Below are 46,284 nucleotides of genomic sequence, written 5' to 3'. Positions count from 1 at the left end.
GGCCGCCGCGTTTACTGCGAGTCGTGTCGCGGCGGACAGATCAATGTCAAGACAAACCCCTCACAGGGCGTCAACCACACTTAGAGCCACGCCGCCACACAACCAATTCCATCATTACTGTCCACACTTCCTTTGCGTCTCTAAGGATTCCCTCGCATCGTCCAAAAGCCAGCCCCAAGCGTTGGCCCCGAGGCGTGCACATTCCCCGTGCGGGTCACTGACGGTCGCGACGGGTTATCCTCCGGCGGACAAACTCGACTTTTTCCAGCGCCTTGGCGAGGGGTATCCGTTCTTGCTCGACACGCCGGTGGCCGGTGTGCTGCGGATCGAGGAGACGCAGGTATACCTCCCGTTCCTCTGGGCGGAGCCTCCCCGCCGGCCTCGGGCTGCCGGACTGGAGCGCCCTGCCTGTTTGGTCCAGTTCGGTACCGAAGATCTCGTAGGCCTCATAATCCTCCGGGCCCATGAGGATCGAGTCGATGTCGCGGCCGAAGTCGGCCCGGTAGCCGTCCAAAATCTCGTAGCCGTCGCGGTCGATGTCGCCCCAGTACACCAGCACGGGGGCATCACGGATCCACGGGAATGATGCGGGCGTCTTCCCTCCCTTGCCGACCCCCTCGACAGAGATGCCGCCAGCCAGGGCCGGGAAGTGGATTGCGGTGTCCTTGTTCTCCGAGATGACCACGACCTCGGGTAGGTAGGCCGGTGCGAAGCTGTCACCGGCCGTCGCCGAGTCGTGGACACGCCCGCCGGCGGCGAGGTGGCCGGGGTCGAGATAGGAGAAGTGTATTCGGGGCGGGTGGCCCGGCAGCAGGCCAAGGTCGTCGAGCCCGGTGAGCGACTGAACCCCGCGGCGGTGGGATTGCAGCCACTTCGCATGGACGCCCGGAATCGGGACCTGGCGAGGGGTCACACCTAGATTGGCGCGGCCAGGGTCCCCTTGGTACCAGTCAGCGACAGAAAGGAGCAGTCCGAAATCGACCTCACCGTATGCGTCGAGGATACGGAGCGTCTTCCCGGCGTCGTCCAAGTGCGGATACTTATCACGCAGGACGCCGAGCCGCAGGCGGGCCCGGGCGAGTCTGTCGGCCCAGTCTCCGGCTGCGAGGGCCGCGGCATGGTCGATGGATGTGACCCGCGCGTGGGTAGGAACCGACTGCGTTGTCCCGCCCTTGGCTGCGCGGTTCTCGTAGTCGAGGACGACTCCCTGGGCCTTAGCCCAGTCCTGCCACTGCACGGTCTGCGCGTGCACAGCGGAGTAGTCGGCCCGAAGCTCCGATGTTGCCGGCCGGCCCAGGGAAAAGGCGTGCGGAAACGCGGCCTCCTCCCCGGCCAGGTGAGCATGCCACTTCCCGCTCAGTCGACGGCGGATGTCCTCGGTGACGGCCTGCGGTGTCTTCATGCCCCGCCCCCGGCGCCAGGGTCGTCGGGGAGGTCACTGATGTAGGAGTACCCCCGCGCGTTTTTGGTGACGGTCAGGAGCAGGTCCATGTGCGGCTCAAGCGCCGTCACCTTGTCCAGCGGGGCGCCGATAATGAGCTGGAACCCCAGGTTCTGCCACGCCCGGACGGACCTGCCCGCGAACTCGCTGTCCGCTTTCACGAATCCTTCGTCGAGGAATACCGGCGCAAACGTGGGCCGGGAGCGCGTCTCGTCCCCCAGCTGGTAGCGCAGTGCCGACCCGACGACGAAGGCCACGAGCTCCTGGGTTTCACCGCCGGACTTGTCGACCAGCCAGTCATAAGTGGCGATCTCGCGGCGGGTGCCCTTGTCCAGGCACGCTGCGGTGATTACGACGTGCTGGCGCACATCGAGGTAGCGGTCGCGCTGGGACGTCGAGGATTTGGTGTGGCCCTCCGGGATGCGAATCCGGGCCATGAACTCGCTCAGCTTTTTGAACCTCGTCTCGATCTGGTCTTCGGTGAGCTCCAGGGCAAGGCCCGAGGACAGCTCACGCAGGCCTCGGCGGAACCTGCCCAGGTCTTCGCTCTGGAGACGGCGGAGGCTGATCTGCAGCACGCCGCCCTTGTTCCCGAACGGCAACGTTTCCAGAATCCTGTTGATCGGCAGGAGACGCTCTTCGATGTCGGCAAGGGCGGTGTCGAAGGCGTCGTTCAGCCGCAGCAGGTCATCACTGGACCAGGCGGCCAGTTCCCGCCGCCACTTGTTGCGGCGTTCGTAGAGCCCCTCGGACTGGATTCGGTCGAGGATCTCGCGGTAACCGTCCGCCGAGTCGGCGATGGTGCCCAGATTGTTTTCGGTCCAATTGTTCTTGTATGCCTCGAACATGGTCAACATCGCATTGGTGGCACTCTTGGCGTTGCGCCGGGCAGTCTCGGATTCCTCCCTGAGCCGCTTGCGCAGGGCGGTGATGTTCAGGCCGAAGGATTCCAGGCTCGTGGCCTCCCAGTTGCTGGTGAACAGGCCGTCCAGGTACTCCTGCTGGGCATCGGTAACCGTTGCCGTCTGCTGGTCGACAATTTCGTCCACCGCGGCCTGCACGGTGTCCTGCCGCGTCACGAGGTCACCCCATCGCTTCTTCAGTTTGTCCAGGTCGCTTTCTGCCAGGACCCTGTCCCGGTTCGCCTGCCCGTGAAGGGGCCTGATCTGCTCGTCCTCGGCCTCCAGCGCATCGATGATCTCATTGGTGCTCCGCAGCCTGCTGATGGCGTCCTGCAGCTCCGCGATCTCCCGGTCGATCCCAAGGTGGTCGATGGCAGCCCAGTTGCTGTCCTGGACGAACAGGTGCGCTTCGCGCTGCCGCCGCAGGTCGCTCCGGCGTTCCTGGATCTCCCGGAGGGCGGCGTTCGCCCTAGCGATCTCCGGCTCCAGATCGGTCAGCAATTCAGCGATGTCCTCGAGCCGGCGTTCGTTGGAGAACCCGATGATGTTGCCCTCACCTGATTCTCCGTGGGCGCCCCGGTCACCCGAGCGGGTCTGTCCGGACCGGGTCACCCGGGACCCGGGGCCTGCGAGTCCGGCAGCGTCGGTCACGCACAGGTGGTCGACGCCGCTGCCGGCTACCCGGTCCTGGACCCAGCGCGAGAACGGAGAGTCCAGGAAGGCAAGCTTGCCCGAGATCATGGTGGGGTCTCCGCTCCAGTCCTCGTGTTCGGCCAGGGTCACTGCCCGGTAGTTGATGCGCGGCCTGATCGTGACGCCGTCAATCGATGCAGAAAGCCGGTCACGGGTGTTGCGGTCGACCAGCACAGTGCGGGTCAGGCCGCCGAGGGTCGTTTCGATGGCCTTACGCCAGGTCTCCTCACCCGGAAGGACATCAATGAGCTCCGCGACGAACGGAAGATCACGCATCGGATCGAGGCCAGCGGCCGCCGCCATCTGCAGCCGGGCGTTGTGCAACCTCATTGGGACCATTCCGGCCCTGTCCTTGAGGGACGCGGCCTCCTCCGTGAGGTCCTTCCTCCGTGCCGTGAGCGGGGCAAGGTCCTCGCGGGCATGCCCTTCCTGCTCGTCCAAAACACGTTCGCGGGCCTCGTAGCCGGACAGGAAGTCGCCGGCCGCGGACTGAGCCTCGTCGAACTGCCCGGCGGTCTCGGGCACGACGAGGTTGATTGCCTCGGTCTTCAGCTGGAACTTGAGATTTGCCTGATAGACCAGTTCACGGCTGCTCTCGAGGGCCGCGATCCTCTGGCGGCGTTCCTCGATCGCGTTACCGCCGTTGGCGGCCTTGTCCCGGGCAATCCTCTCAAGGCGTGCCCCGTACTCTGCTTCGTCCGCCTGGGCCTGGGCGAAGATACGGCCGGCGGCGGCATGGTCGCGGCGGTTTTCGTCTACAGCATCGTCCAGAAGACCGCGTTCGATGCAAAGCTTCCACAGGAGGAACGACGAGGGCCCATCGTCGTCGGCACCGAAGTGGCGGATCAGCAGTTCCCTTGCGTTGGCGTCCGCGAGCTCCGTCTGGAGGGCAGGCAGGCGCTGCAGGACCTTGACCTTGTTGGCTTCATCCACCATCTTCGAGTACGACGCCTCCAGATCGGCGAAGTGCAGAATCGCCTGGTCGGCGGCCTGGTACGTGACGGGTTCTTCCAGCACCATCGTCTTGTACAGCCCGTCCACGCGTTTGACCTCCATCCCGGCCTGGAGCCGTGCGAGAAGCCGCATGGCTTTGCGGCCGCCGTCGCCGCCGCCGATGCCGAGGCGGGTGTGGAGGTTCCCTTCAAATTCCCAGAAGGTGTTGAACGTGGTGAGCCCGGGCACGGCTGCCTTCAGTGCCCGCTTGTCGAAGCGGCTGGTGGCCAGCGGGGCGAGCTTGGACATGTCGAAGTAGCCCTCGTAGGCAGCGAAGGTTGTGATGACGTCGCCGTTGGCGGACGCGCCGGACTTGACGAAGTAGATGCGCATCGCCGTGTAGCGCCGGCCACGGTCGTTGACGAAGGTCGCGGCCAGGGCACCCCAGACGGGCTTCATGCCGGCTCCGCGCAGGACCAGGTCGAGCATCTCGTCGGAGCCGTCGACCCGGTTGGCGTCCATCTTGCCGCGGAGGTAGGTCAGCAGGTTCCGCTGTTCCGCCGACCGTGCCCGTCCCCCGGCGTCGTTGGATGCGCCGTTGAAGGGCGTGTTGGAGGGCATCATCAGGGCGATGTAGGCGTCCAGGACTGTCGACTTACCGGTGCCGCTCGCCCCTGAGAGCAGCGTGGATCCCGGCGAAAACCGCACCTCGGTGCGGCCGTGGAAGCCGCCCCAGTTCAACATCTGGAGGGCCTCGACCCGCCACTGGGTGTGCTCCGGCGCGGCTACCTGCTGGTCAGGTATTTCCAGTTCGAGGGTCATGCGTTGTCCTTCCCCAAGTCGGTCAGCAGGTCTGGTTCATCGTCTTCTTCGTCTTCGTCTTCCGTGCCGGCGGTGTCACCGTCCGGCGGGGTGCCGTTCTGCTCCATCAGCCACGTCCAGAGGGTGCGCAGCTTCTCGACAGGCATGAGGATCTCGGTGATGGGCGAGATCCGGAATCTGTCGGGATCGGCGGTCTTCAGAAGCAGGCCGGCCGTTGCCAGTCCGTCAATCGCCTTCAGCGCCCGTTTCTGGTCCATGGCGCGGTGGGTCGTATGCTCGGGGCGATGGTCGGCCACTTCATCGAGCAGCGTCTGGCGGTCCACAAAGACGACGTCCACACCCTCCTGGCGCTGGGAGAAGAGCCTTTGCCGCAGGTAGACCATCATGATGGTCTCCTCCTTCGTGTGCGACACGTCCCGCAGCAGCGACGGAAGCGGATCGCCCGTCTCCGAAACCGCCTGCCTTTTGAACGCGATCTGATGGTCCCGGTCGATGAAGAGCTCGAAGAACAGCTCGTTGAGCCGGCCCCGGATCGTCTCGGCGTTGGCCAGGAGAACCTGCCAGTGGTCGGGGTGACGCTCCGCCGAGAGGTACCGATGCTTCAGGAGTGCATGGAGGCATCTGCGCTGGTCAGGGAACAGCGTCGAGGTGTCGCTCTCGAACATGGACAGCGAGCTCTCCGCCCCGTCCTCGTCCCCGGCCGGCGGATCCTCCGACAGCAAGTCCAGGGGATCCAGGGAGTCTTCGTCGATCGCAGCGACGTCGGTCATTGGCGTGCTCCTTCGGTATCGGTGTCCTTCGTGTCCCCTGCGGGTTGGATCGTGGCGGAAGGCATCAGGAATGTGCGCGTGCTCCCGTCGGGCCGCACCGCCGACACGGCCTCGCGCTGGTCGGGATCGGTATGAGCTCCGAGCCGGGTGAACAGGTGCAGGAGCCCGAGGATCTCGACGGGCCTGCGGAGGTCATCGGGCAGCGAGTTGAACAGCGCCGCGGCGGACTCAAGATCCCCGTTGGCAGATTTCTCCTCGATCCGGTTGCGCAGCTGATCCAGTGACGGGCCACCCTGCCTGCGGATTTCCTCCAGGGACAGCGCCGCCGGCGCCTCATCCGAGACGTCAGCGAGTGGTTCGGGCGCACGCTGGCTGTCCGGGTCGTAGGTCTTGAAGCGCAAGGCCGCGATGTCCAGGCCCGGCGGGATCAACTGGACACCGATGTGGTCCCGGGCGCGTGCCGACTGCATCCAGGCCCGCATTTCCCGGTCGATGCCGCGCAGGACCGTGTCGAGCTCGCGGTTGCGGATGTGGTCGTAGTTCTCGATGTGTTCCCGGAGCGTGGCCGTGAGACGCTGGCGCTGATCCAGGACGTCGGCGATACCGCGGCGGATGGTGTCCACCGCCGTGCGCATCTGGCGCTGTTCATCGGCAGGGAGACGGCTTGCCCCGGGGTGGGCCAGGATGGCTTCCAGATCGGAGCGCAGCCTTGTCAGCCAGTCAGGTTTGCGCAGGAGCTCCAGCGCGCCTGCAAAGGCCCTGCCCTCCGCAGTGCCGGTCAGCAGGCTGCTTGCCTGCGCAAGGTAGTCGTCGACGACTTCTCCGACGGGGCGCTCTTCCTCACGGAACCTCTTGGTGATGCCCCCGTGCATCGCCCGCACCGATTCCTCGACCCTGCGGAAGTCGGACGGCAGCCCATCGAGCTCGCGGAGCACGTTGGAGAACTGCTCGGACAGCTCCGCCTCCGAGGATTCCCGCAGCTCCCCGCCGGCCGCCAGGTAGTCGTACTCTTCCTGCAGGATCGCGATTTCTTCGGTAAGCCTGCGCTTACGCTCATCGCGGTCCGGGTTGGCCGCCTGGGCGGCGTCCGAGACGACTCGACGCATGGTTTCGATGCGCGACACGGAGACGTTGAGTTGAGAGCGGCTTGCCCGGAGCACATAGTCCAGGGCCTGCCTCGCGTCGCCGGTGAGCTGGTAGGTCTCCTGCCCGCTCCCCGGGTCCCGGTACAGCCACCGCTCACGCACCCACTGCATGGCCATAGCCTTGCCGCCCGTAGACGGTACCGGATAGCCTCCGGCCCGGAGTTCATCCAGAAGAGCTTCAACCCGGGTGTGCAACTGTTCGACCGGAACTGGTCGTGAATCGTCGGGGAAGACAGCCGACAGCAACGGCATGGCAATGGCAGCGGATTTGCGGTCGAGCAGCTTCAGAGTCGGGGTGTTGAGGGCAGCTTCAACGCACGCTACACCGCCTTCGATGTCAGTTGCCATGCCGCACTCCTATCCTCAATGAAGCCTTGGTCAGCGCCGCCGTCACCGGCCAGCGGGGGGCGTGCTGCTTCTATTTGCTTCAGTAGCCGGTCGCGCTCGTGGTCACCGCGCTCAGGGCGCCTTCTGCCCGCTCTCCGGGCGACGAGCGCCTCCACTTGCCGATGAACCAACTCCCCACGCGGTTTCAGGTGATAGCGCGCGGTAGAACAGGTAGACCCGAAGGCTGCGCGCTTCGGTCTCGCGCGGGCTCCGGACAAGATTGCTGTGTTCCACCAGGTACGTGAGCGCAGGTCGACCGTATCTCGGTCGATGACGAGTCTCAGTGCGGCCCGACGCTCGGTCCCTTCGTCCGCGGACTGGTCGGACATGAGTCCACTCATTCCGCTCGTGAAGAGGCGCATGATCGCCGAGTAGGTCGTCGCATCCTCGTTGACGGCGTAGCGCAACGCGCCCAGTTTCTGGCGCAGTCGCGGATCTATTGATTCACCGGTCATGCCAGCACCGTACCGACGAGCTCCGACATTTTCTAACCCGTGTTCGAGCGGAGGTGTGGGCCGCCCGCCGTGAGTCCGGAATGGGTTCCTTTTGGCATACTCGCCTCGGGATGTTGGGTTGTAAACCGCGCCCGGCCAGCATGTCTGGCCGAACGGCCTCGCCCACAGGACTCTCCCTCGTAGATGCACAACGGGTCATAACTTTTCCAACGCTTCATGCGCCCGTAGTGCTTGGGGCAATCACTGTCTGGTCCACGTAGCTGCGCGGGCTCACCGCAGGCCTCTCCTCCATAGGAGCAAATCCTCATAGCGCTAATCTCCGTTCAACAAATGTTAAAGGAGATCTTTTCGGATCAAATAATGCTATGTCAAGTTCAAATTTAGAGCCCAGAAGCAGTCCCTTCACTCGTGTTGGATGAGCAGTCTTCACGCGATTTTGAGAAACGACTTCAATCTCATCTTGAGTGATAAATGATCACCCGAGTTTGGGTAGGCTTTTCAACGTGAGTTGAGATCTATATCAAACACAATCCAAAACCAAGGTGCGGCATGGCAGCTGTACAAGTGGCCCATCCGTTTCATTTTGCGTCACCAACAATTAGATTGCAGTATCATCGGGCACTGATAATGTGTTAAGTGGGCACTCTCCTATGCACCCCCGAACTATGTGATGACGTTTGGCTTGACATGGCCACCGCTGTCAAACGTCGGACTAATCAAAGAGATGTTTTTAGGGTAATCAGTGAAATAGTGCACAGAACCTCATCGCTGTCTTACTAAAGTCATTTCGAAATCTAAGTCTTTAGGCATGTTCCTCGTTTGCTCAGAATCCTGGACTTGGTTTTTTGAGCGACGATTTCCGTTCCTCTACTAGTCACCAGTGCTAATTAGAATTCAATCCGGCGGCCAGCGTGGTGGCTGGCACAGAATTCCGGTCATGCAGAGTGCCGATAACGGCGCATATGTTCGAATCTTCGACTCCCCCGACTCGATCTGCATAGGGCAAAGGGTCTACTGAGCAACCCACTGAAATCGTTTGGTATAGCCGACCACCTCCAGGCATCCGACTTCGACTGCAGCTTTACGGACTCGCTGCGTTGGCGTTTGCTCGTCGTCTTGCGCCGCACATGATCTACCAGCGCTGTGCGTCGGGTCATGGTGCAGGCCACACCCACGCCCATGGATGGCTGAGGGCCCACAGCAGAGCGGGGCCTTCAGTAACAGCCAGAACGCAAGAGGAGACATGACCATGAATGCGCTCACCATCAAGGACCCAGCCGACCTGCTCAGGTTCATCGGCCACACCCTCGGCTTCTGGCCCCAAGAAAGCCTCGTCTGCATCACCCTCGACAAAGACAAAGTCGGCGCCACCCTCCGCATCGACCTCCCCAAACAACAAGGCCTGGAGATCCACTTCGCCCAAACCGTCGGCGCCTACCTGACATCGGATGAGCGAGCCAACGGTATCGTCTTCGCCCTCTACACCAACGAACAACCAAAACCAGGCGAAGCGAGGCCGCACCGGTCCACCATCGCCGCCCTCACCGGAGTACTCGCCCACGAAGGCATCACCATCCGCGACGGCATCTACGTCACCAACACCAACTACTCCCCCTACGACACCCACCCCGGCGAGAACATCGCCATCCCACTCACCACCACAGAGTACTCACGGGTCAACGCTGAATTCATCTACCGCGGCAGCAGCATCGCACCCACGAACCAGGTGACCCTCCCCGCGGCGACCGACCAGCGGGAGCACGCGACCGCCGTCGAACACCACAAGGAAACCATCCTCAACGGCCATCCGGCGTCCGCCACCCAGGACGCCCACCAACTCTGGACCACAATGCTAGAGACCAAGGACTATCCCACCGACCAGGATGTCCTGAAGCTCATCGCCTACTACCAATTCCCCCACATCCGCGACCGGCTCATGGCAGACATCCCCGGCATCAACGAACCACCCGAACACATCCTCTTCGCCCAAACCACCCAGGCACCGGACTGGTCACGCATCGAATGGGCCAAACAACTCCCCACCCACACCTACACCCTCACAGCCCCAGAACACGCAGCACCCATCCTCACCACACATCGGCTACATCAACTGGTGGGAAGGCAGAGGATCCAAAGCCCACCAATACCTCCAACTCGCCCTCGACACCGACCCCGGCTACCGCTTCGCACGCCTCACCGACCACATGCTCGGCGCCGGCATCATCGCAGGCTGGAACACCAACAAGAGCACGGCATACCGAAACCAACTCGGGTTTCCCTGAACCGACGGGGATCCATTCAACCCCGTCGGGAATGGAAGCCGTCGATGGACCCAAGCAATTGACCACACGGCCAAAGCCTCCGGCCCCGGCAACCCGAAATTCTCTAGTCCGCCGGGTCACGTAGAGCGAAGGCGGCGACCCGTCTCACCGAACCATCACTGGCTAGGGCAACAAAACAACTCAATCTATGAGGAACTTTTCCTTGGCAAACCGCACAAGCCCCGCCCTGTTTGTTTCTCCGGTGCTTTTCAGCATCTTGCCTATGTGGAACTTGATCGTATGGAATGACAGATGAAGTCGTTCCGAAATGGCGTAGTTGTCGAGTCCTTCGGCAATCATCGAGATAATCTGGATCTCCTGCTCATTCAGATTTCGGAACTTTGACCGTTCCCGCTGTGAGTCCACCCATTCCTTCATGAGTGTGGGGTCAATGCACTGCCCGATGGACATGACGCTCCTCAACATGTCCGGCAAGGCAAGGATGCTGGTCGTTTTCAGAATGAAGCCCGAGGCGCCCAACTGGATGGCACGGTCCACCAGCTGTGCATTTCCGTAGCCGGTGTAGAAAACTACTTTTGTCAGGGGCACGGCAGCGGTGATGGCCCGGCATAGGGACCAGCCCTGTTCGTCACCGATAAAGAGATCCAACAGGACAATATCCGGTCGCAGTGCGACTACTTCCCCCAAAGCGACATCAACGTCTGTTGTCGCGCCCAGGAACTTGAGATCACCGGCCCCTTCGCTTATCATTCGAATTCCGCTGCTGATAATTTCGTGGTCGTCAACGGAAAAGATCGAGATGGGTTCAGGGGTTGGCTTGTCGCTCATCCGTGACCCCATTGGCTCGTCCCGATGGGAAAACTTGCCCTGACCGCGAAGCCTCCTGACTCACTGGCCGTAAACTGAACCTCGCCGCCGACCCTGCCGACTTCACGCTTCATGAATTCAATACCGTAGTGGCCGCCGCGCGCGCCGGCATCGTTGAAGGACGACCCATTATCGCTGACGGTCATCACGCAATGCCCTTCCTGCACGTCGAAGTTGAGGTCACAGATGGTTCCATGTGAGTGGTTCTCCGCGTTGAACACTGCTTCTTGTCCGACCTTGCACATAGCGTCCGCCACATCAGTGGGAATCCGCACCACCGGAGACCCGTCGTATCCGTCCTTGGTGAAGCTGGCCATTCTGCGCATCCCGGACAGCGCCGGAACGTCAAAGATCCGGTCAGCCACCATTTGGAGGGTTGATTCGCGGTCCTGCAATTCGGAAAGGAGGTCCCGCAGCTCGTCCCGGACCAAGGTCATGCATTCGCCGACGCTGGTGGTAATGGCTTGGGCGTGGGATCGCCCATTGCGGTCCGGGTCATGTTCCAGTTGGGCAGCGGCGAATCCGATGTGGGTCAGCCGGCGAACAAGATCATCGTGCAGCTTTTGGGCCAATCGGGCCCGTTCCTGCTCCCTCACCAACTCACGGCGACTTTCGTCCAAGGCAGATCGATTCAGCCCCAGAAGCGCGGCACTTGCGAAATCGGCCAAGACGGCTTCATCGTTTTGGCTATACGCATGCGGCTTCCTGCTGGCAACGTACAGCACCGCTTCTACGCGACCACGATCCTGGACCGGAACCGCAAGAGCGGAATACAGGCCCTCCGTGCGGGTTTCTACCCGGGGTGCGGAACGAAGGTGCCGGTCAGCCTCGTAGTTGAGTGAACGAACAGGCTTACCCAACTCCCGCGCAGCACCGCCGAGCCCCTCTCCGAGCCCAACCCGCAAGTCGCGAAACACGTCAGTGGTAATCCCCAGGGTTCGTGTAAAGGCAAAGTACTCGTCGTCTACCGGCAGTGAAAGATAAGCCACATCCCCCTCGAGCAAGTTGCGGGCTGCTGCGAGTGTGATGTCAAAGACCTTGTCCAAGGACAGATCCGATGTGGCCGCCCGGGCAACCGCCCGATAGGCCCGGTCTATGTCCCGGTGCCTCGTTGCGTCTACACCAGCGCGCAGTGTTGTGAATTCCCGAACGAACTCGTCTACGCCCACGTTCTTGGCCGAATCGAGGGTAGTCGCTGAGCCCAGAAGCACCGCTCCCCTGCCGAGGTCGTCCGAAAACGGCAGCACGAGGACCTGCTGCAGTTGTGCCCAGGCGGACGTCATCAGGGACCTGAGGGTAACCCTGCGTTCAGTCCAGGCTTCAGCTTTCCACTTCAGCTCAAGCCGAACCGGCTCATCAGGGAGGAAGCCTTGGTCGCCCAGGGAATCACACGCAATAATGCGGGTTGGTTCGCCGGCATGTGCGTAGACAATCACTGCCGCTTTGGACCTCGTGGAAGCACGCAATAACCGCAATGGCTCCGCGAGTTCGTCCGCGAGCATCGATGGTCGCCATCGCGATGAATTCAGCTTCGGCTCTCCCATCATCTCTTTTCCGTTGTTCGTGTGGCTACAGACCAAAACCCGCATCTCGACGGGGACCCCGTTGGCCGTGCAGTCTCAATTTTGCGCGCAAATCTGCTAGCCATGCGGCTAGTGGATGTCTAGCCGCCCTACGTGGAGACAGTCCCTATCGTAGTCCGTGTAATACCGATCACACCTTCTAGGACCTAGAAGCTACAGGAAACAGGAGGCCACCAGGGTGGGCCAACTTAAGTTGCCGGCAGGCAAGAAAATCGCAGTCAACCTCGGCACCGACTTCGACGCGCAGTCCCTCTGGATGGGCGGATTCAACAAGCCGAGCCCCTCGTTTATGTCCCGCGGTGAATACGGCGCGAAAGTGGGCGTTCCCCGCCTTCTCGACCTCTACGAGCGCTTTGACATCAAGACCACGTGGTTCACTCCGGGCCATACAGTAGACACGTTCACCGCTGAATGTGAGTTGATCGCAGAAAAGGGGCATGAGTTCGGCCATCACGGCTACTTCCACGAGAACCCGACCCTCATCGATGCTGGCACCGAGGAAGAACTCGTTGAACGTGCCTTCGCGACGTTCGACAAGCGCCTCGGCGTCCGCCCAACCGGATACCGGTCCCCGTACTGGGATTACTCCGACAACACCCTCGATATCGTCGAGAAAATGGGCTTCAAATACGACTCCTCGTTGATGGGTCGCGACCTCCAGGCATACAGGCCCCAACGCTGGGCCATCGACTGGGAGAACGGAAACACGCCCGGCAAGGCAAGCCACGTCATCGAACTGCCCGTCAGCTGGTACCTCGACGATTTCCCGCCGCAGGCCTGCGTCACAGGGGTCCAAGCAGGCCAGCAGGACACCAAGACCATGCTGGAACGGTGGAAGGACATTTTCGACTATGGCTACGAGCGGGTTGAAGGCGCGGCCTTTGTGTCCTGCGTGCACCCGCAGATCATCGGGCAACCACACAACATGCTCTGGTACGAAAAGCTGATAGAGCACATGGTCTCCCGTGACGGCGTCTGGTTTGCGACCACCGACGAAATCGCCGACTGCTGGGTCGATGACGAGGAAGACAAGCGCAATATGGAGCTTCCAGACATCCGCACCACCGCCCAGCGCCCGGACTACTACCCGAACTTCTAGGCATAAGGAGGCCAACCAAATTGGGTAACAGGCTTGAAGGAAAGGTCGCCATCATCACCGGGGCGGCACGGAGCATGGGCGCCGCCCAGGCTGGATTGTTCGTTGCTGAAGGCGCCAAGGTTGTCATCGCGGACATCCTCGACGACGACGGCAAGCGGCTCGCTGACCAGCTCGGGGATTCCGCCACGTTCGTCCACCTGGACGTTGGTGAAGAAGCCCAGTGGGAAGCCGCTGTGGATACTGCAGTCACCGAGTTCGGATCCATCGACATTCTGGTGAACAACGCGGGCGTCTACCGACGGGCCAGCTTCGAAGAGATCACTCCCGAGCTGATCGATTTGCACTACAAGGTTAACCAGCTCGGTGTGTTCCTCGGGCTGCGGGCAGTTTATGCGCCCATGCGGGAACAGGGCAGCGGATCCATCGTCAATGTCTCATCAATCTCCGGGATGAGGGCACTGCCCGGCCACGCCGCCTATGGAACCACCAAGTGGGCAGTTCGAGGGCTTACAAAGTATGCGGCCACCGAATTCGGCCGTCACGGCATCCGCGTCAACTCGACCCATCCGGGCTTCATCGACACGGTGATGCTGGAAGAGAACAGTCCCGAAGTAAACGCTGGCATCTCAGCAGTCACGCCACTGGGACGGAAAGGCACCGTGGACGAACTCGCGGAAGTCACGCTGTTCCTGGCGTCCGACGCCAGCTCATATGTGAACGGTGCCGAACTCACTATCGACGGCGGCACCAGCATCTAGCGTTCTCCCTGGCGGAGCTGTCCCACAGCACAGGCAGTCTCCGCCAGGGTCCGCTCAACAACGAACACCTACGACGGCGGACGGTAGCGCTCACAGTCCGGCCCCGAAGCCAAACCCGGTTGCAGGCAACGTCCGCCTCCCACAGCCTGGCGCCGTCACTCACCGCATTCATCAGCAGCCCCGGTGCACGCATCGTCGCGCGCAACCGCGGCTTCCCCTGCCCTCCAACAGACATGGATTCGCTATGACAACTCCCAACACCGAGAAGGATCCCGTACCTCTCAAAGTACCCACATGGGACATCCGCAGGTCCACCATCATCGGCATGATTGCCGGCATCGTCTCTGTCTTTGACTTCATTTTGTTCGGCACCCTCCTACCGCGGATTTCGGAAAGCTTCGGCTGGTCCACATCCGAGGCACTCCTGGTCGCCACCCTCGTAAGTGTGGGTACCGCCGTCGTGCTTTTCGGAATCGGTCCCTTGGTTGACCGAATCGGCCGTCGCCGCGGCATGATCACCACCGTCCTGGGAACAGCAGTCGCGTCTGCAGCCTCGGCCGGCGCCAACGGTGCAGCCAGCATGATTGGTGTCAGGTCCATCAGCGGCCTGAGCCTTTCCGAGCAATCGGTCAACGCAACGTACTTGAACGAACTGTATGCAGCCGCCGAGGACCCCCGTGTCACCAAACACCGGGGCTTCGTCTTCTCGATGGTGCAAACGGCGTGGCCGCTGGGTGCGCTGGCTGCGGCCGGGTTCACTGCCCTCATGGCCGTGTTCCTGGGCCTGGACCAATGGCGATGGATTTTCCTTATTGCCACCGTCCCCGCGCTCATTGTGGCTTTCATGTGCCGATCGCTGCGCGAAAGCCCCCAGTTCCTGGCGCAGAAGGCCTCACGCCGAGGCAACGAACAGCCTGGCCTGAAGTCCATGGCGTTGATCTTCAAGCGAACCCATATCCGGAACACCACGGTTTTGGCGCTGTCATGGCTGACCAACTGGATCTCCATTCAAACGTTCAGCGTCCTGGGAACCACAGTGCTGGAAGTCGGCAAAGGATTCGACGCCACCAACAGCCTGCTCATGGTTGTTGCCTCGAATCTTGTAGCCGCCTTGGGCTACCTCTTCCACGGCTGGCTGGGAGACCGATTCGACAGGCACAAAGTGATCGCCCTGGGATGGCTCATCGGCGCAGCCCTCTTCACAGCCATGCTCGCAGGGCCAAACGACACGACCTTCGTCTTGATTACTTACATGGGCGGACTCTTCTTCCTTCTTGGCCCGTACGCAGCGGTGCTGGTTTTCCAGTCGGAGTGCTACCCCACCGAATGCCGGGCAACCGGCGGGGCCTTTGCGTTTGCCATGAGCCAGCCTGGCGCTATCTTGGGCGGCCTGCTCCTTTCCGCAGCAACCGGGCTCGGACTTTCCTACGGCATGGCAGCGCTTGTAGTTGGCGCTGGATCCTGTCTGCTTTCGGGCCTGATCATTTTCGGCGCGAAGGCGATCACCCCCCACGAACCCATCTGCGGAGATCGACGACAACGAGCCAACCATTTCCGTTTCGGCCTAGCCACCCGAACCCACATTTCCTTCACTCACCATCTACCACGAGAGGGTTTCCAGTGACTTCTCCACAGGACACGCAACTCAAAGACCACGAACATACGACGACGTTGCCGGGCTCCGAATCTGACGAGTACTCAGTTGACGGACTTGTCCAGGACGTCGAGATACTCATCGATCGTTACGGCATCCCGCACGTCTATGCAAAGACCCGCCTGGACGCCTTCGTCGCCCAAGGCTTCCAAGCAGCCCGAGACCGCTTGTTCCAGATTGATCTTTGGCGACGGCGGGGCCTGGGCTTGCTCTCCGAAGTCTTGGGTCCGGCGCACATTGCGCAGGACCGCGCAACCCGGTTGTTCCTCTACCGGGGCGACATGCGAGCCGAGTGGCTGGCATACAGCACCGACGCGAAGGACGTTGTCTCAGCCTTCGTCAGCGGCGTCAATGCTTACGTCGACTGGGTACTTCAGGATGCCGACCTCCGACTGCCGCCTGAATTCAAGGCGCTGGGTTACCTTCCCTCGCACTGGGCTCCGGAAGATGTTGTCAGAATCCGAACCCACGGCCTTCTCTACAACGCAGAACAAGAACTGGCACGTGCCCTTACCATCCGCGACCTGGGAAATGAAGCTGAAGAATTGCGCTCTGTTCGGGAACCATCCCCTGAAGAGGCACCGGACACCAGCCTCTACGAACACCTGACGGATGGCGTCTTGGACGTCTATCGTCTGGCGTTCGCACCAGTCGATTTCGGAGCAGCCACGGCTTCGGAGGTGCCCTCACCCTCTGGAAGCAACAACTGGGTCATCGCTCCCTGGCTGTCTGCCAGCGGACGCCCGGTCCTGGCCAACGACCCCCACCGCGCAGTAACACTGCCGTCCCTGCGCTACCTGGCACACCTCGAAGCCCCCGGCCTCAGCGTCATTGGTGCGGGCGAACCCAACCTGCCAGGGATCTCCATCGGACACAACGGCAACGTCGCCTTCGGCCTGACCATTTGGCCCGTCGACCACGAAGACCTCTACATCTACGAACTCCACCCCGAAAACCCCCGGCGATACCGCTACAAGGGAGGCTGGGAAGAATTCGAAACTGTCCAGGAAGATGCACCCGTGGCCGGCGGAGGCACTGTCAGGCACAGCCTTGACTTCACGCGCCACGGCCCCGTGGTGCACGTCGATACGGAAAACCGGCGTGCCGTTGCGGTCCGGGCCGTCTGGCTGCAACCGGGAATGGCGCCATACCTGGCAAGCTTGGAGTACCAGGACGCACAAGACGCCACGGAGTTCCGCCGCGCACTACGTCGATGGGGAGCGCCGGGCGTGAATCAGGTGTTCGCCACCGTCGATGGCGATATTGGTTGGCAGGCAAGCGCCATGGTGCCCCGACGTCCCGGCTGGAATGGCTCCCTTCCAGTCCCAGGCGACGGCCGTTTCGAGTGGGACGGTTTCGCCGCGGTGGAGGAATTGCCGTCCGTCATGAATCCCGAATGCGGCTGGTTCTCCAGCTCCAATGAGAACAACCTCCCCGAAGGCTTCGATAACACGGCACTGACCACCACCACAGACTGGTACTCCAGCGCCCGCCACGAAAGGCTCACCGCATGGCTCGCCAGCGGAGCACCCCTGGACGTCGATTCCAGCATTCGGATGCAAACCGATGCCCACAACATCCACGCGCTCAAACTGCTGGGCCTCACGGCACACATCGGTCTGGCCGCGCACGCCGACGAGTGGGCCTGGCTGCAAACCTGGGACGGTCACGAATCAGTGGACTCGTGTGCCGCTCTGCTTTTCCAGGTATGGCAACGTCGGCACCTGCGGCCCTGGTTGGTAGACCACTGCCTGGCCCGTCTGGGCATCGACACGTCAGCCGCGGAAAAGGCCCGTCACCGGCTGATTCGCTCCGACACACTGTTTTCCGACCTGCGTCCGGACTTGCGGATGCTGGAAGTCTTCGATCCAGAGAACGACGGCGACTCGAACCTTTTGCGCGAGGGCATCGAGACGACCTTGGGCCAGGCCCTGGAGGAAATCGGGCGGCTTCTTGGCGACGACCGTGAGCGCTGGACCTGGGGCCACCTGCATCAGACCACGCTCCGGCACCCGGTGCTGGCCCGCACCCCGGATGTCCCGGCCGAATGGGGCGAATTGCCGCCTGTCTCCCGGGCAGGCAGCGGTGACACCGTCGGCCTCACGGGCTACGACGCCAACTTCAACGCGATCATGGGCAGCAGTTTCAGGGTCGCCATAGACGTGGGCGAATGGGACCACAGCCAGGTCATCAACTCTCCCGGCCAGTCCGGGGATCCCAGGTCCGAACACTACGCCGACCTGCTCCCCGCGTGGGCCAACGGCGAATCATTTCCACTGCTCTACAGCCGTTCAGCTGTGGAAGCTGCAACCAACCGACGGCTCGTCTTGCGCCCAGCGATTTAGCCCAGAGCCTCAGACGGACGGAACAAGCCGGTACCCGGCAAGCCTAAATGGCTCGCCGGGTACCTCGTCACAGGGTGAGGACCTTCGAGACGAAGTGAAGGTTTGCGAAGCAGGCACTGAATGAAGGCCATCCGGAAGGTCGGGCAACGGGCGTCAGTAATTACCGGCGCGGGCAGCCGATGGAGTAGAGGAACATCACAGGGGCGGGTGGCGTCATCTAAGGATGTCCGACTCGGCTCGGCCATAGCCTTGAATTATGAAGTCGTTCGTCGCCCAGGCTCTAATCCTTGCCAGTCCCACTGCCGTTTGGGATGTCCTCACGGACACCGGGAACTTCGCCGTATGGAACTCCGGCATCACAGCCGTCAGCGGGGAACTGCGGCATGGGAGCACGATTCACGTCCGGACTCAACGCAGCGGTAAGAAGACTCTTCGTTTTCGAGTGACCATGGTCATGGGCAGTTCCATTGTTTGGAGCCGACAGCTTCCGTTGGGCTTCGGCAAGATTACCCGGGCAGTGACGCTGGTTGCCCAGAGTGGGTTCACAAACGTCCGCGTTACCGAAACAGCGACAGGCTTCGCATCGGTGGAAACGCGCTCCGATACGAACCATATTCTGCGCACCTTTGTTGAAGCCGTGAAATTCCGGGCAGAACTGCTCGACCATCATCTCAGTGACGGCGTCTTGTCCATCTCAGACGCACCGTCACGCCACGGCTAGTCCGTTTCCGGCCCTGTGCAAAAGAAGCAGTCCGGCCCGTCGCAGGAATCGTCGCTGGCTTCCGCAGAAACTTCCTGGCGATTCATCATTTCAGTAGTCACTGTAAACACTCCTCAGTAGATGGGAAGGGGCCTACGCCTCATCGCGCGGCGGCCCCTGAAAGTTCAATGAAGCTGGTCAGCGAAGGTATGCCCAGACGGTTCGGTGTGCCAGCAGTACGGGCAATCGAGAGAGAATTCCCCTCCGGTGCAACCGGTCCATGTGCGCCGATCTGCTGCGTCGCAGCCTATTATCCGGCGAGCGTCGCTCCGCAGGTCTCGTTGAGACTTTGGCAGGGTCGTGATTTTCTTCATGGCAGATAATCCTGGTGTGTGTTCCGGACCACTTCGTCCGAATTGTCCTCAGTACCGACCTCCGTCGGGATGCAGGTCCGGCTAATACCTTCGCTGTGTTTCATCAACTCGTACCTTCAGTATAGATCTGTGATCACAAATCACACAAGAAGTCTTCTGCACCCAGAATCGACGCGGCGGGTTCACAACCGACGCATCAGTGGAATTCATCGCTTCACCCAGCGGTGCTGTCGGATTCGGAATGCCAGCAGAAGGGGCAGTCGAGCGAGAATTCGCCACCGGTGCAGCCGATCCACGCGTGTCGGTCGGCTTCAACATGCTTTGGCTCAGAACGTTCGCGGAGCATCAAGCGTTCATGGGACTCTTTCAAGGCTGTCAGGTTTTTCATGATCATAATTCCTGCGTGAAGGTGGGCCTTCTGCCCTGGTGCGTCCGCTGGACCGGACCGTTCGGTGTTGCGGCGAGACACTTCCCGCTACAGTGATTCGTGCCCACAGACTTCGCGAACCGTGAGCGGCGCTGCCCCTTCCTTGAGGCTTGGCCTAAGCCTATGAGCAGCAAAATCCGTCTACATCGTCAGAAATACGTAGTCCGGATCGTCAGCGCCGGGGCTCCCGCGTGACACTGCCCTCCTCTGTTCATGATTCGCAGACTGATACTGATGTCTTGATTTGGCTCCCCGAACGTATGGCCGTACTAAAGTGGCTGTCATGGAGCAGTCCGCCCTCACCGTTCGTGACCTGGTTACCTCCCGCAGCTTGGGGACGAAGGTTCTCGCGGGAGAAAACGGCTTGGATCGGCAGGTTCTGTGGGCGCACAGCTGCGAACTCAATGATCCCGAACGTTGGCTCGGACCACATGAGTTGCTCATGACGGTAGGTCTCTGCGTGCCAAGAACTCCTGAGAAGCAGCGGGCGTTCATCGCCAAGCTTGACCAAGCCGGACTTGCTGGCGTGGCCTTGGGCGACCATCCCACCCTTCCGAGCGTGACTACCGACCTTTTGGACGAAGCCAACGCCCGTTCCTTTCCGGTGCTCCTGACTAACGCAGAGACTCCTTTTGCCGCAATCGGCAGGACAGTTGCCGCTGCCACGGCAACAACCCAAACCCTCCAAGTGCTCAAGCTCAGTAAGCTTTACCAAGTGTCTGCAAACGCACGCACAGACCCTGTGCGTGTGATCGAGGAACTGCAGACGCTCCTTCACGTTGGTCTCAGCGTTCGCGACACCCAAACAGGTCTAACGATCCTTGCCGGTTCTCAGCTTCTGAAAGACTCCAGTCCCACGCGGGAGCGTTCCTATCCCCTCCCGGGTGAGGCGGAGGCCCGCCTTGTCTTCGTGGAGTATCCCGGTGAAGAAGTCAGCAGCTTCTTCCTCATGCATATCTTGCAGGTAGTCGATGTGGCCGTAAACCAACACCTGCGAGCCGTCCGGCGTCGCAGTGAACGCGCATCACAGACGCTCGCAACCATTCTTGATGGTGAAATTCCCAGCGCATCCGAGGTACTTCTAAAACCGGAGTCCATAGCGAAAGGCTTCCAAATGGTCACCATCGCACCAGAGGATGGCCCCAAAGTTGCCCGGGCCATCGCTATCGAAGCTCTACCGGTGTTGGCAGGCCTATGGAGGGGCTCCTACTTCGCCCTAACGCCCCTGAAATCCCGAGAGGATGTCCGCCGGCTGTTGCAGCACCTCAAAGTCCGCGCTGCCGCATCATCGACGCACAGCGACCTTCGGGACGCGCGCATGGCCGCAGCCGAAGCGGCGGACGTGTATACATCCAGCGGGACGAGCAGCATCTGGACCGACTTTGAGGGTGTTCCCGTCACGCTCCTTACCCGTTCCCGCAAGGAAGCCAACACAATTATTCGGCAGGTACTCGGCGAACTGGCGCAGCTGGACCCTAAATCATCCGTCCTCCGGGAGACACTGTTTGCCTTCATTGCCCATGACCGCCACTGGAATGAAACCGCAGCCAGCCTGGGCATCCATCGACAGAGCCTGGCTTACCGTCTGAACCGAATCAAAGAAATAACCGGCCGTGATGTAGCGTCATCGGCCGACCTATCGGCGTTTTGGTTGGCGTACCAGGCGTGGACGTCGTACTCCCCTTCATGACCAAGACCGCCGGTCGATGAACTTCGAATAAATGTATGAATGGTTCCTTAGATTCGTATAGTCGTCTAAGTGACCAAGGAAGTCGCTGACTACTAGCGTGTTGCCATCAACCCCAGCAACAAGGCAGGTGCAGCATGGCCACGGCAATAACTTCCAACCAGCATTTGATCAACGGCAACGTGTCCTTCTGGATGCGAAGTGTCGGCGAACCGAAAAGGCGTCCCGGGTTGCCCGGTGACATCGCTGTGGATGTGGCCATCGTCGGTGGTGGCCTGACTGGACTATGGACGGCTTACTACCTGAAGAAGGCCCGGCCCACGCTGAACATCGCCATCATCGAGCGCGAGTTCGTGGGCTTTGGGGCTTCCGGCCGCAACGGTGGCTGGATGAGTGCCGAGCCGGCGGGTCAGTTCCGGCGCTATGCGAAGTCCCGCGGGACCCAGGCTGCCAAGAACCTGCAAGCTGAGATGTTCGGAGCTGTCAGGGAATCAGTACAAGTCGCACAAAGGGAGGGTTTCGCCGAGGATCTCGTCCACGATGGCCTGATCCATGTCGCAACGAACGCAGCCCAACTGGCCCGCGTGCGCCATCACATCTCCAGCCTCAAAGAGCAGGGCTGGGGCGAGGACGACGTATTCGAGCTCAGCCCTACCGAGCTCGAACAACGGGTCCGGATAGAAGGGGTCCAGGGTGGATACTGGACCCCGCACTGTGCCCGGGTCCACCCTGCCAAATACACGCTGGGGCTCAGCCGTGTTGTCGAGGCGCTCGGGGTGACAATCTTCGAGTCAACAACAGCCTTGGCCGTGGATCCGCATGCCGTAACGACCAACCGCGGGGTTGTCACGGCAACGTTCATTGTTGAGGCCCTTGAGGGCTACACACTTTCTCTAAAGGGCAAAGGCCGCAAGCTGCTGCCCATGAACAGCAGCATGGTGATCACCGAACCCCTCACCCAGGCCCAGCTCGAAGAAGTCGGTTGGCGCGGCGGCGAACTCATCGGTGATTCGGCACATAGCTTCACCTACATGCACCGCACCCAGGACGGACGGATCGCAATCGGTGGCCGCGGTGTTCCCTACAACTTCCGCTCCAGCTTCGACCGCAACGGCCGGACCGCCGATTCGGCAGTCGCGCAACTGCGGCACCGCCTGACGGAACTCTTCCCGAGCCTTGCAAGCGTAGGCTTCGAACAGTCGTGGTCGGGAGTCCTCGGCGCACCCCGGGACTGGTGCGCCTCAGTCAACTACGATCCCGCCACCGGCCTCCTGAATGCAGGAGGATACGTCGGCCATGGCCTGTCGGGCACCAACCTCGCGGCTAGAACGCTCCGCGACCTCATCTTGGGCGAGGACACCCAGCTCACACGGCTCCCATGGGTCGGCCGTCGCGCACGCAATTGGGAAATGGAACCCATCAGGTGGATCGGCGCCACTGCACTCTACGCCGCGTACAGGCACGCAGACACCCGGGAATACGGAAGCAACGCTCCGCAAACCCACTGGGCTGCCCGCCTGGCGAACCTCGTGAGCGGCCGATAACCCAGATTCCCCCGAAACTGCAGAAATACGGCAAGCCAAATGCTGAAACCATATGAAACAGAACTGCTTGGCCGGGTCGAGCCCGGCTTCTTCATCGACGGCCGGTGGGAGCGCCCGGATACCCGGGAATTATTCAACGTCCATGACCCTTCCACTGGCGAAATCATCAAGTCAGTTGCTAGCGCGACCGTCGAGGACGCTCTTCGGGCCCTTGACGCGGCGGCCGGTGCGCAACAGACCTGGGCAAGCACGCCCAGCCGGGTTCGATCGAACATCTTGCGACGTGCCTTTGACCTTCTGACTGCCCGTAAAGAGGACTTCGCTCTGCTGATCAGCCTGGAGATGGGCAAGCCATTGGCCGAAGCCCGCGACGAGGTGGACTACGGTGCCGAGTTCCTCCGGTGGTTTTCGGAAGAAGCAGTCCGTGTCCGTGGTGACTATCGCCCGACCCCTGAGGGTACCGGCACGATCGTCGTCACCCATCGCCCGGTCGGGCCTACCTACGTCATCACACCGTGGAACTACCCTCTGGCCATGGCCACGCGCAAGATGGCCCCTGCCCTGGCGGCGGGCTGCACCGTGGTGGTCAAACCGGCAGAACTTACCCCGCTCACCACGAATTACTTCGCCCAATTACTCGCCGAGGCCGGTGTACCGGCCGGAGTAGTCAACGTCGTACCAACGTCGGACCCCGCTGCCCAGTCCCAAGCGCTGCTGGCGGACGCCAGGTTACGGAAGATCAGCTTCACCGGTTCGACGGCGGTCGGCACCGCACTGATGGCGACGGCAGCCACCAACGCACTCCGGACATCCATGGAACTAGGTGGCAACGCCCCCTTCGTAGTCTTTGAGGACGCCGACCTCGACAACGCCGTCCAGGCCGTTGTCCTTGCCAAATTCCGCAACACCGGACAGGCCTGTACAGCTGCGAACCGCGTGATCGTGCACGACTCCATAGCTGACGACTTCGTGGAACGCCTCAGTAAGCGCGTCAATGCCATGAAAGTCGGCAGAGGAACTGAGGCTGGCGTCGAGGTTGGTCTCCTGATTACTCCCAAAGCCCGCGACAACGTCTCACGGCTGGTCGAAGACGCACTAAACAACAACGCGACGCTCGTCACGGGCGGCAAGCCTCTTGCTGCCCCTGGAAACTTCTTCCAGCCAACAGTCATCGACCGGGTTCCGCCCAACGCTGCCCTGATGAATGAAGAGATCTTCGGCCCAGTCCTGGGGATCTTCCGTTTCACGGCCGAAACAGAGGCAGTCGAACTCGCCAACAAAACACCCTTCGGCCTGGTTGGTTACGTGTTCACGGAAGACCTCCACCGCGGACACCGGATGATCAACAGCATTGACACGGGAATGATGGGGCTCAACGTCGGCGCGATCTCCAATGCCGCGGCCCCCTTCGGCGGTATCAAACTCTCAGGCCTGGGCCGCGAGGGCGGGTTCGAAGGCATCCACGAATACCTCTCCCCCAAATACACACTCCTTCCGCATCAGCGATGACTCGGCAGATAATCCCAAGGAGCACCGAATAATGAACGAGACGCACGTACGAACGATCAACGTGGCCGAAACGGAATGGCCAGCGCGGGTCAAAATCCCTGCACACCGAATCCTCACCGGTGCACCTGCGGCGTCCACTTTAACTCTGGAGGAGTCTGGAACACATCAATTGGGCTTGTGGCAGGTGACGCCGGGGGCCTTCACAACGGACCACGCAGGGTACCTGGAATACATCCACGTCACGAAGGGCCGCGGCCGTCTGGTGAGCGACACTGGAGTGGTCCAGGAACTCAGCCCGGGGACCACTACGGTCATCCCCGTGGACTGGAAAGGCCGTTGGGAAATCGATAACACCCTGACCAAGGTCTACACGATCATTCGCACCTAAGTAGTCCTAACTTGTTCCTTCCTGCGAGGAAACTCCCGCGCGAAGGACCCTTGCGCTGATCGGGCAAGCCCAGCAGGCCGCTAGTACCATGAGAGGTAGCCATGGACGTTCAACGCAGCCCTGTTCAGCAGGATCGGGAACCGGTGGATTCGCTCGAATGTCGAGTCCTCGGGGACGGTTCGGTGATAACTTTCGGCAGCGGAACACTTGATCCGCTGCTTAGAGACCTGGCGCTTGGTTTTCTGGCCGAAAAACTCGAGCGGGTCCAATTCATCTGGACGCGCCCCCGCGTCCCTATGAGGGTCAGGATCGAGCGCGCCCAGCGACTCGGCCATGCCGTGGCCCACGTGCAGGGAACCGACTGCCCTTCACTGCCCTGGGGTACTACCGTGCGGGAACTGGACGTCGTGACCTTGTTGGTGGCAGGGCTGACGAACGCGCAGGTGGCAGCGGCGCTGCACTTGAGTGTGCGGACAGTGACCACGCACATCGACCGCCTGATGCGGAAATTCAATGCTCCCAACCGGGCAACCGTGGCCACCATGGCCTTGGAACAGGGCCTCGTCGTACTCCCGTTCCCTGCCGCCGTCGAAGACGTGGAGCACTTGGCGCTGGGACGGATGCTGCGGTCTGCAGGTCAGCGCAGTAACGCGGAGCGGTCGACAGCGACAACTCTCGCCTTGGGGGAACCGATGCGTATCGGCGCCCTTATTCCGTCCCTCGGGCGCGGGCGCGCGGACGCATTGGAAATGCTGCACGGCGCCACCCAGGCCGTGGAAGAGATCAACGCACGCGGCGGTATTCGTGGCCGCCTGCTGGCCATGGATGTGGCCAATGTCGACGCCGACGATGAAGCCAGTACCCGCGCCGGACTTGCCGGCCTCTTGAATGGCAACCCCGTAGCCGTCACCTCCGGCTACCTGGCTGGACAATCCAGCGCCATGAACACCGCCGCTGCCACGGGTATTCCTTTCCTGCATTCGTCGGCCTCGGCCACGCTGGGCCATCTTGTGTCAGCAGACGGAAGACGATTCCGGAACACCTTTCAATTCAGCCCCGATGATGAAGACTATGCGCCCACGTTCGTGTCTTTCCTGACCGGTATGCGCGACACAGGACAATGGCAACCCGTCAACGGCAGGCTCGCCGTTGTTGTCCAATCCCGCTGGGACATCGTGGATCTCGGCTTGGACATCGCAGCCCGGGATGCAACGGCGCGTGGCTGGGAGTTGGAGGTGGTGCACGCCAGCGACCAAAAGCAGCTGGGTCCGGCCTGGGTAGAAGCAGCCCGGACCGTGCGCAGCGCCGGGGTGGCGGCGTTCATGATTGGCAGCTACTTCCCGGATGACCATTTTCAGCTGATCAGGGAGTACCTCAAGGAACCCGGCGAAGCGCTGATTTACTCCGCCTATGCCCCGTCCGTGTCCAGTTTCCGTTCCAGGATCGGTCCGATCGTCGAGGGACTGCTCTGGGCGACCACGACAGGAACGTATTCGGACGATCTGGGAACCGCGTTCGCCCGGCGCTATCAAGTGAGGTTCGGCGAATTGCCAGGCAGGTCCCACGCCGGCATCGCTTATGACCGTATCCATATTCTCGCCAACGCGTGGCGCCAAGCGGAGGATGTCCGGGACTTCGACGAGGTCGGTGCTTTGTTGTCCGAAACCCGGCACAGGGGTGTAAACGGGGCCTACGTTTTCGACGCCGCGGAACACCGGACACTCAGCCTGGGCAGGACCTCAAAGGATCCCTCGCTCTCGCAGGCACACACGATTTTCCAGATCCAGTCCGGCCAGAACATCATGATCTCACCGGACCCGTATGCGGAGGGATCATTCGTCCCGCCGCCGTGGACCACTGCCGGCGGAGCGGGACGATAGGTCCATCATCTGCCGATTCCACGCTGCCATTCGGTGAGGGTTTCCCTGTCGATACCAACCTGTCGATCAAAAGCGCGCGACGTCGTCGATCCATCTGCCAGGACCAAGGTGATGACTTGCCGTATTCCAGACAGTTCAACCACCTCGTTTGTCAGCTTGCGCAACCGCAGCTCCGGGTCACGATGCAGGTGCGACCACACACATCCGGCATGGGAGTCCAGCAATGCAACACCGTACTCCCACGTCAAGAGACACCTGTCCCCCGCGGATAGTGGATGGAAACGGACGGCATGCCCGCCGAGTTCCACGCCAGGACTCGTTGCCAGACGCTCGGCACGCAGGACGGTACGGATGTGCGGACCAATCCGTGAAGCCAGCACCACCTGTGGGTCGGCACCGCCTACCGCCCACACGCACTCATCTGTCGCGTAGGCATCAACGAATGCCGAGCTGTCCAGGGACAGATCCATGCGGACTTCGCCCTCCCCCGCCTTGAGCGTCAGCCCATTATGGGAATCAAGGGTCAGTGTTCCCCAGCCAAAGTCCCAGGAGTCGCCCTTCCAGAGTGCAATTCCAGTGCCCACTTTCGATTCCTTCCTTTATGGCCAATAGCTTTGGGGTCGTCGCGCCTGAGGACGCGACGACCCCAAATGATCGTTTACTGCTGTGGTGCACGCGCCCGTTGGGTTGCGTCCACATCCACCTGAAGGTCATCGGAGAGGATCACACCGTAGACCGTTGCGGCCCGCTCGCGGCTGACTACCTCGTTGCGGACATCCTTGGAAACGAGTTCCGGGTCACGGTCGAAGGGGTCACCCCAACCACCGCCGCCGCCGCTCTCAAAAACGAAGGACTCATTTGGCTTGAACTGCACGCTGCCGAGCATCTGCGGAAGCCAGGCGCCGTCGTCGTCAAGTCCGCCTACAGCCTGCAGCGATCCATCAACCTTTCGACGCAGTTGTTTTTGCCGGCTTCCCGATCCCCCACCGTTTGTGCCAGGCGAGCCCTCACGGGTCCGTGAGGATTCCATGGTGATGATCTGGCCGGGTCCGACGAACTCGACCTCCATGCGAACGCCTGCACCTCCGCGGTATTTGCCCGGGCCTGATGAATCGGTAATCATTTCGAACGAGTTGTACCGGAGCGGGAACAACATCTCGGCTGTTTCGGCCGGCAGGTTCTGGCAGTTTCCCAAGGGGTCCATGGTGACGTGCATGCCGTCGCTGAACGGTGTGCCACCCCAGCCACCGGCCGGCAGGTCCGAGAAGACGTGGTTCTCGCGGGTTTCCGGGTCCAGGACGCTGGCCGTAAACCAGTTCGCATCAGCGTAGGTAGACGCCACACTGCGTTCTGGGATGGCTTTTGCGATGGCAGACCAGATACCGCCCGTGACCTTGGACGATGCCGCCGTCGTGCAGCCGAGCGTCGGCGCGGGCCAGATCGGGTTCAACCACGTGCCCTTGGGAATCGTGAAATCGATCTGCCGGTACATACCTGCGTTTGCCGGAGCCTGAGGGTCGAGGAAGAACTTCAGCGAGTAGTAGATCGCCGAAACCGTGTTGGCCAGGGGCGAGTTGATGGGACCCAAGCACTGGGGATCGGAACCTGTCATGTCCACATGGACCCGGTCGCCCTTCACCTCAAGTTTGACCTTGATCCTGACAGGCTCATCGCTGTACCCGTCGCTGTCGATGTAGTCCGCGCCTTCATAGACTCCGTCAGGGATCAGTTCGATGGCTTTCTGGGTCCGAAGCTGCGTGTAGTCAAGGATTTCCCGCATCCCCTCCCGCATGACGTCCACGCCGTAGCGATTAGCCAGCCTGCGGATCTCATCGCGGCAAGCCCAGAGGGCGGCAAGCTGGGCCTGAACGTCACCCTCGACGTACTGCGGGGTCCTCGTGCCGTTCTTGATGATGTCCATCAGGTCGCGGTTCAGGACGCCCCCGGTGGCGAGCTTGACCGGCGGAAGACGGAAACCTTCACCCGCGACGTGGGAATCCATGGACTGTCCCACGTCGGTCCAGTGCGCGCGGCTGACCGCGTAGGCCACCAGTTCATCGTTGTGGTAAATCGGCGTTGTCAGCGTGACGTCGGGGGTGTGTGTACCGCCGAGGTAGGGATCGTTCAGGATGACGACGTCGCCATCCTGAAGCGTCTCCCGGGGAAACTTGGCGAGGGAGGCCCGTGCACTGTAATGCATGGCCGCGATGTGGACGGGGCAGTTGGCTGTTTGGCCGATCAGCTCAACGTCCGGGTCGAACACGGCGCTGGAGAAGTCGACCATGTCGTAAATGATGGGCGAGAACGACGCTTTTTGAAGGACTTGCGACATGCGCTCACACGCGTAGTCAAAACCGCGCCGCAGCACTTCAAAGGTGACCGGGTCCAGCTTTCGCAAAGGGGTGGGATTGGTCATGGGACTCACTTCTCCTTGCTTTCCAGAACGATGTTTCCAAACTGGTCGACGTGCGCCTTTGCCAGCGGCGGGACAACTACCCCTCCGTGTTCCTGCTCAATGATGGCGGGGCCGTCAACGCGCAGTCCGATATGTGTAGAGGATGGGTCGTAAACATCGACCTCACTGAAGGCACCGCCGAAGTAGACCTGGCGCTTCTTCGGTTGGCCGGAGCCCTCCGCTACAGTTCCAGCCATCGCAGAGGCCGCCGGTTTTGACGTCACGCCTACTGCTGTAATGCGCAGATTGACGACGGCGACCGGGAACTCTGTGGAATAGACGCCGTACTCCTGCTCGTGGGCAACATAGAACGACTTCGTAATCTCGTCCAAAGAGGCGGTGGTCAGTTCACCGTCGGGCAACGGCGTGGTCACTTCGTAGGACTGGCCGATGTACCGCATGGCCGCCGAACGGTCGATGGTGACGGTCTCCGCGTTTGCACCATCGCTGGCCAGCAACTCCCGGGCATGCTCCTCCAAGGCGTCCAGGGACTGGTTGAAGGCTGACATGTCCACCTCATCAAGCGGGTGGTAGAACGTTGCTTCGAGGTCATGGCGCACGTCCATGGTGATGGCACCGAAAGCACACGCGACACCGCCGTAGGGCGGCACGATGACTTTCTCGACGCCGGCTCCCCACGCAGTCTCGAAAGCGCTCAGTCCTCCGGCCCCGCCGAAAGCAACCATCGCGTGATCGCGGGGGTCACGGCCCCTGTCGCTGGACACCATGCGGATGGCGCCGGCCATGTTTTCGCAGAGGATGGCGAGGATGCCTTCAGCCGCTTGGTGGATGGTCATGCCCAGAGGCTCAGCCACTGTCGCCAGGGCCTGTTCGGCGGCAGCAATGTCCAACAGGAATTTACCGCTAAGGTCCGGGTTGATCCGACCCAACACCAGATTGGCATCCGTGACGGTGGGTTGGGTGCCTCCACGGCCGTAGCACGCTGGGCCCGGAACGGCGCCTGCACTCTGCGGCCCCACCCGGAGCGATCCACCCGAATCGATCCAGGCTGTGGATCCGCCTCCGGCTCCGATGCTCCGGATATCGAGCATGGGCACGATGACTGGCATTTCCCATTCGAGTTCGTATTCGTCAGTGACCAGCCCGCGGCCGTTTTCCATCAACGCCGCTTCGAAACTGGTGCCGCCCACATCTGTGACGATCAGGTTGGGCGCTTCCAGCAGGTTCGCCAGATAGGCTCCTGCAGCTACGCCACCGGCTGGTCCGGATTCGATGAGCTCTTCCGGATGTTCCTTGGCGTTGCTGGCACTCATCATGCCGCCATTGCTCTTCACGATGTACAGTGGCGCGGTGGAGCCCTCCTCCTCAAGCTTCGTCTCCAGCCGTGTCATGTAGTCACCTACAACCGGCATCATCGCTGCCCGGATAGCGGTGGTCACGAAGCGTCCGAGTTCACGAACCTTCGGCCGCGTCTCGGAAGACAGCGCGATCCGGGCGTCCGGAATGACGTCGAGAATGATTTCCCTGGCTCGCTGTTCATGCTTGCCGCTGTTGTACGCGTTGATGAAGGCAACACCAATGTTGCGAATGCCCCGATCGCGGATCTCCTCCGCCTTGGCGCGCAACTCAGCCTCATCAAGGGGCTTGACGACCGACCCGTCCGCACCAAGCTTTTCCGTGACCGTGTACCGGTTCGCCCGGCTGACCAACGGCTCCGGCTTCACCTGGTACGGGTCGTAGAGTGCCTGGCGACGTTGCCGACCGATTTCCAGGACATCACGGAAACCGGCCGTCGTGATGAAAGCCGGCTCCGGATACTTCCGCTCCAACAGAGCGTTCGTTGCCACGGTGGTACCGTGCACAATCGTCGAAATCTCAGCGGGGGAAATACCCGCCGAGTGAAGGGCGTTCAAGACGCCGAGCGACAGATCCTCCGGCGTGGACAGTACCTTGGCCGTGCGCACGCCTCCAGAGGTTGGGTTCGTCTCATCAAGGGCATACAGATCAGTAAATGTGCCACCAATGTCGACTCCGATGCGAAACATGTGTCTCCTTAGTCGGGAATACGGGGTGATTGAACAGATCCTCAGTGACCTGACGCACCACGCTCCGTGATCCGGGTCACCTCATCTTCGAGGACTTGCATCAGCCTAGGGATCGCATAATCCGGACACATCGGTTAAATTACGTACTTCCGTAGTGCGCACCTGACAGTCGTACGGCGCACTCGAGCAGATCGACTGCTGGTCCCCAGGCGGTGTGGGTCTGTGGCTTCGGATGTGCAGCCGGTCCAAGTGCGCTTAGAACGAGTAGAGGTTTTCGGGGTTGTCGACGAGGATGCGTTTGCGGTCCTGCTGTTTGGGGACCCAGGTTGCGAACATGTCGAGCATGGCGGCGTCGTCCGGCATGGGGACTTCACCTCTGGATGCTGTGGGGTGGGGCCAGTCGCTGCCCCAGAGCATGCGTTCGGGAGCGTACCGGGCGAAGGCGGTTCCGATGGCTGCCCGGTCTGTGTAGGCAGGCGGTCCGTCGTGGGATTCGTGATAGACGCCGGAGAGTTTCACCCAGGTTTTGCCTTGGTCGATGAGCCGTGTGATCGCTTCGTAGCTGGGATGGGTTGTTCCTGCCGTGCCGGGTAACCTGCCCATGTGATCGATAACGAGGTCGGTGGGCAGGTCGCTGAGGTTGTAGAGGTTTTCGAGAATTCCTTCGGCAGTCATGTGGATCTGCACGTGCCAGCCGAGGGGTGCGATTAACGTGGCAAGGGGTCGGATGAGCTCGGCTCCGGCTCCGCCGGGTCGGGTGAGGTTGAAGCGGATACCTCTGATGCCTGCTTGGTCCAGGTCCTTCAGTTGGGCAGTTGTGAAGCTTTCGTCGATGACGGCGACACCTCGTGCACTGCGGAGGCCGAGCTGGTCGATGGCGTCCAATGTGCACCGATTGTCAGTGCCGTAGTTTGACGGGGTTACCACGACCGTCCGTTTGGTTCCGATGCGTTGTTGCAGGCGGCGGTAGTCGGCCACGATCGCTTGGGGCGGGGGTGTAGTTCCAGGGAACGGGTAGGGGAACCTCTCCGGGTCGTAGATGTGCATGTGGCTGTCCGTGGCCTGTCCGGGAACCCTGTAGCGTGCCCGCCCTGTTCCTGCCGAGAAGGGTGCTTCCAGGGCCTCGCTTGCCTGGGCGGTAGCGGTGCCGAGAGTTGCGAGAGCGGCGCCGGTAACGAGTCCCTTGACGATGGTGCGCCTGGGGATGGACCATCCCGTCGCTGCTGGTGCGGGGTTTCTGGGCGCGCGCTGAATCATGGGCTCTCCTTTGAGTTGTTGATCTGTACGGGACGTTGCTTTTCCGTCATTGCCACGGGCAGGTGCGTACGCCCGGGGTTTGTCCTGTGAACGCCGGGTTCACACCTCACGGGATGAGTTGGCGTGCCAACCTGCTTTGACGGCGATGACCGGGCAGTCTGCTTCGAGGAGGATTCTCTGGGCGGTGCTTCCCATGATGAGCTTGCCGACGGGGGTGCGTCTGCGCATGCCGATGATGATCAGGTCTGCATTGTGGGTTTGTGCTGCGTCGAGCACTTCATCGGTGGCGTCCTGTCCACGGACCGGCTGCAGTACCAGGTGTTCGATTCCCTCCGCGGCAAGTCGTTCCTCGACGTTCTCGACGTCTTCGGGACTTGCGTAGTTTCGGTCAACAAGAGCTGTGCCGCGGGAAGAGTTGATCACTACGAGAAGGCTGTTGGTCTTCTTGGCCTGCGCGATGGCGTAGTCCAGAGCTGCGGCACCTTCCTGGGTGGGGACGTATCCGGCGACGATGGTCATGATGCTCCTGGGGGTGAAGGCTTTGATGGTCCAGGGACGTGACAAAGCAAGGGATGTCAGGGGGCATCCGGCCCCTGACATCCCCTGCTGGATTAGTGGCTGGTGCGGTAGAGCACCAGAGGATCGGTCTTTAGACGAAGCGTCCGTCTGCCGGTGCCCGCCTCAACCAGCCACAGGATGGACCCATCCTCTGTTTTGGCGTCGACCCGGGCATGGGTGAGCGGTTCCGACTCGGCGACGACATCAACCCACGAGTCCACGGCCAGGTCTGCCCAGTCGCGGACAACCCGGCCGGTTGGCAGCAGCTTGCTGTCGGCGTGTTCTGGCGCGTGCGTCGGCACGGTCAGAATCCCAGGTAGGTGTGTTGGGTGTGTTTGACCTGGGGTGGTGCGGCGAAGTGTGGTCCGGCGAGTTCGCGCCATTGCTGGAATTCTGTTGATTCGCGGAATCCCACGGTGTGGTGTTCGAGGGTTTCCCATTGCACGATGAGGGTGTATTCGTTGGGGGTTTCGATGGTTCGTTCGATGCGCATGCTCAACGCCCCGGGCGCCTTCTGGAAGAAGGGCGCTGCTTGGGCTGCTGCTGTTTCGAAGTCCGCTTCGGAACCGGGTTTGATGGTGAGGGTCGCGTATTCGGTGATCACGCGGTGGCTCCTTCCGTAGCGGGTGGCTGGGTGGCTTGTTCTTCGTCGATGCGGTTGCGGTCGGTGGTGCCGGCCATGGTGCGGGTCGCGTCGATCGAGGCGTAGGTCCAGAAAATCTTCATCTCTTCGGTCTCGGAGGCGTTCCGGAACCGGTGGATGATGTTGCCGGGCACGAAGGTGGTGTCGTAGGTGTCCAGGTAATGTTCGGTGCCGTCGATGTCCACGTAGGCGGTGCCTTCGATGACCATCACGGATTCGACGCAGTTGTGGGAGTGGTGCCCGATCGCAGCTCCCGGGGCGAAGGTGGTGATCCCGTTCAGGAACGTGGTGGCGCCGAGGTGGGAGCCGACCAGCGGCACGGTGGAAGCGCCGTTGCCGCGGTCTTTACGGGGCAGTTCCTTGGGGCGGAGGATCAACGCGTCCACGGTGGAAATGGATGTGGGGATTCGGGTCATGGTGGGGTTCCTTAGTTGGCTGGGCCGGTCCAGAAGGTCTTCATGTTGGTGAACTCGCGGATGCCGTAGGAGCCGAGCTCCCGGCCGTACCCGGATTTCTTGATCCCGCCGAAGGGCAGGCGCGGGTCGGAGGCGACCATGCCGTTGATGAACACCGCACCGGCATCGATCCTGGGCAGCAGTTCCGCCGTGGCGGTGGCGGTGTCACCGGTCCAGAGGGCGGCGCCGAGCCCGTATTCGGACTGGTTGGCCAGGGTGATGGCTTCCTCCGTAGAGGACACGCGGATGATCGCGGCGACGGGACCGAAGGTTTCCTCATCGAACGCGGCCTGGCCAGGGGCGACGTAGTCGATGATGGTGGGTTCGTAGAAGAACCCGGGGCCGTCCACGATGTTTCCGCCCAAAACCAGGCGACCGCCGGCGGCGAGGGTGCGGGTGACCTGGTCGTGGAGTTCGGTGCGGAGGTTCTCCCTGGCCATCGGCCCGATGGTGGTGGCCGGGTCGGTCGGGTCGCCGACGATGAGGGCCTGGGTGTTGGCGGTGAACGCGGCCACGAACTCATCGGCGATGTCCTCGTGGACGATGAAGCGTTTGGCGTTCACGCACGACTGCCCGTTGTTGGTGAACCGGGCCTTGACCGCGGTCTTCGCGGCGGCCTGGATATCGGCGTCGGCCAGGACAATGAACGGGTCAGAACCACCCAGCTCCAGGACTTGCTTCTTCAACGCAGACCCGGCCTGGGACGCCACAATGGAACCGACCTGCGTGGACCCGGTCAAGGTGACGGCGGCGATCCGGTCATCGGCGATCAGCCCGGCCACGGCGGAGGACTCGATCAGGACGGTGGCGAACAACCCTGCAGGAAGGCCCGCCCGGTCCATGACGTCCTGCACCGCCAGCGCGGCTTGGGGGACGTTGTTGGCGTGCTTCAGGATGGCCCCGTTGCCGGCGGCGACGGCCGGGAGTACGAAGCGGAAGAACTGCCAGAAGGGGTAGTTCCACGGCATGATCGCCAACACCACGCCCAGGGGATCAAACACGACACCGGACGACGCAGCAGAAGACGCAATGGACTCCGGCGCCAGATGGGCGGGTGCGGTTTTGGCGTAGTAATCGGCCGTGAGGGCGCACTTCTCGATTTCGGCCTCGGCCTCGGCTACGGGCTTGCCCATTTCCAGGGTGATCAGGGCAGCGTACTGGGCCTTGTTCTCACGGAGTACCTTCGCGGTGTTCCGAAGGACCTGGACACGGTCTTCCACCGGGACCAGGCGCCACTGCTTCTGCGCCGCGACAGCAGCATCCAGAACAGCATCAACCTGCTCCGGGGTATGGGCATCAAAAGACCGGACGTGTTCACCCGTTGCTGGGTTGATAGTCGAAATCATGGTTGTTCCTTCGAACGAGAGTGGTGGTGGTTAGGCGGTTGCTTGGGCGACGCGTTCGCGGGGAAGGGTTGCGATGACTTCATCCGCGAATTCGCGGGTGCCGAGAGAGCCGCCGATGTCGCCGGTGCGGGTGAGCGGGTTCGCGAGAACGGTCTCGACTGCGATTTCGATGTCGGCTGCTGCCGCGATGAGGGCAGGGTTGTTGTCGCGACGGCCGCGCCAGTCCAGGAGCATGGCGGCGGAGAGAATCAAGGAGGTGGGGTTGGCGATGCCCTGGTTGGCGATGTCCGGGGCGGAGCCGTGCTGGGCCTGTGCCACGCCGATGTTGTGGCCTGCGTTGAGCGAGCCTCCGAGGCCGAGGCTTCCGGAGAGTTCGGAGGCTTCGTCGGAGAGGATGTCACCGAACATGTTGGTGGTGACGATGACGTCGAACTCGTGGGGCTTGCGGATCAACAGTGCTGCGGCCGCGTCGACGATCAGTTCTTCGAGCTGGACGTCGGGGAACTCGGCGGCGACCTTGCGGACTTCACGGAGGAACAGCCCGTCGGAGAGCTTGACGACGTTGGCCTTGTGGACCGCGGTGACCTTCTTGTTGCGGCCCTGTGCGATTTCGAAAGCGGCACGGGCGACTCGTTCGGACGCCTTGGCTGTGACTTTCCGGACGCTGAGTGCCATGTTTTCGTCCGGCATGAATTCGCCGGTTCCGGCGAACATGTTGCGGTCAGAGTAGAAGCCTTCGGTGTTTTCGCGAACGATGACCAGGTCCATGGGGGTGCGCAGGATGCTCAGGCCGTCGCGGGAGCGGCAGGGACGGACGTTGGCGAACAGTTCGAACTGGACGCGGAGCTCGGCCGAGGGGTTGAAGCCGCCTTCCTGCTTGGACGGGTAGTCATAGTGCGAGACGGGGCCGAGGATGACGCCGTCGACCTGCGGGATGCGTTCCATGACGGCGTCCGGGAGGGTGGTGCCCTGCTCGGCCAAGCTCTTGAGGCCGATGTCTTTCTGCTCGAAGTCAAGTCCAAGGTTATGGATCTGGTCCACGGTCTTGAGGACGTCCAGGGTGGTTTCGGTGATTTCGGGGCCGATGCCGTCGCCGGGGAGTACGAGGATTTTCATGATGGTGCCTTTCGGGAAGTTTCAGGGGGTATGGAGAGGGTTACTTGATGATGCTGATGAGGATGAGTGCGCCGGCTACGGTGAGGCCACCGCCGATGCGGGTAGCGATCTGGGCGAAGGGCATCAGGCGCATGCGGTTGCTGGCGGTGAGGATGGCGATGTCGCCTGCTCCGCCCATGCCGCTGTGCGTGCTGGCGACGATGGCCGATTCCACGGGGTGCAGCTTGACCCAGCGGGCTGCGAGGAACCCGCCGCCGACCATCGCGGTCACCGTGGTGACGATGGTGATCAGGTTGGCCGGGGCGAACCCTGCCACGAGGCTCTGCCACGGGGTCAGGATCAGGCTGAAGGTGAACAGGATGGGGAAGGCGACCGCGGTGAGGCCGAATTTGTAGACGACCTTGGAGCCGGCCTGGATGCGGGGCGAGACGCCGTGGGCGAGGGCCAGGAGCACTGCTGCGAAGAGCATGACCACCGGTGCGGGCCAGTCGAAGAGTTCGAAGGCGAGGACGCCGAGGAGGTAGAGGGAGACGGCGGTGATACCGGCCGCAGCGATGGCCTTCAGGTCCAGTCCGGCGGGCTTTTCTTCTTCTTTTTCGTCCAGCATGTCGGTTCCGCCGGGCTGGAGCTGGCCGTTGCCGGTCAGGTGGGGGAACTTCTTGCCGATCAGGGACAGGATGCCTGCGAGGAGGACCGCGGTCAGGTTGCCGACCATGATCGGTGGCAGGACCCGGGCCAGCGCTTCGCCCTGGTCCATTCCCAGGATCGAGGAGTAGCCGATGGTCAGCGGGATCGCACCCTCACCGACGCCGCCGGCCATGATGGGAACGACGGTGAAGAAGAACGTGTCGTGCAGTCCCAAACCGAGCAGGGTGCCCATGGCGGTGCCGCACACGATGGCAAGGACACTGCCTGCCAGCAGAGGGACAAAAATCTTCAGGAAGCCCTTGATCAGGATCCGGCGGTCCATGCTGAGGATCGAGCCGACGATGACGGCGGCGATGAAAAGGTTCAGGACCTTGCTGGAGGAGAAGAAGTCACCGACGGCTTTCTTCATCGGCTCGGGAACGAGGCCGAGGTAGCCCAACAGGGACGGGACAAAGGTCACCAGGATTGCGGCGCCGCCGATCTGCCTGACCAAAGGCAGCCTGTTGCCGATTTCACCGAGGGTAAAGGCGAACACCGCGGAGATCGCAATGACCATGGCCAGTTCACCGGTGACACCCTTGGTGGCCGTAAAGGCGATCAGGAGGATGATCAGGAGAAGATACACCGGCAAGGGAATGATGCCGACATCGGTGTCCATGAGCTTCCACCAGAAGGCGCGTCCTTTGGGAATGACGCCTCCCTTGGTTGCCGCTGGTTGGGATGCGGTGTTGGTTTTTGGAGTAGACATCGTCGTCCTCGGAATGAGTTGTTGGGAAGGGTTAGAAGTCGAAGAGCCTGGTGGGGTTGTCCACGAGGATTTGCCGGGCTGCACCGGCGGTCTGGAGCCAGGCGAGGAAATTGCTGGTTTCCGTGATGTCGTCGATGTCGCGGAAGGGCTCGACGACGGCGGGTCCCCGGCGTTTGCGGTCGGCGCCGCCACCGGTATGGGGCCAATCCGACGCCCAGACCAGGCGTTCGGCCCTGGCGTCGAACAGTGTTTGCACGATGCCGGGGATGGCCGGCGATGCGGCCCCTTCCGCAGCTACGCGGTAGGGTGCCGAGAGTTTGACCCAAACGTGGGGCAGGGACAGCAGCTCTTTGACCTGTTCAAGGCCGTGGACTTTACCGTCATCGGAGACTTTGACACCGCCGAAGTGGTCCAGGATGACCGGCACCGGTGAGCTGGCGATGATGTCGGACGAGTTGGCCAGTGACGTGGCGCCGCAGAACAACTCCACCGCCAGGCCAAGGGGTTCGGCCCGTTCCATGAGAGTCCCGAGCGGACCGCGGATGTCAGCCTTTCCGCCGTCGGGGTTGGACTTGACGTTCAACCGCAGCCCCCGCACGCCAGCGGCGTGGAGGACGGCCAGTTCGCCGTCGGATGTTTCAGGCCCGACGACGGCCACTCCCCTGGAGCGCTCGGCCCCATGGAGCTTCAGGGCCGCCAACAGTGCGGAGTTGTCCGTGCCATAAACACTGGGCTGCACGAAGACGAATCGCTCGAGCCCGAGGGCGTCTCCGTGGGCCTGCACGTCTTCAAGGTTTGCTTCTGCGGGAGTGTAGTCGCGGTCCTCGGCGTAGGCGAACCACGTGGGATCGAAGACGTGTACGTGGGTGTCGATAGACCCTTCAGGTACTACGCGATGGATCACATCTGACATTGGAAACTCCCTCACTGCTGTGTGTTGCCCGTCATTGACGAACACCACAAGCGTAAACTCCACTTTGGTTTTTTGCAATACTAAAAAACCATTAAGTGGTCTTTCTGTGGAGTAAAATGCCAGCATGGGGAAGAGTCGCGCGACGACCGGTACCGTAGGTGAAGGATTCGCCGCAGTGAATGGAGCCACAGGTGACGGCTAGCGCCACGGGAAGTACTGAACTGACTTCCATGATCGAAACCGAGATCCGCACTTATCTGCGGAACGAGAGCCCTGCCGTCGGCGAACGGATCACAGAGCGCTTCCTGGCCGAGCGCCTCCGGGTCTCCCGCTCCCCCATCCGCAAAGCGCTCCAGGGGCTTCTGCACGAAGGGACCGTTGCAAGGACCGAGACGGGGGGCTACGTCGTGGCCAAAACCGGCGCCGACGTCCTGGTTCCAGAGTCCGCCGATCAGGCTGCCGACGATCACGCCTACATGCGCATTGCCGCCGACAGGCTCGATGGAGCCCTCCCGGAACGCGTTACGGAAAACGGGCTCATGCGCCGCTATGACCTGACCCGAGGCCAGGTCGCCCAGTTGCTGGTGCGGATCTCCACGGAAGGATGGGTCGCTCCCCTCCCCGGATACGGGTGGGAGTTCCTCCCAGTCCTGACATCCGTGAAGTCCTACCGGGACAGCTACCACTTCCGGCTCGTCGTCGAACCTGCCGCTATCCTGGAAGACACCTTCGTCCTGAACAGGGAAGCCCTCAACGAACGCATGCTTGAGCAGCAGGAACTTGTTGACGGCAAGATCTGGACCATCTCCGGAGCCGAGCTCTTCGACTTGAACACCCGTTTCCACGAAACCGTGGCCCAATGCAGCAACAACGATTTTTTCATCGAAAGCCTGGCACGCATCAACCGGCTGCGCCGACTGATCGAATACCGGCAGGCGCTCGTCCCGGAACGGGCGGTCCTGCGGTGCGCCGAGCACGTTGAGTTGGCCCGCCTCCTCCTTCGCGGCGAGCTTCGGGAAGCCTCGGAGCACCTCCGCCGGCACCTCTCCACCGTCGGCACGGAAAAGGCGCGATAACTCCACGCAACGCGCGGCATTTCAGGGTCCGAACCCGGTCCCGCTCCTAGACGACCTCGCCAGCCGCGGGCGACGCCTCCCTGGCAAGGCACGCCAGCCTTCGCATGCCCATAGTTTGTTGACTCATTCACAGGCCTTCCGCCCGTCTGGATTTTTTTAACACAAAAAACCATCTTGTGGTTTTTTGGCATGCAAAAGACCATCCGCGTTGGCATGCTTGTTGCGCACGTCACTCGACGCACCCAACGAAAGCGGATGAATCAATGAAGATCAGTTCCCTCCGGCGCGGCCGGCTGATGGCAACCGCAGCCGCGGCCCTCGCCGCAACGGTATCCATCACAGCCTGCGGCCCCGCCGCGACCAACCCCAACGCTGCCTCCAACAGCTCCGTAGCCAAGGAGATCACCATCGATGCCCCGTCAGGGCCCGGCAGCGGTTACGACCAGACAGCCCGCGCCCTGGAGAAGGCATTGAAAGGCGAGAAGCTCAGCAACAAGATCGAGGTACGGAACACCCAGGGCGCCGGAGGTACTGTCGCACTGTCCCAATTCGTCCAGAAATCCGGCACCAAAGACCTGATGCTCGGCGGCCTTTCCTTGGTCGGAGCAACCATCACCAACTCCGCCCCCAACAAGCTCACCGACCTCACCCCGGTGTCCCGGCTCATCGGCGAATACGAGGTAATCGTTGTGCCCGCCGATTCGCCCTACAAGACTCTGAAGGAATTTCTGACCGCTCTCAAAGCCAACCCCGGAGCCAACCCGATTGCCATCGGCAACCAGGGCGGCGTCGACCACATCTGGGGCGGCACCCTCGTCAAGGACGCAGGAGTCAAGCCGGCTGACGTCAATTTCGTGACCTTTTCCGGTGGCGGTGAGGCCCTCGTTGCCCTGTTGGGCAACAAGGTTGCCGCGGGAATCGCCGGTTACAACGAATTCGGCGACCAAGTCGATGCCGGCAAATTGCGGATCCTCGCGGTGTCCTCGGACAAGCCGATCGATGTTGCTCCGAATGCTCCCACCATCACGGACGCTGGCTACCCCGACGCTGTCCTCGTGAACTGGCGCGGCATCTTCGCCCCGCCTGGTGTCAGCGACGCCGACCGCAAAGCCCTGTCCGATGTCTTCGCAAAGCTCGTCGAGACCGAGACCTGGAAAGAAACCGTGAAGACCAACGGCTGGTCCGACGAGTACCTGGACAGCGACAAGTTCAAGGCCGACCTGGAATCCCAGCAATCCAAGACCCACGAAATCCTGACCACGCTGGGACTGGCATGATCACCAGCGTCAAAAGCAAGGGTGAGCTCGTCTTCGCCGGGCTCACCCTCGCGCTCGGCATCTTCATCCTCGTGGGAACCACCTTCATCAACGAACCCCTCGCCGCCAGCAATGTCGGCCCAAGGTTCTTCCCTTACGTCATCGGCGCGCTGCTGACCGCAGCTTCAGCGTTTGTGATTGTGGACGTCCTGCGCGGCAACAGTGCAGCACCAGAAGACGGCGAACTCGTCGACCCATCGCTGCCCATGAACAAGAAGCGTGTAGCTTTGCTCCTCATCTCCATCCTGGCGTTTGCTGTCCTCCTCGAACCCGCCGGCTACGTCATAGCTTGTGCCGTCTCGTTCTTCGGCATTGCCGTAACGCTCGGTGCCCGGCTCGGCTGGCGGGTCGCCGTCGCTTCCGTCGCTTTGTCCTTCGCCATCTACCTCCTGTTCACACGACCCCTGGGCATCTACCTGCCGCCGGGCGTGCTGGCAGGCATCCTTTAAGGAAGTTCTCCATGGAAGGAATCAACGGGCTCATCCAGGGATTCGCGGTCGCCGCGACACCGGAAAACCTGCTCTTCGCCCTGCTCGGCGTCATCGCCGGAACCTTCGTCGGCGTCCTGCCTGGCATCGGCCCGGCACTGACCATCGCCCTGCTCCTGCCGGTCACCTACAACATGCCACCATCTGCCGCGTTCATCCTGTTCGCCGGCATCTACTACGGAGCCATGTACGGCGGCTCCACAACATCCATCCTGCTCAACGCCCCCGGCGAGTCCGGCTCAATGATGACCGCCATCGAAGGCAACAAGATGGCACGGGCCGGCCGGGCCGCTGCAGCCCTGGCAACCGCCGCCATCGGCTCCTTCGTCGCCGGTACCATCGCAACCCTCGCCCTCGCATTCTGCGCGCCCTATGTCGTCGACATAGCCATCGGACTTGGCCCCTCCGATTACCTCGCCCTCATGGTCGTAGCCTTCATGACCGTCGGTGCCCTGCTCGGATCATCGGCATCCCGCGGCTTCGTCAGCGTTGCCATTGGCCTGGTCATCGGAATCATCGGGCTCGATGCCCAAAGCGGCTCCGCCCGATTCACTTTCGGCGTACCGCTGCTCCTCGACGGCATCGACACCGTGGTCCTCATCGTGGCTCTTTTCGCCATGGGAGAGGCCATCTACCTCGCGGCCAAAATGCGGCCCGGCAAACCCAAACTCCTGGACCTCAAAAACAAGTCCGGGAAGTCCATGACAGGTATGAGCAGGCAAGACTGGAAGCGGTCGTGGCCCGCCTGGCTCCGCGGAACAGCGATCGGCTGGCCGCTCGGTGCCATCCCCGTCGGCGGCTCCGAAATCCCCACCTTCCTGTCCTACGCGCTGGAAAAGAAGCTCAGCAAGCACCCGCAGGAATTCGGCAAGGGCGCCATTGAAGGCGTCGCCGGACCCGAAGCAACCAACAACGCCAACGCCGCCGGCTCACTCATGCCGCTGCTCGCCCTGGGGCTCCCGACGTCGGCAACAGCCGCCGTCATTCTCGTCGCCTTCCAGCAGTACGGCCTCCAACCCGGCCCGCTGCTGCTGGAAAAGGAACCACAACTGGTGTGGGGACTGGTCGCTGCCCTGCTTATCGGCAACGTCATGCTGCTGCTCCTCAACCTTCCGCTGGTCGGGCTGTGGGCCAAGGTGCTGCTCATTCCCACGCCGTATCTGTACGCAGGAATCTCCACCTTCGCCCTCCTCGGCGCCTACAGCATCAACGGATCCGTCTTCGATGTCTTCATCATGCTGATCATCGGCGTCCTCGGATACTTCCTCCGCCAATACGGGTTCCCCGTAGCACCACTGATCATCGGAGCGATCCTCGGCCCTCTGGCAGAAACGCAACTCCGCAGGGCCATGTCCATCGCAGACGGCGATTTCGGTGCGCTGGTTTGCACGCCATTCTCCGTCGCCGCCTATGTAGTGGTGATCCTCGTGGCTATCGTGCCGCAGGTTATGAAGCGCTGGGAACGCCGGACGGCTAAGGACGTCGGTGTGCTTGAGGAATTCGAGCACGTAACCGTCGCAGGAGGCGAAAAGCACTAATCACACAGCCGCTGTGGCGGCGAAGGACACCCCCCGCCGCCACAGCCAGCACAGATCTCAGCGCGGCCATCAGACCACTATGCCGATCTGTGATGGCTGGCATTTTTTCCACCCGCAAGCTTGTTCACCAGTTGGGTAACCGGCGCCGGCCCCGTCTTTCGGGTGCGTGTTGCGTAGCGCATGCCGACGCCGGAGAAGTTGAAGCAGGTCAGCGCACCGTCTTGGCGACGTAGACGTCACAGGATGCGTTGTGGGCTACCTGGTTCGCGACGCTGCCGAGAACACGGCTAAGCCCCTTCATTCGTTTGTTGCCCACGACGATGAGCTGGGCAGTGCGTTGATCAGCTTCGCGCATGAGGACTTGGGCCGGCGTTCGCGGGCCGATGCTGCTGCATTCAGAGCTGTTTCGGTGCCGTCAACGCCGACGATAACTACTCCGGTCATGATTTCTCTGCTTTAGTTGTTCCTACTGAGTGTTTTCGGACTCATTGGCAGGGCCGTGCCACTTGGATTCGAGGTGGTCGGCAACTACCCGGCGGACTGTGCCCGAGGCAGTCCTCAGAACGATGCTCGTTGTCCGGATGAGGCCGGGACTTCGGCGGACGCCATCGACGAGGGCTCCGTCCGTTACACCTGTGGCAACGAAGTAGCTGTTGTTTCCCCGGACGAGGTCATCTTGACTCAGGACGCGCGCAAGATCATGGCCGGCTTGGAGCGCCTTGTCCCTTTCGGCTGCGTCGACGGGCGCTAGCCGTCCTTGGATCAGGCCCCCGAGTGCCTTCACGGCGCAGGCGGTGATGATGCCTTCCGGTGTCCCACCGATGCCGACGCACATGTCAATGGGCGAGCCCGGCCGGGCGGCATTGATTCCCCCTGCCACGTCGCCGTCAAGAAGCAGCCTGGTTGATGCTCCTGCAGCCCTGATGTCGCTGATCAGCTTGGCGTGCCTGGGCCGGTCGAGCACGGCGATTTGAAGATCCTCGACGGGCACGTTCTTGGCTTTGGCGAGTGCTCGGAGGTTGTCTCCGATTGGCCGCATCAGGTCGATGACGCCATGGCCTTCAGGGCCAGTGACGATCTTGTCCATATAGAAGACCGCGCTGGGATCAAACATTGTTCCCCGCTCCGAAACTGCGATCACCGACAGCGCGTTCTGACGGCCGGTTGACGTCAGGGTGGTGCCGTCGATCGGGTCAACGGCGACGTCCCAGGACTGGCCGCTACCGTTGCCGACATGCTCGCCGTTGTACAACATGGGGGCCGCGTCCTTCTCACCCTCGCCGATGACGACAACGCCATCGAAGTCCACAGAGCCCAGGAATCGGCGCATGGCATCCACCGCTGCCCCGTCGGCTGCGTTCTTGTCGCCTTTGCCGATGAAGGGTGCGGCACGGATCGCCGCGGCTTCGGTGGCACGTACCAACTCCATCCCAAGGTTTCTGTCGGGACGGGATAAGACTTGGGCAGCTTCATATGTCACGTCGACGATGGTATCTAAAAAACCACAAGTGGTCGACCACTCGACCACTTACTTGACTGGTCGACCACTTAAGGTTTACTGTCGATGTCGTGCCCGACCCGAGAGGTTGAGGGACCGGGTTACCGGCAAGGGACCCAGCACGTCAGAGTTGCCGTCAGGGAGATAGTCCCTCAATTTCAAGGAGTAACGATGCTCGCCGTCCTCGGATTCGCCACCCTAGGCTCATTCATGGTCGCAGTGATGCGCAGATGGGCCACAGCTTTTGTGGCCATCATCTGTGCCCCCGTTTTGTTCGCCGTCATTGCAGGTCACGGACCCAATCTCGGTGACATGGTGCTTTCGGGCCTGAAGACCGTCGCACCTACCGCAGTCTTGTTGTTGTTCGCGGTTCTGTATTTCGGCGTCATGATGGACGCGAAGCTCTTCGACCCGATCTCGAAGTTCATCCTCCGCCTGTCCAAGGGTGACCCGGTCCGGATCTGCATTGGCACGGCTGTGCTTTCCATGGCTGTTGCCCTGGATGGTGACGGCACCACCAGCTACATGATCATCTGCTCTGCGTTCCTGCCCATCTATAAGAAGTTGAACATCAACCCACTCGTCATCGCCACCGTAGCTGCGATGTCATTGGGCCTGATCTCCGGATCCACCCCATGGGGCGGTGCAGCCACCCGCGCCATCAGCGTGCTTCAACTGGACGCGACCGAGTATTTTGTCAGCCTCATCCCTTCCCTTGCACTCACCTGCGCTTTCATCCTGGTGGTTGCTTACGTCCTGGGCCGGCTGCAACGAAAGCACGTTGACACAGCCGCCGTCGCCGAGCTCGCCGCTGAAATCAAGAACGGCACCCACCACATCGGCGACCGCCCCACGTGGCGCACCTGGGTCAACGCCGGCCTGACCATCCTGCTGCTGGTCCTGCTGATCACCGGCGTCGCTCCCCTTGTGGTCCTGTTTATCGGAGCGTTCGTCGTTGCCTTGCTTGTGAATCACCCCGAACTGCACACCCAGGGTGAATCCATCAAGCGCCACGCAGTCAGCGCCGTCCCCGTGGTCATGCTCGTCCTCGCCGCCGGCGTGTTCACCGGCATCCTGTCCGATTCCGGAATGATCCAGGCCATGGCCGACGCCCTGTTGAGCATCGTCCCGACCTCGATGGGTGCGCTGCTCCCCCTCTTCACCGCGATCATCGCCATCCCGCTTGGATTCTTTATGTCCAACGACGCGTTCTTCTTCGGCATCCTGCCGGTCCTGTCCGAATCCGCCTCGCAGTACGGCATTCACGCCAACGAAATCGCCCGCGCAGGTGTCGTCGGACAGATCTCCCACATGATCGGCCCGGCGTCCGCCCCACTGTGGGTCCTCCTTGGCCTGATCAAGAAGGACCTGGGCGAATTCCAGAAGTTCTCCCTCCTCTGGGTCGTCGGCGCCTGCCTCGCCTTCATTGCCTTCCAGATCCTCACCGGAGCCATCAGCATCACTGGCTGAGCTCACCCACAAATTCCTGGTCCGTCAAAGAGACCTGGTTATAGAGAAAAGGAAACACCCCCGTGACTACATCCAAGCAGTACCGACTGGCAGTTCTGAACGGTGATG

The 46,284-nt window shown here is 61.7% G+C and carries 38 protein-coding genes and 1 pseudogene; 16 read left to right on the top strand and 23 right to left on the bottom strand.

What is annotated here, in order from left to right:
* Nucleotides 1–214: 214 nt before the first annotated feature.
* The 5 genes from ACIQT2_RS22270 to ACIQT2_RS22250 are packed head-to-tail and all read right to left on the bottom strand — an operon-like array spanning nt 215 to nt 7,548.
* Nucleotides 215–1,402 (bottom strand): Wadjet anti-phage system protein JetD domain-containing protein, encoded by a 1,188-nt coding sequence (locus tag ACIQT2_RS22270; protein ID WP_402951003.1) that lies wholly within the window; start codon nt 1,400–1,402, stop codon nt 215–217.
* Nucleotides 1,399–4,791 carry an ATP-binding protein gene (locus tag ACIQT2_RS22265; protein WP_402951000.1) on the bottom strand — a complete coding sequence of 1,131 codons (3,393 nt, stop codon included), beginning with the start codon at nt 4,789–4,791 and terminating at the stop codon, nt 1,399–1,401. The genes ACIQT2_RS22270 and ACIQT2_RS22265 overlap by 4 nt, the downstream gene beginning before the upstream one ends.
* On the bottom strand, nt 4,788–5,561 hold the full coding sequence (locus ACIQT2_RS22260; protein WP_402950998.1) for a DUF4194 domain-containing protein: 774 nt from the start codon (nt 5,559–5,561) through the stop codon (nt 4,788–4,790). Before ACIQT2_RS22260 ends, ACIQT2_RS22265 begins: the two co-directional genes overlap by 4 nt.
* A complete protein-coding gene (locus tag ACIQT2_RS22255) occupies nt 5,558–7,054 on the bottom strand; it encodes a DUF3375 family protein (protein ID WP_402950996.1) in 1,497 nt (498 codons plus the stop codon). The genes ACIQT2_RS22260 and ACIQT2_RS22255 overlap by 4 nt, the downstream gene beginning before the upstream one ends.
* Nucleotides 7,027–7,548, bottom strand: coding sequence for a hypothetical protein (locus ACIQT2_RS22250; RefSeq protein WP_402950993.1), 522 nt, complete (start codon nt 7,546–7,548; stop codon nt 7,027–7,029). Before ACIQT2_RS22250 ends, ACIQT2_RS22255 begins: the two co-directional genes overlap by 28 nt.
* A gap of 1,243 nt (nt 7,549–8,791) precedes the next feature.
* Here ACIQT2_RS22250 and ACIQT2_RS22245 point away from each other — a divergent pair.
* A complete protein-coding gene (locus ACIQT2_RS22245; protein WP_402950991.1) occupies nt 8,792–9,892 on the top strand; it encodes a DUF4192 family protein in 1,101 nt (366 codons plus the stop codon).
* Nucleotides 9,893–10,010: 118 nt separating this feature from the next.
* Here ACIQT2_RS22245 and ACIQT2_RS22240 read toward each other — a convergent pair whose 3' ends face one another.
* Both ACIQT2_RS22240 and ACIQT2_RS22235 read right to left on the bottom strand, forming a co-directional pair.
* On the bottom strand, nt 10,011–10,658 hold the full coding sequence (locus ACIQT2_RS22240) for a response regulator (RefSeq protein ID WP_402950988.1): 648 nt from the start codon (nt 10,656–10,658) through the stop codon (nt 10,011–10,013).
* Nucleotides 10,655–12,133 carry a GAF domain-containing protein gene (locus ACIQT2_RS22235; RefSeq protein ID WP_402950985.1) on the bottom strand — a complete coding sequence of 493 codons (1,479 nt, stop codon included), beginning with the start codon at nt 12,131–12,133 and terminating at the stop codon, nt 10,655–10,657. Before ACIQT2_RS22235 ends, ACIQT2_RS22240 begins: the two co-directional genes overlap by 4 nt.
* Nucleotides 12,134–12,458: 325 nt before the next feature.
* Between ACIQT2_RS22235 and ACIQT2_RS22230 the strand changes: the two genes are divergently transcribed.
* The 5 genes from ACIQT2_RS22230 (at nt 12,459) to ACIQT2_RS22210 (ending at nt 18,857) form a co-directional block, all read left to right on the top strand.
* Nucleotides 12,459–13,379: a polysaccharide deacetylase gene (locus ACIQT2_RS22230; RefSeq protein WP_402950982.1), complete on the top strand. Its 921-nt coding sequence runs from the start codon at nt 12,459–12,461 to the stop codon at nt 13,377–13,379.
* A gap of 20 nt (nt 13,380–13,399) precedes the next feature.
* Entirely contained in the window at nt 13,400–14,137 is a 738-nt protein-coding gene (locus ACIQT2_RS22225; protein WP_402950979.1) for an SDR family NAD(P)-dependent oxidoreductase, read from the top strand.
* Nucleotides 14,138–14,381: 244 nt separating this feature from the next.
* On the top strand, nt 14,382–15,761 hold the full coding sequence (locus ACIQT2_RS22220) for an MFS transporter (protein ID WP_402950976.1): 1,380 nt from the start codon (nt 14,382–14,384) through the stop codon (nt 15,759–15,761).
* On the top strand, nt 15,758–18,136 hold the full coding sequence (locus ACIQT2_RS22215; RefSeq protein WP_402950974.1) for a penicillin acylase family protein: 2,379 nt from the start codon (nt 15,758–15,760) through the stop codon (nt 18,134–18,136). Before ACIQT2_RS22220 ends, ACIQT2_RS22215 begins: the two co-directional genes overlap by 4 nt.
* Nucleotides 18,137–18,392: 256 nt before the next feature.
* Nucleotides 18,393–18,857 (top strand): SRPBCC family protein, encoded by a 465-nt coding sequence (locus ACIQT2_RS22210; RefSeq protein ID WP_402950972.1) that lies wholly within the window; start codon nt 18,393–18,395, stop codon nt 18,855–18,857.
* Nucleotides 18,858–19,424: 567 nt separating this feature from the next.
* Here ACIQT2_RS22210 and ACIQT2_RS22205 read toward each other — a convergent pair.
* Nucleotides 19,425–19,598, bottom strand: a complete 174-nt coding sequence (locus ACIQT2_RS22205) for a hypothetical protein (RefSeq protein WP_402950969.1) — start codon at nt 19,596–19,598, stop codon at nt 19,425–19,427.
* A gap of 322 nt (nt 19,599–19,920) precedes the next feature.
* Here ACIQT2_RS22205 and ACIQT2_RS22200 point away from each other — a divergent pair, with 322 nt between their 5' ends.
* The 5 genes from ACIQT2_RS22200 to ACIQT2_RS22180 all read left to right on the top strand — a co-directional run bounded on the left by ACIQT2_RS22200 (nt 19,921) and on the right by ACIQT2_RS22180 (nt 26,645).
* On the top strand, nt 19,921–21,327 hold the full coding sequence (locus ACIQT2_RS22200; RefSeq protein ID WP_402950967.1) for a PucR family transcriptional regulator: 1,407 nt from the start codon (nt 19,921–19,923) through the stop codon (nt 21,325–21,327).
* Nucleotides 21,328–21,461: 134 nt separating this feature from the next.
* Nucleotides 21,462–22,868 (top strand): NAD(P)/FAD-dependent oxidoreductase, encoded by a 1,407-nt coding sequence (locus tag ACIQT2_RS22195; RefSeq protein ID WP_402950964.1) that lies wholly within the window; start codon nt 21,462–21,464, stop codon nt 22,866–22,868.
* A gap of 39 nt (nt 22,869–22,907) precedes the next feature.
* Nucleotides 22,908–24,377 carry an NAD-dependent succinate-semialdehyde dehydrogenase gene (locus ACIQT2_RS22190; RefSeq protein ID WP_402950961.1) on the top strand — a complete coding sequence of 490 codons (1,470 nt, stop codon included), beginning with the start codon at nt 22,908–22,910 and terminating at the stop codon, nt 24,375–24,377.
* A 31-nt stretch (nt 24,378–24,408) separates the two neighbouring features.
* A complete protein-coding gene (locus ACIQT2_RS22185; protein ID WP_402950959.1) occupies nt 24,409–24,765 on the top strand; it encodes a cupin domain-containing protein in 357 nt (118 codons plus the stop codon).
* Nucleotides 24,766–24,908: 143 nt separating this feature from the next.
* The gene (locus ACIQT2_RS22180) at nt 24,909–26,645 is read left to right on the top strand and encodes an ABC transporter substrate-binding protein (RefSeq protein WP_402950956.1); all 1,737 of its coding nucleotides are present in this window, start codon (nt 24,909–24,911) and stop codon (nt 26,643–26,645) included.
* Nucleotides 26,646–26,650: 5 nt separating this feature from the next.
* On the opposite strand, the gene ACIQT2_RS22175 is transcribed toward ACIQT2_RS22180, so the two are convergent.
* From ACIQT2_RS22175 to ACIQT2_RS22120, 12 genes are all read right to left on the bottom strand, one after another.
* On the bottom strand, nt 26,651–27,229 hold the full coding sequence (locus ACIQT2_RS22175; protein WP_402950953.1) for a hypothetical protein: 579 nt from the start codon (nt 27,227–27,229) through the stop codon (nt 26,651–26,653).
* A 74-nt stretch (nt 27,230–27,303) separates the two neighbouring features.
* Nucleotides 27,304–29,061, bottom strand: coding sequence for a hydantoinase B/oxoprolinase family protein (locus tag ACIQT2_RS22170; protein ID WP_402950950.1), 1,758 nt, complete (start codon nt 29,059–29,061; stop codon nt 27,304–27,306).
* A gap of 5 nt (nt 29,062–29,066) precedes the next feature.
* Entirely contained in the window at nt 29,067–31,106 is a 2,040-nt protein-coding gene (locus ACIQT2_RS22165) for a hydantoinase/oxoprolinase family protein (protein WP_402950947.1), read from the bottom strand.
* Nucleotides 31,107–31,361: 255 nt separating this feature from the next.
* Nucleotides 31,362–32,363 (bottom strand): amidohydrolase family protein, encoded by a 1,002-nt coding sequence (locus ACIQT2_RS22160; protein ID WP_402950945.1) that lies wholly within the window; start codon nt 32,361–32,363, stop codon nt 31,362–31,364.
* 99 nt (nt 32,364–32,462) lie between these two features.
* Nucleotides 32,463–32,882 (bottom strand): universal stress protein, encoded by a 420-nt coding sequence (locus tag ACIQT2_RS22155; RefSeq protein WP_402950942.1) that lies wholly within the window; start codon nt 32,880–32,882, stop codon nt 32,463–32,465.
* Between the two features lie 92 nt (nt 32,883–32,974).
* On the bottom strand, nt 32,975–33,223 hold the full coding sequence (locus ACIQT2_RS22150) for a hypothetical protein (protein ID WP_402950940.1): 249 nt from the start codon (nt 33,221–33,223) through the stop codon (nt 32,975–32,977).
* Nucleotides 33,224–33,225: 2 nt separating this feature from the next.
* Nucleotides 33,226–33,525, bottom strand: a complete 300-nt coding sequence (locus ACIQT2_RS22145; protein ID WP_402950938.1) for an antibiotic biosynthesis monooxygenase family protein — start codon at nt 33,523–33,525, stop codon at nt 33,226–33,228.
* Nucleotides 33,522–33,980 (bottom strand): cupin domain-containing protein, encoded by a 459-nt coding sequence (locus ACIQT2_RS22140; protein WP_402950936.1) that lies wholly within the window; start codon nt 33,978–33,980, stop codon nt 33,522–33,524. Before ACIQT2_RS22140 ends, ACIQT2_RS22145 begins: the two co-directional genes overlap by 4 nt.
* Before the next feature lie 11 nt (nt 33,981–33,991).
* Nucleotides 33,992–35,365: an NAD-dependent succinate-semialdehyde dehydrogenase gene (locus ACIQT2_RS22135; protein WP_402950934.1), complete on the bottom strand. Its 1,374-nt coding sequence runs from the start codon at nt 35,363–35,365 to the stop codon at nt 33,992–33,994.
* 30 nt (nt 35,366–35,395) lie between these two features.
* Nucleotides 35,396–36,481 (bottom strand): isocitrate/isopropylmalate dehydrogenase family protein, encoded by a 1,086-nt coding sequence (locus ACIQT2_RS22130; protein WP_402950932.1) that lies wholly within the window; start codon nt 36,479–36,481, stop codon nt 35,396–35,398.
* A gap of 40 nt (nt 36,482–36,521) precedes the next feature.
* Nucleotides 36,522–37,877: a 2-hydroxycarboxylate transporter family protein gene (locus tag ACIQT2_RS22125; protein ID WP_402950930.1), complete on the bottom strand. Its 1,356-nt coding sequence runs from the start codon at nt 37,875–37,877 to the stop codon at nt 36,522–36,524.
* 31 nt (nt 37,878–37,908) lie between these two features.
* Entirely contained in the window at nt 37,909–38,790 is an 882-nt protein-coding gene (locus ACIQT2_RS22120) for an amidohydrolase family protein (protein ID WP_402950927.1), read from the bottom strand.
* Nucleotides 38,791–39,020: 230 nt separating this feature from the next.
* Here ACIQT2_RS22120 and ACIQT2_RS22115 point away from each other — a divergent pair, with 230 nt between their 5' ends.
* From ACIQT2_RS22115 to ACIQT2_RS22100, 4 genes are all read left to right on the top strand, one after another.
* Nucleotides 39,021–39,866 carry an FCD domain-containing protein gene (locus ACIQT2_RS22115; protein WP_402950924.1) on the top strand — a complete coding sequence of 282 codons (846 nt, stop codon included), beginning with the start codon at nt 39,021–39,023 and terminating at the stop codon, nt 39,864–39,866.
* Between the two features lie 263 nt (nt 39,867–40,129).
* The gene (locus tag ACIQT2_RS22110) at nt 40,130–41,143 is read left to right on the top strand and encodes a Bug family tripartite tricarboxylate transporter substrate binding protein (protein WP_402950922.1); all 1,014 of its coding nucleotides are present in this window, start codon (nt 40,130–40,132) and stop codon (nt 41,141–41,143) included.
* A complete protein-coding gene (locus ACIQT2_RS22105) occupies nt 41,140–41,631 on the top strand; it encodes a tripartite tricarboxylate transporter TctB family protein (RefSeq protein ID WP_402950919.1) in 492 nt (163 codons plus the stop codon). The genes ACIQT2_RS22110 and ACIQT2_RS22105 overlap by 4 nt, the downstream gene beginning before the upstream one ends.
* Nucleotides 41,632–41,642: 11 nt before the next feature.
* Nucleotides 41,643–43,208 (top strand): tripartite tricarboxylate transporter permease, encoded by a 1,566-nt coding sequence (locus ACIQT2_RS22100; RefSeq protein ID WP_402950917.1) that lies wholly within the window; start codon nt 41,643–41,645, stop codon nt 43,206–43,208.
* A 208-nt stretch (nt 43,209–43,416) separates the two neighbouring features.
* Here the strand turns inward: ACIQT2_RS22100 and ACIQT2_RS22095 are convergent.
* The 3 genes and pseudogenes from ACIQT2_RS22095 to glpX all read right to left on the bottom strand — a co-directional run.
* Nucleotides 43,417–43,578 (bottom strand): annotated as a pseudogene (locus tag ACIQT2_RS22095) (universal stress protein); the annotation flags it as partial.
* On the bottom strand, nt 43,506–43,652 hold the full coding sequence (locus ACIQT2_RS22090) for a hypothetical protein (RefSeq protein WP_402950916.1): 147 nt from the start codon (nt 43,650–43,652) through the stop codon (nt 43,506–43,508). The gene ACIQT2_RS22090 and the pseudogene ACIQT2_RS22095, both read right to left, overlap by 73 nt.
* A 22-nt stretch (nt 43,653–43,674) precedes the next feature.
* Nucleotides 43,675–44,637 (bottom strand): class II fructose-bisphosphatase, encoded by a 963-nt coding sequence (glpX, locus tag ACIQT2_RS22085; protein WP_402950913.1) that lies wholly within the window; start codon nt 44,635–44,637, stop codon nt 43,675–43,677.
* A 135-nt stretch (nt 44,638–44,772) separates the two neighbouring features.
* Between glpX and ACIQT2_RS22080 the strand changes: the two genes are divergently transcribed.
* Nucleotides 44,773–46,176 carry a CitMHS family transporter gene (locus ACIQT2_RS22080; RefSeq protein WP_402950910.1) on the top strand — a complete coding sequence of 468 codons (1,404 nt, stop codon included), beginning with the start codon at nt 44,773–44,775 and terminating at the stop codon, nt 46,174–46,176.
* Nucleotides 46,177–46,284 lie beyond the last annotated feature (108 nt).

Origin of the sequence: Paenarthrobacter sp. NPDC090522 (assembly GCF_044769225.1) — a bacterium.
In the GTDB taxonomy this organism is placed as follows: Bacteria; Actinomycetota; Actinomycetes; order Actinomycetales; family Micrococcaceae; genus Arthrobacter.
The sequence above is the reverse complement of the archived record's forward strand: the minus strand, read 5'-3'. Positions and strand labels throughout refer to the sequence as shown.

Coding starts and splice junctions, on each gene's coding strand:
- ACIQT2_RS22155 (WP_402950942.1), bottom strand. CDS start 32,882: ATGACCATCGTCGCCGGATACGTCCCCACCCAGGAAGGTGCCGCAGCT.
- ACIQT2_RS22240 (WP_402950988.1), bottom strand. CDS start 10,658: ATGAGCGACAAGCCAACCCCTGAACCCATCTCGATCTTTTCCGTTGAC.
- ACIQT2_RS22105 (WP_402950919.1), top strand. CDS start 41,140: ATGATCACCAGCGTCAAAAGCAAGGGTGAGCTCGTCTTCGCCGGGCTC.
- ACIQT2_RS22170 (WP_402950950.1), bottom strand. CDS start 29,061: ATGACCAATCCCACCCCTTTGCGAAAGCTGGACCCGGTCACCTTTGAA.
- ACIQT2_RS22100 (WP_402950917.1), top strand. CDS start 41,643: ATGGAAGGAATCAACGGGCTCATCCAGGGATTCGCGGTCGCCGCGACA.
- ACIQT2_RS22270 (WP_402951003.1), bottom strand. CDS start 1,402: ATGAAGACACCGCAGGCCGTCACCGAGGACATCCGCCGTCGACTGAGC.
- ACIQT2_RS22165 (WP_402950947.1), bottom strand. CDS start 31,106: ATGTTTCGCATCGGAGTCGACATTGGTGGCACATTTACTGATCTGTAT.
- ACIQT2_RS22265 (WP_402951000.1), bottom strand. CDS start 4,791: ATGACCCTCGAACTGGAAATACCTGACCAGCAGGTAGCCGCGCCGGAG.
- ACIQT2_RS22115 (WP_402950924.1), top strand. CDS start 39,021: ATGATCGAAACCGAGATCCGCACTTATCTGCGGAACGAGAGCCCTGCC.
- ACIQT2_RS22260 (WP_402950998.1), bottom strand. CDS start 5,561: ATGACCGACGTCGCTGCGATCGACGAAGACTCCCTGGATCCCCTGGAC.
- ACIQT2_RS22135 (WP_402950934.1), bottom strand. CDS start 35,365: ATGATTTCGACTATCAACCCAGCAACGGGTGAACACGTCCGGTCTTTT.
- ACIQT2_RS22080 (WP_402950910.1), top strand. CDS start 44,773: ATGTCGTGCCCGACCCGAGAGGTTGAGGGACCGGGTTACCGGCAAGGG.
- ACIQT2_RS22140 (WP_402950936.1), bottom strand. CDS start 33,980: ATGACCCGAATCCCCACATCCATTTCCACCGTGGACGCGTTGATCCTC.
- ACIQT2_RS22185 (WP_402950959.1), top strand. CDS start 24,409: ATGAACGAGACGCACGTACGAACGATCAACGTGGCCGAAACGGAATGG.
- ACIQT2_RS22255 (WP_402950996.1), bottom strand. CDS start 7,054: ATGGCAACTGACATCGAAGGCGGTGTAGCGTGCGTTGAAGCTGCCCTC.
- ACIQT2_RS22250 (WP_402950993.1), bottom strand. CDS start 7,548: ATGACCGGTGAATCAATAGATCCGCGACTGCGCCAGAAACTGGGCGCG.
- ACIQT2_RS22130 (WP_402950932.1), bottom strand. CDS start 36,481: ATGAAAATCCTCGTACTCCCCGGCGACGGCATCGGCCCCGAAATCACC.
- ACIQT2_RS22210 (WP_402950972.1), top strand. CDS start 18,393: ATGAAGTCGTTCGTCGCCCAGGCTCTAATCCTTGCCAGTCCCACTGCC.
- ACIQT2_RS22205 (WP_402950969.1), bottom strand. CDS start 19,598: ATGAAAAACCTGACAGCCTTGAAAGAGTCCCATGAACGCTTGATGCTC.
- ACIQT2_RS22200 (WP_402950967.1), top strand. CDS start 19,921: ATGGAGCAGTCCGCCCTCACCGTTCGTGACCTGGTTACCTCCCGCAGC.
- ACIQT2_RS22160 (WP_402950945.1), bottom strand. CDS start 32,363: ATGATTCAGCGCGCGCCCAGAAACCCCGCACCAGCAGCGACGGGATGG.
- ACIQT2_RS22195 (WP_402950964.1), top strand. CDS start 21,462: ATGGCCACGGCAATAACTTCCAACCAGCATTTGATCAACGGCAACGTG.
- ACIQT2_RS22090 (WP_402950916.1), bottom strand. CDS start 43,652: ATGACCGGAGTAGTTATCGTCGGCGTTGACGGCACCGAAACAGCTCTG.
- glpX (WP_402950913.1), bottom strand. CDS start 44,637: ATGGAGTTGGTACGTGCCACCGAAGCCGCGGCGATCCGTGCCGCACCC.
- ACIQT2_RS22125 (WP_402950930.1), bottom strand. CDS start 37,877: ATGTCTACTCCAAAAACCAACACCGCATCCCAACCAGCGGCAACCAAG.
- ACIQT2_RS22110 (WP_402950922.1), top strand. CDS start 40,130: ATGAAGATCAGTTCCCTCCGGCGCGGCCGGCTGATGGCAACCGCAGCC.
- ACIQT2_RS22245 (WP_402950991.1), top strand. CDS start 8,792: ATGACCATGAATGCGCTCACCATCAAGGACCCAGCCGACCTGCTCAGG.
- ACIQT2_RS22120 (WP_402950927.1), bottom strand. CDS start 38,790: ATGTCAGATGTGATCCATCGCGTAGTACCTGAAGGGTCTATCGACACC.
- ACIQT2_RS22220 (WP_402950976.1), top strand. CDS start 14,382: ATGACAACTCCCAACACCGAGAAGGATCCCGTACCTCTCAAAGTACCC.
- ACIQT2_RS22190 (WP_402950961.1), top strand. CDS start 22,908: ATGCTGAAACCATATGAAACAGAACTGCTTGGCCGGGTCGAGCCCGGC.